This window comes from Micromonospora pisi (assembly GCF_003633685.1).
In the GTDB taxonomy this organism is placed as follows: Bacteria; Actinomycetota; Actinomycetes; order Mycobacteriales; family Micromonosporaceae; genus Micromonospora_G; species Micromonospora_G pisi.
Genome location: NZ_RBKT01000001.1, coordinates 8,607,563 through 8,661,784 on the forward strand (window position 1 = coordinate 8,607,563; position 54,222 = coordinate 8,661,784).

The 54,222-nt window shown below is 70.3% G+C and carries 62 protein-coding genes and 2 pseudogenes (2 of these 64 only partly in view); 41 read left to right on the forward strand and 23 right to left on the reverse strand.

The genetic code is table 11. The features are described 5' to 3' along the window. On the forward strand, positions 1 to 1,378 hold the 3' portion of the coding sequence (locus BDK92_RS37520) for a PQQ-dependent sugar dehydrogenase (protein ID WP_121161165.1). The gene continues 668 nt to the left of window position 1, outside the view; only the last 1,378 of its 2,046 coding nucleotides appear in the window; its start codon lies off the left edge, out of view; its stop codon occupies positions 1,376 to 1,378. Between the two features lie 365 nt (positions 1,379 to 1,743). On the opposite strand, the gene BDK92_RS37525 is transcribed toward BDK92_RS37520, so the two are convergent. Continuing rightward, on the reverse strand, positions 1,744 to 2,127 hold the full coding sequence (locus BDK92_RS37525; protein ID WP_121161167.1) for a MerR family transcriptional regulator: 384 nt from the start codon (positions 2,125 to 2,127) through the stop codon (positions 1,744 to 1,746). Between the two features lie 49 nt (positions 2,128 to 2,176). Between BDK92_RS37525 and BDK92_RS37530 the strand changes: the two genes are divergently transcribed. After that, a complete protein-coding gene (locus BDK92_RS37530; RefSeq protein ID WP_170208836.1) occupies positions 2,177 to 3,370 on the forward strand; it encodes an MFS transporter in 1,194 nt (397 codons plus the stop codon). Positions 3,371 to 3,668: 298 nt separating this feature from the next. Here the strand turns inward: BDK92_RS37530 and BDK92_RS40950 are convergent, their stop codons facing one another. Next, a complete protein-coding gene (locus tag BDK92_RS40950; protein ID WP_281278677.1) occupies positions 3,669 to 3,797 on the reverse strand; it encodes a hypothetical protein in 129 nt (42 codons plus the stop codon). A gap of 35 nt (positions 3,798 to 3,832) precedes the next feature. Here BDK92_RS40950 and BDK92_RS37540 point away from each other — a divergent pair, with 35 nt between their 5' ends. Next, on the forward strand, positions 3,833 to 4,639 hold the full coding sequence (locus tag BDK92_RS37540) for an SAM-dependent methyltransferase (RefSeq protein ID WP_121161171.1): 807 nt from the start codon (positions 3,833 to 3,835) through the stop codon (positions 4,637 to 4,639). Between the two features lie 92 nt (positions 4,640 to 4,731). Here BDK92_RS37540 and BDK92_RS37545 read toward each other — a convergent pair whose 3' ends face one another. Both BDK92_RS37545 and BDK92_RS37550 read right to left on the reverse strand, forming a co-directional pair. Beyond that, the gene (locus BDK92_RS37545; protein ID WP_246017445.1) at positions 4,732 to 6,213 is read right to left on the reverse strand and encodes an MFS transporter; all 1,482 of its coding nucleotides are present in this window, start codon (positions 6,211 to 6,213) and stop codon (positions 4,732 to 4,734) included. Positions 6,214 to 6,299: 86 nt separating this feature from the next. Beyond that, positions 6,300 to 7,259: an NADP-dependent oxidoreductase gene (locus tag BDK92_RS37550; RefSeq protein WP_121162894.1), complete on the reverse strand. Its 960-nt coding sequence runs from the start codon at positions 7,257 to 7,259 to the stop codon at positions 6,300 to 6,302. Between the two features lie 545 nt (positions 7,260 to 7,804). Between BDK92_RS37550 and BDK92_RS37555 the strand changes: the two genes are divergently transcribed. Continuing rightward, a complete protein-coding gene (locus BDK92_RS37555) occupies positions 7,805 to 8,383 on the forward strand; it encodes a TetR/AcrR family transcriptional regulator (RefSeq protein ID WP_121161173.1) in 579 nt (192 codons plus the stop codon). Between the two features lie 124 nt (positions 8,384 to 8,507). Next, positions 8,508 to 8,963, forward strand: a complete 456-nt coding sequence (locus tag BDK92_RS37560; protein ID WP_170208837.1) for an Lrp/AsnC family transcriptional regulator — start codon at positions 8,508 to 8,510, stop codon at positions 8,961 to 8,963. Here BDK92_RS37560 and BDK92_RS37565 read toward each other — a convergent pair. Next, positions 8,944 to 9,546, reverse strand: coding sequence for a histidine phosphatase family protein (locus tag BDK92_RS37565; protein WP_121161177.1), 603 nt, complete (start codon positions 9,544 to 9,546; stop codon positions 8,944 to 8,946). The genes BDK92_RS37560 and BDK92_RS37565 overlap by 20 nt on opposite strands. Positions 9,547 to 9,707: 161 nt before the next feature. Here BDK92_RS37565 and BDK92_RS37570 point away from each other — a divergent pair, with 161 nt between their 5' ends. Further along, on the forward strand, positions 9,708 to 9,902 hold the full coding sequence (locus tag BDK92_RS37570; RefSeq protein ID WP_121161178.1) for a CsbD family protein: 195 nt from the start codon (positions 9,708 to 9,710) through the stop codon (positions 9,900 to 9,902). A 65-nt stretch (positions 9,903 to 9,967) separates the two neighbouring features. Here BDK92_RS37570 and BDK92_RS37575 read toward each other — a convergent pair whose 3' ends face one another. Beyond that, positions 9,968 to 11,383 carry a KamA family radical SAM protein gene (locus tag BDK92_RS37575; RefSeq protein ID WP_121161180.1) on the reverse strand — a complete coding sequence of 472 codons (1,416 nt, stop codon included), beginning with the start codon at positions 11,381 to 11,383 and terminating at the stop codon, positions 9,968 to 9,970. 137 nt (positions 11,384 to 11,520) lie between these two features. On the opposite strand from BDK92_RS37575, the gene kdd reads away from it, so the two are divergent. From kdd to BDK92_RS37620, 9 genes are all read left to right on the forward strand, one after another. Continuing rightward, a complete protein-coding gene (kdd, locus tag BDK92_RS37580; RefSeq protein ID WP_121161182.1) occupies positions 11,521 to 12,552 on the forward strand; it encodes an L-erythro-3,5-diaminohexanoate dehydrogenase in 1,032 nt (343 codons plus the stop codon). A 4-nt stretch (positions 12,553 to 12,556) separates the two neighbouring features. Further along, positions 12,557 to 14,125: an amidohydrolase gene (locus BDK92_RS37585; protein WP_121161184.1), complete on the forward strand. Its 1,569-nt coding sequence runs from the start codon at positions 12,557 to 12,559 to the stop codon at positions 14,123 to 14,125. Positions 14,126 to 14,177: 52 nt separating this feature from the next. After that, the gene (gene kamD / locus BDK92_RS37590; RefSeq protein ID WP_121161186.1) at positions 14,178 to 15,797 is read left to right on the forward strand and encodes a lysine 5,6-aminomutase subunit alpha; all 1,620 of its coding nucleotides are present in this window, start codon (positions 14,178 to 14,180) and stop codon (positions 15,795 to 15,797) included. Then, on the forward strand, positions 15,794 to 16,567 hold the full coding sequence (kamE, locus tag BDK92_RS37595) for a lysine 5,6-aminomutase subunit beta (RefSeq protein WP_121161188.1): 774 nt from the start codon (positions 15,794 to 15,796) through the stop codon (positions 16,565 to 16,567). Before kamD ends, kamE begins: the two co-directional genes overlap by 4 nt. Then, positions 16,564 to 16,992: a 3-aminobutyryl-CoA ammonia lyase gene (gene kal, locus BDK92_RS37600; protein WP_121161190.1), complete on the forward strand. Its 429-nt coding sequence runs from the start codon at positions 16,564 to 16,566 to the stop codon at positions 16,990 to 16,992. Before kamE ends, kal begins: the two co-directional genes overlap by 4 nt. Beyond that, complete coding sequence (locus BDK92_RS37605) at positions 16,989 to 18,347, forward strand: glutamate mutase L (RefSeq protein ID WP_121161192.1); 1,359 nt, start codon at positions 16,989 to 16,991, stop codon at positions 18,345 to 18,347. The genes kal and BDK92_RS37605 overlap by 4 nt, the downstream gene beginning before the upstream one ends. Before the next feature lie 593 nt (positions 18,348 to 18,940). Beyond that, positions 18,941 to 20,620 (forward strand): apolipoprotein N-acyltransferase, encoded by a 1,680-nt coding sequence (gene lnt / locus BDK92_RS37610; RefSeq protein ID WP_121162895.1) that lies wholly within the window; start codon positions 18,941 to 18,943, stop codon positions 20,618 to 20,620. Then, complete coding sequence (locus BDK92_RS37615; protein WP_121161194.1) at positions 20,617 to 21,426, forward strand: polyprenol monophosphomannose synthase; 810 nt, start codon at positions 20,617 to 20,619, stop codon at positions 21,424 to 21,426. Before lnt ends, BDK92_RS37615 begins: the two co-directional genes overlap by 4 nt. Positions 21,427 to 21,490: 64 nt before the next feature. Next, the gene (locus tag BDK92_RS37620; protein ID WP_121161196.1) at positions 21,491 to 22,015 is read left to right on the forward strand and encodes an FxsA family protein; all 525 of its coding nucleotides are present in this window, start codon (positions 21,491 to 21,493) and stop codon (positions 22,013 to 22,015) included. Positions 22,016 to 22,094: 79 nt separating this feature from the next. On the opposite strand, the gene BDK92_RS37625 is transcribed toward BDK92_RS37620, so the two are convergent. The 3 genes from BDK92_RS37625 to BDK92_RS37635 form a co-directional block, all read right to left on the reverse strand. Next, a complete protein-coding gene (locus tag BDK92_RS37625) occupies positions 22,095 to 22,436 on the reverse strand; it encodes an RNA polymerase-binding protein RbpA (protein WP_121161198.1) in 342 nt (113 codons plus the stop codon). A 209-nt stretch (positions 22,437 to 22,645) separates the two neighbouring features. Then, complete coding sequence (locus BDK92_RS37630) at positions 22,646 to 23,773, reverse strand: coiled-coil domain-containing protein (RefSeq protein WP_121161200.1); 1,128 nt, start codon at positions 23,771 to 23,773, stop codon at positions 22,646 to 22,648. Positions 23,774 to 23,806: 33 nt separating this feature from the next. Next, positions 23,807 to 24,322, reverse strand: a complete 516-nt coding sequence (locus BDK92_RS37635) for a pyridoxamine 5'-phosphate oxidase family protein (RefSeq protein WP_121161202.1) — start codon at positions 24,320 to 24,322, stop codon at positions 23,807 to 23,809. 193 nt (positions 24,323 to 24,515) lie between these two features. Here BDK92_RS37635 and BDK92_RS37640 point away from each other — a divergent pair, with 193 nt between their 5' ends. The 4 genes from BDK92_RS37640 to BDK92_RS40955 all read left to right on the forward strand — a co-directional run bounded on the left by BDK92_RS37640 (position 24,516) and on the right by BDK92_RS40955 (position 28,155). Next, positions 24,516 to 25,691, forward strand: coding sequence for a macrolide family glycosyltransferase (locus tag BDK92_RS37640; protein ID WP_342775886.1), 1,176 nt, complete (start codon positions 24,516 to 24,518; stop codon positions 25,689 to 25,691). A gap of 155 nt (positions 25,692 to 25,846) precedes the next feature. Then, on the forward strand, positions 25,847 to 26,851 hold the full coding sequence (locus BDK92_RS37645; RefSeq protein WP_211349524.1) for an NAD(P)H-dependent glycerol-3-phosphate dehydrogenase: 1,005 nt from the start codon (positions 25,847 to 25,849) through the stop codon (positions 26,849 to 26,851). A gap of 70 nt (positions 26,852 to 26,921) precedes the next feature. Continuing rightward, complete coding sequence (locus BDK92_RS37650; RefSeq protein WP_121161205.1) at positions 26,922 to 27,782, forward strand: alpha/beta fold hydrolase; 861 nt, start codon at positions 26,922 to 26,924, stop codon at positions 27,780 to 27,782. Between the two features lie 241 nt (positions 27,783 to 28,023). After that, positions 28,024 to 28,155 carry a hypothetical protein gene (locus BDK92_RS40955; RefSeq protein WP_281278678.1) on the forward strand — a complete coding sequence of 44 codons (132 nt, stop codon included), beginning with the start codon at positions 28,024 to 28,026 and terminating at the stop codon, positions 28,153 to 28,155. Between the two features lie 289 nt (positions 28,156 to 28,444). Here the strand turns inward: BDK92_RS40955 and BDK92_RS37660 are convergent, their stop codons facing one another. Then, a complete protein-coding gene (locus BDK92_RS37660; RefSeq protein WP_211349525.1) occupies positions 28,445 to 28,714 on the reverse strand; it encodes a hypothetical protein in 270 nt (89 codons plus the stop codon). 340 nt (positions 28,715 to 29,054) lie between these two features. Here BDK92_RS37660 and BDK92_RS38695 point away from each other — a divergent pair, with 340 nt between their 5' ends. Beyond that, on the forward strand, positions 29,055 to 29,471 hold the full coding sequence (locus tag BDK92_RS38695; protein WP_147457283.1) for a hypothetical protein: 417 nt from the start codon (positions 29,055 to 29,057) through the stop codon (positions 29,469 to 29,471). 191 nt (positions 29,472 to 29,662) lie between these two features. Here BDK92_RS38695 and BDK92_RS37665 read toward each other — a convergent pair whose 3' ends face one another. After that, positions 29,663 to 29,851: a tetratricopeptide repeat protein gene (locus BDK92_RS37665; protein WP_211349526.1), complete on the reverse strand. Its 189-nt coding sequence runs from the start codon at positions 29,849 to 29,851 to the stop codon at positions 29,663 to 29,665. A gap of 316 nt (positions 29,852 to 30,167) precedes the next feature. On the opposite strand from BDK92_RS37665, the gene BDK92_RS37670 reads away from it, so the two are divergent. After that, entirely contained in the window at positions 30,168 to 30,416 is a 249-nt protein-coding gene (locus BDK92_RS37670) for a hypothetical protein (protein WP_121161211.1), read from the forward strand. Beyond that, the gene (locus tag BDK92_RS37675; protein ID WP_121161213.1) at positions 30,413 to 30,832 is read left to right on the forward strand and encodes a hypothetical protein; all 420 of its coding nucleotides are present in this window, start codon (positions 30,413 to 30,415) and stop codon (positions 30,830 to 30,832) included. The genes BDK92_RS37670 and BDK92_RS37675 overlap by 4 nt, the downstream gene beginning before the upstream one ends. Before the next feature lie 26 nt (positions 30,833 to 30,858). On the opposite strand, the gene BDK92_RS37680 is transcribed toward BDK92_RS37675, so the two are convergent. Both BDK92_RS37680 and BDK92_RS37685 read right to left on the reverse strand, forming a co-directional pair. Next, on the reverse strand, positions 30,859 to 31,110 hold the full coding sequence (locus BDK92_RS37680; protein WP_211349527.1) for a zinc-binding dehydrogenase: 252 nt from the start codon (positions 31,108 to 31,110) through the stop codon (positions 30,859 to 30,861). Positions 31,111 to 31,214: 104 nt separating this feature from the next. Further along, positions 31,215 to 31,643 (reverse strand): winged helix-turn-helix transcriptional regulator, encoded by a 429-nt coding sequence (locus tag BDK92_RS37685; protein WP_121161215.1) that lies wholly within the window; start codon positions 31,641 to 31,643, stop codon positions 31,215 to 31,217. Positions 31,644 to 31,787: 144 nt separating this feature from the next. On the opposite strand from BDK92_RS37685, the gene BDK92_RS37690 reads away from it, so the two are divergent. The 6 genes and pseudogenes from BDK92_RS37690 to BDK92_RS41035 all read left to right on the forward strand — a co-directional run. Beyond that, positions 31,788 to 32,627: an NAD(P)H-binding protein gene (locus BDK92_RS37690; protein WP_121162897.1), complete on the forward strand. Its 840-nt coding sequence runs from the start codon at positions 31,788 to 31,790 to the stop codon at positions 32,625 to 32,627. A gap of 220 nt (positions 32,628 to 32,847) precedes the next feature. Next, complete coding sequence (locus BDK92_RS37695) at positions 32,848 to 33,228, forward strand: YciI family protein (RefSeq protein ID WP_121161217.1); 381 nt, start codon at positions 32,848 to 32,850, stop codon at positions 33,226 to 33,228. Positions 33,229 to 33,233: 5 nt separating this feature from the next. Further along, on the forward strand, positions 33,234 to 33,620 hold the full coding sequence (locus BDK92_RS37700) for a YciI family protein (protein ID WP_121162898.1): 387 nt from the start codon (positions 33,234 to 33,236) through the stop codon (positions 33,618 to 33,620). Next, positions 33,617 to 34,861, forward strand: coding sequence for an RNA polymerase sigma factor (locus BDK92_RS37705; protein ID WP_121161219.1), 1,245 nt, complete (start codon positions 33,617 to 33,619; stop codon positions 34,859 to 34,861). Before BDK92_RS37700 ends, BDK92_RS37705 begins: the two co-directional genes overlap by 4 nt. Before the next feature lie 59 nt (positions 34,862 to 34,920). Next, positions 34,921 to 35,016: a hypothetical protein gene (locus BDK92_RS37710; RefSeq protein WP_342775899.1), complete on the forward strand. Its 96-nt coding sequence runs from the start codon at positions 34,921 to 34,923 to the stop codon at positions 35,014 to 35,016. Continuing rightward, positions 34,997 to 35,312 (forward strand): annotated as a pseudogene (locus BDK92_RS41035) (Tn3 family transposase); the annotation flags it as partial. The gene BDK92_RS37710 and the pseudogene BDK92_RS41035, both read left to right, overlap by 20 nt. Positions 35,313 to 35,392: 80 nt before the next feature. Here BDK92_RS41035 and BDK92_RS37720 read toward each other — a convergent pair. Further along, positions 35,393 to 36,625 carry an MFS transporter gene (locus tag BDK92_RS37720; protein ID WP_121161223.1) on the reverse strand — a complete coding sequence of 411 codons (1,233 nt, stop codon included), beginning with the start codon at positions 36,623 to 36,625 and terminating at the stop codon, positions 35,393 to 35,395. 123 nt (positions 36,626 to 36,748) lie between these two features. Between BDK92_RS37720 and BDK92_RS37725 the strand changes: the two genes are divergently transcribed. From BDK92_RS37725 to BDK92_RS39965, 3 genes are all read left to right on the forward strand, one after another. Continuing rightward, a complete protein-coding gene (locus BDK92_RS37725) occupies positions 36,749 to 37,504 on the forward strand; it encodes a DeoR/GlpR family DNA-binding transcription regulator (RefSeq protein ID WP_121161225.1) in 756 nt (251 codons plus the stop codon). A 5-nt stretch (positions 37,505 to 37,509) separates the two neighbouring features. Further along, positions 37,510 to 38,142, forward strand: coding sequence for an HAD family hydrolase (locus BDK92_RS37730; protein ID WP_121161227.1), 633 nt, complete (start codon positions 37,510 to 37,512; stop codon positions 38,140 to 38,142). A gap of 809 nt (positions 38,143 to 38,951) precedes the next feature. Then, entirely contained in the window at positions 38,952 to 39,197 is a 246-nt protein-coding gene (locus tag BDK92_RS39965) for a hypothetical protein (protein WP_425462288.1), read from the forward strand. A 35-nt stretch (positions 39,198 to 39,232) separates the two neighbouring features. On the opposite strand, the pseudogene BDK92_RS41395 reads toward BDK92_RS39965, so the two are convergent. Next, positions 39,233 to 39,397 (reverse strand): annotated as a pseudogene (locus tag BDK92_RS41395) (recombinase family protein); the annotation flags it as partial. A 66-nt stretch (positions 39,398 to 39,463) separates the two neighbouring features. Next, positions 39,464 to 40,084 (reverse strand): TetR/AcrR family transcriptional regulator, encoded by a 621-nt coding sequence (locus BDK92_RS37750; protein WP_121161229.1) that lies wholly within the window; start codon positions 40,082 to 40,084, stop codon positions 39,464 to 39,466. A 45-nt stretch (positions 40,085 to 40,129) separates the two neighbouring features. Here BDK92_RS37750 and BDK92_RS37755 point away from each other — a divergent pair, with 45 nt between their 5' ends. From BDK92_RS37755 to BDK92_RS37765, 3 genes are all read left to right on the forward strand, one after another. Continuing rightward, entirely contained in the window at positions 40,130 to 41,023 is an 894-nt protein-coding gene (locus tag BDK92_RS37755) for an alpha/beta fold hydrolase (RefSeq protein ID WP_121161231.1), read from the forward strand. Positions 41,024 to 41,060: 37 nt separating this feature from the next. Then, on the forward strand, positions 41,061 to 41,204 hold the full coding sequence (locus BDK92_RS39500; protein ID WP_170208839.1) for a hypothetical protein: 144 nt from the start codon (positions 41,061 to 41,063) through the stop codon (positions 41,202 to 41,204). A gap of 582 nt (positions 41,205 to 41,786) precedes the next feature. Next, entirely contained in the window at positions 41,787 to 42,695 is a 909-nt protein-coding gene (locus tag BDK92_RS37765) for an alpha/beta fold hydrolase (protein ID WP_121162899.1), read from the forward strand. Positions 42,696 to 42,697: 2 nt separating this feature from the next. Here the strand turns inward: BDK92_RS37765 and BDK92_RS40690 are convergent, their stop codons facing one another. Beyond that, positions 42,698 to 43,093: a helix-turn-helix domain-containing protein gene (locus BDK92_RS40690; RefSeq protein ID WP_246017447.1), complete on the reverse strand. Its 396-nt coding sequence runs from the start codon at positions 43,091 to 43,093 to the stop codon at positions 42,698 to 42,700. A 9-nt stretch (positions 43,094 to 43,102) separates the two neighbouring features. After that, positions 43,103 to 43,993 (reverse strand): dihydrodipicolinate synthase family protein, encoded by an 891-nt coding sequence (locus BDK92_RS37775; protein WP_121161233.1) that lies wholly within the window; start codon positions 43,991 to 43,993, stop codon positions 43,103 to 43,105. Between the two features lie 71 nt (positions 43,994 to 44,064). Here BDK92_RS37775 and BDK92_RS37780 point away from each other — a divergent pair, with 71 nt between their 5' ends. Next, positions 44,065 to 44,979, forward strand: coding sequence for a LysR family transcriptional regulator (locus BDK92_RS37780; RefSeq protein WP_121161235.1), 915 nt, complete (start codon positions 44,065 to 44,067; stop codon positions 44,977 to 44,979). 62 nt (positions 44,980 to 45,041) lie between these two features. On the opposite strand, the gene BDK92_RS37785 is transcribed toward BDK92_RS37780, so the two are convergent. Next, complete coding sequence (locus tag BDK92_RS37785) at positions 45,042 to 45,752, reverse strand: MerR family transcriptional regulator (protein WP_121161237.1); 711 nt, start codon at positions 45,750 to 45,752, stop codon at positions 45,042 to 45,044. A gap of 89 nt (positions 45,753 to 45,841) precedes the next feature. Between BDK92_RS37785 and BDK92_RS37790 the strand changes: the two genes are divergently transcribed. The 4 genes from BDK92_RS37790 (at position 45,842) to BDK92_RS37805 (ending at position 48,339) form a co-directional block, all read left to right on the forward strand. Beyond that, complete coding sequence (locus tag BDK92_RS37790) at positions 45,842 to 46,324, forward strand: DUF6194 family protein (RefSeq protein ID WP_121161239.1); 483 nt, start codon at positions 45,842 to 45,844, stop codon at positions 46,322 to 46,324. 41 nt (positions 46,325 to 46,365) lie between these two features. Beyond that, complete coding sequence (locus BDK92_RS40695) at positions 46,366 to 47,406, forward strand: hypothetical protein (protein WP_121161241.1); 1,041 nt, start codon at positions 46,366 to 46,368, stop codon at positions 47,404 to 47,406. Between the two features lie 101 nt (positions 47,407 to 47,507). Next, a complete protein-coding gene (locus tag BDK92_RS37800; protein WP_121161243.1) occupies positions 47,508 to 47,864 on the forward strand; it encodes an ArsR/SmtB family transcription factor in 357 nt (118 codons plus the stop codon). Positions 47,865 to 47,877: 13 nt separating this feature from the next. Further along, entirely contained in the window at positions 47,878 to 48,339 is a 462-nt protein-coding gene (locus tag BDK92_RS37805; RefSeq protein WP_121161245.1) for an SRPBCC family protein, read from the forward strand. Positions 48,340 to 48,465: 126 nt separating this feature from the next. On the opposite strand, the gene BDK92_RS37810 is transcribed toward BDK92_RS37805, so the two are convergent. Beyond that, positions 48,466 to 49,074 (reverse strand): NADPH-dependent FMN reductase, encoded by a 609-nt coding sequence (locus BDK92_RS37810; RefSeq protein WP_121161247.1) that lies wholly within the window; start codon positions 49,072 to 49,074, stop codon positions 48,466 to 48,468. 115 nt (positions 49,075 to 49,189) lie between these two features. On the opposite strand from BDK92_RS37810, the gene soxR reads away from it, so the two are divergent. Then, complete coding sequence (gene soxR / locus BDK92_RS37815) at positions 49,190 to 49,741, forward strand: redox-sensitive transcriptional activator SoxR (RefSeq protein ID WP_121162900.1); 552 nt, start codon at positions 49,190 to 49,192, stop codon at positions 49,739 to 49,741. A gap of 93 nt (positions 49,742 to 49,834) precedes the next feature. After that, positions 49,835 to 50,848, forward strand: a complete 1,014-nt coding sequence (locus tag BDK92_RS37820; RefSeq protein ID WP_121161248.1) for a tyrosine-type recombinase/integrase — start codon at positions 49,835 to 49,837, stop codon at positions 50,846 to 50,848. A gap of 23 nt (positions 50,849 to 50,871) precedes the next feature. Here BDK92_RS37820 and BDK92_RS37825 read toward each other — a convergent pair whose 3' ends face one another. The 3 genes from BDK92_RS37825 to BDK92_RS37835 all read right to left on the reverse strand — a co-directional run. Continuing rightward, positions 50,872 to 52,065 (reverse strand): outer membrane protein assembly factor BamB family protein, encoded by a 1,194-nt coding sequence (locus BDK92_RS37825; RefSeq protein ID WP_121161250.1) that lies wholly within the window; start codon positions 52,063 to 52,065, stop codon positions 50,872 to 50,874. A 198-nt stretch (positions 52,066 to 52,263) separates the two neighbouring features. Next, on the reverse strand, positions 52,264 to 53,970 hold the full coding sequence (locus BDK92_RS37830) for an acyl-CoA dehydrogenase family protein (RefSeq protein ID WP_121161252.1): 1,707 nt from the start codon (positions 53,968 to 53,970) through the stop codon (positions 52,264 to 52,266). Positions 53,971 to 54,088: 118 nt separating this feature from the next. Continuing rightward, positions 54,089 to 54,222 carry the end of a GNAT family N-acetyltransferase gene (locus BDK92_RS37835; RefSeq protein ID WP_121161254.1) on the reverse strand. Its footprint extends 376 nt past the window's final position, so 134 of the gene's 510 nt are visible here — the last part of the coding sequence; its start codon lies off the right edge, out of view; its stop codon occupies positions 54,089 to 54,091.

A 54,222-nucleotide genomic window follows, 5' to 3' on the forward strand; every position in this document is an offset into this window, starting at 1 on the left:
CGTACGCAACACCGACCCGCAGAACCTGGCGATGCCGCACGGCAAGCTGCTGCGCATCGACCCGGCCGGCACGAACGCCCCGAACGGGCGGTACGGCATCCCGTCGTCGAACCCGTTCGTCGGCCGCGCCGGCGCCCTCGGCGAAATCTACGCGTTCGGCATGCGCGACCCCCACCGGTTCAGTTGGGACCGGGCCACCGGCAAGCTCTACCTCGGCCACATCGGCGAGCACGCCATCGAGGCGATCTACGAGGTACGCGCCGGCGACAACCTCGGCTGGAGTGAGCGCGAAGGCGCCTTCGTCTTCGACAAGACGTCGACGGTCGCCTGTGAGAAGATCTTCCCGCTGCCCGCCGACGACGCCCGGTACGGCTACACGTACCCGGTCGCCGCCTACGACCACGAGCCGGCACCGGGCTGGAACTGCACCTCGGACGTGGGCGTCGCGGTCGCTGGCGGCTTCGTCTACCGGGGGCGGGACGTGCCGGCGCTACGCGGCAAGTACGTCTTCGGCGACCTCGTCGACGGGCGGGTGCTCTACACCGAGGTCGATCAGATGCGGCGCGGACGCGACCTCGCACCGATCCACCGGCTGGCGCTCTTCGACGCCACCGGCAGGTCGGTGCGGATGCAGGACCTCTCCGGCCCGGGGGCACCGGGCGACCCGAGCCGGGTCGACCTGCGGTTCGGCACCGACGCGCAGGGCGAGCTGTACATCCTGGCCAAGGCCAACGGCAAGATCTGGAAGGTCACCGGTACGCGGGAGTTCGCCGACGCGAACGTCGGCGACACCAGGGTCAGGGACACCATGCGCCCGAGCAACTGGGCGCCGGTCACCCCGGCCAAGTGGCGGTTCACCGGCAAGCAGGTGATCCTCGCCGAGGCGGGCGAGCAACGACCCGGCCCACGCCGCCCGTTCGAGTACGCGGTGCTGACCGCCGGTCCGGCACTCGGCGCGGTCGAGATCCGGGCCGAGGTACGGCTCGACACTCCGGTGGAGGTGACCAACCGTGACGTGATCATCGTTTTCGGGTGGAAGTCGGACACGCAGTTCTACTATGCGCACGTCTCGACCGACAACACGATCTACCCGCACAACGGCATCTTCAAGGTGGACAACGCCGACCGGGAGCGGATCGACTACCAGTGGAACGGGCGCTCGGAAGGCGCCGCGCCAGCGATCACCGACGCGGCCTGGCACGAGGTGCGGGTGAAGCACCTGCCGGCGACCGGTGAGATCGCCGTGTACGTCGACGGCGCGAAGGACCCGTTGATGACCGCCCGGGACACGACGTTCTTGTCCGGACGCGTCGGCTTCGGCTCCTTCGACAACATCGGCAGCCTGCGTGATCTGAAGGTACGTGGCGCCCCGGCCTGATCGCGCTGGCGCCTGCGGTGGTCGAGGGTCGGTCGCCCCGGTCGATGTCGTCCGGTCCCGCGATCGACCCCACCACCGTGAAGGACGCGGCTCTCTGTCCGCCCCTCGACCGACGGCGTCACCTCGCAGAGCGCGTCGAGCGCGCCCGTCCACGCGCTCTGCGAGGGAGCCGCGATGGACAGCGGTATGGAACCGCCGGACCCCGCGCACTCCGAGCCCTCGAGTGCGCCTCACCGACAGGGCGTAGACCGGACGGTAGGCCGCCCTCGCCCCCAGGACGAAGCCGAGCGGCGGCGGCGTTCTCGCGGGCGCGGACGAGCACGTCGGGGCTCACGGTGTGCTGTCGTGACGCGGCTGACCGGGGTCTACCCGGGGATGGGTGCCCGCAGCCGGTCGAGGTGCTTGCGGACCGCGGTCCGGCTCAGGTTCATACACGCGATCTTGCTGTCGAGGCGGGCCAGCTCGGCGGCGAAGAGCCCTTCGAGGCTCTCGTCAACGGCACCCGGACTCTCGTCCAGGGTGGCCGGTGGTTGCCCGGGTGGCTCGTCCTGGAGCAACGGGATGATCAACCTGGTGGGCAGGCCGGACCGGATGAGGCTGCTGACCAGCACGGCCCGCGTGACGTCGCTCTCGCGGTAGTCACGGTAACCGTTGGCCCCGCGACCCGGGGAGAGCAGGCCGCGCTCCTCGTAGTAGCGCAGCATCCGGATCGGGACCAGGCTGCGCTTCGCCAACTCGCCTATGCGCATGAAATCCTCCTTGACCCTCACATCGATGTCAGACTTTACGGTTTCCGACATGACCGCTCAACTGTCGGGCACAGCTTCCGACCTGTCCCGCAAGCTGCCCTGGTGGCCACTGCTGGTGCTGTCCGCGGCAGCGTTCGCCACCGTCACCGTCGAACTGCTGCCCGCGAGTCTGCTTCTCGAACTCAGCGATGACCTGGACGTCGCGGAGTCCACCGCCGGCCTGCTCGTCACCGCCTGGGCGCTCACCATCGCAGCTGCCAGCATCCCTCTGACCCGCCTCACGGCACGGGTACCGCGTCGACACCTCCTGCCGCTCCTGGTGCTGCTCCTGGCGTTGGCGACCGCCGGCACCGCGCTCGCGCCGTCGTACGGCTGGGCACTCGCCAGTCGAATAGTCGCCGCCAGTACGCACGGCGTGTTCTGGTCACTGCTGGTCCCGACCGTGGCCACCCTCGTACCTCCGGCGGTCCTTGGCCGGGCCGTGTCGGTGGTGCTGGCGGGGCCGGTACTGGCTGGCATCGTGGGCATCCCGCTCGGTGCGGCCATCGGCGAGGGCGTCGGCTGGCGCCTCTCCTTCGGTCTGCTGGCCGCCCTCCTGGGGGCGGCGTCAGCGGCCGTCTGGAGCCTCTCGTTGCAGGATGCGCCGCGTTCCGTCGCACGGCAGGCGGGCCGGGATCCGGCGATGCGGGTCGTCCTCGCCGTCGCGTTCGCCACTGGACTCGTGCTGACCGGCCATTTCATGCTCTACACCTACATCGCACCCCTGCTGCAACAGTTCGGCGGGTACGGGGCCGCCGCCCGTACCGCGCTACTGCTCGTCTTCGGACTCGCCGGTCTGCTCGGCATCGTGGTGTCCGGGCCACTGTCCGACCGGTTCCCGCATCAGGCACTCGGGTGGGTCAGCGCCGCCTTTGCGGGCAGTGCCGCCTCGCTGGCCCTGCTGCCCGTGAACGTGGCCGTGGCGGCGGTCGTCATCGCCGCGTGGGGGATGCTCATCGGGCTCCTCCCGCCGGTCTTCCAGACCCGCCTACTGCGCATCGCCTCGCCCGGCAGGGAAGCCGCCGTGGGAGCGGTCGGCATCACCGTACTCAATGTCGGCATCGCCGCCGGAGCGGCCGTCGGTGGGCTCGTCGTCGGCACCTGGAACGCCGACGGGCTGCCCGTCGTCGCGGCCGGCGTCATCGGAGCGGCCGCGCTCGGACTGCTCGTCTACGGGGCCCGCCGGGACGGAGTCAACGGATGACCGACAAGGCGGTACCGCGTGCCGTCCCAGGGTGCCGTCGGCACGGCCCACGGCTGGGCAGCGCCGATGGCAAGATCTGCTTCGGCATCCTGCCGCTTCCGGGCGAGGAATTCGACCCGGTCGTCGACCCGGCCGCGCATACGGCCGCGTTCAAGGCCGAGTTCGGAATCCCTGACGAATACCCGTCGACCGGTGGCATCTGTATCGGCTACCGAGCCGACGCCCTGCCCTCGCAGAATCCTGCCGTCGCAGGACGTCGCCGAGGTCTCGAATCAGTCGTCCACCAGGGACAGTGGGGTCACCCGACCTCGACCGACAAGCGCGTCCGCTGGCCTTCCGCCGGCCGTACGACGTCGACCGGGCCACCCATCGTCCACCATGGTCGGACCAGCACCCGCCGACCGGTCAGCTCCTCTAGGATCAGCACCCGGACAAGGGTGAGACATTCCGAAAGAAGGATCGATGGCGGACCAGAACCGGCCGGCTTCCGTTGGTGTCGACACCTCGAAACCCAGCATCGCGCGAGCCTACGATGTTGTTCTCGGCGGCAAGGACAACTTTGCGATTGACCGCGCGGTGGTCGGCGAGATGCTCAAGATTGTGCCGCAGCTTCCCGAGGTGGCGGCATATAACCGGCAGATCCTCAGCCGAGGTGTCCGCTACCTGGTCGAAGAGGCAGGCATCCGGCAGTTCATGGATCTGGGCTCCGGGCTACCGACGCGTGAGAACACCCATCAGGTCGCACAACGGTCCGCTCCCGAGGCCCGCGTCGTCTACGTCGACAACGATCCGATCGTTCTGGCCCACGGCCGGGCTCTGCTCGTCGAGAACGAGAACACGACCGTGGTCACGGCCGACCTGCGAGATCCCCAGGCCGTACTCGCCGACCCCGAGGTGCAACGCCTGATCGACTTCTCCCAGCCGGTCGGCGTCCTGCTCGTCGGTATCCTGCACCACCTGCACGACAGCGAGGACCCGCAGGGCGTCGCCAGGGCGTACATGGACGCGGTGCCCTCCGGCAGTCACCTGTTCATGACCAGCTTCTGCGCGTCCTTTCCGGAGGCCGCCGAACTCGAGGAGACCTACCTCAGCGTGCTGGGCACCGGCCGATTCCGTACGCTTCCCGAACTCCAGGGATTCTTCGGAGATCTTGAGATGATCGAGCCGGGCCTGGTGTCTCTCCCCGAATGGCGGCCTGAGGCTCCCATTGCTCACGATCTGTCCGTAGCCGAGCGCCTCATGGCCGGTGGCATAGCCCGGAAGCGCTGATCTTGGCCAGGAGGAACTGACCCACCAGTAGCGCGGATCCCGGAACGGCCTCGTCCAACATTGCCGACGCCGTTCCGGGATCCGGGCGGCGATCAGTGGACGGCGACCGGGATGCTCTCCTCGACGCTTTCGCCTGCCGGGACCGGCGCGTGTTTCGGAGCGCCCGCGTTGACCGCGATCGCGGAGACCAACGCCGCCGCCGCGAGGAAACCGACGGCCAGCCAGTACGCGACCGAGTAGCCGTGCACCAGCGCGTGCGACTGGAGCCGGGCCTGGCCGGTGTGCGAGGCCAGGTAGCCGGCTGCCGAACTGGTCGCGATGGTGTTGAGCAGGGCGGTGCCGATCGAGCCGCCCACCTGCTGCGATGAACTGATCATCGCCGAGGCGACACCGGCGTCCTTGGCCTCGACGCCGTGGGTGGCGATGCTCATCGCCGGCATGAACGCGGTGCCGATGCCGAGGCCGACGACAGCCTCTGCCACCGCGATCTGGAGGAAGGAACTGTCGACGTCGAGCAGGGCCAGCAGGGCCACGCCGATGCCGGTGACCAGGTAGCCGCCGACCATGATCGGCCGAGGTGCGATCCGGGCCGCCAGTCGGGCGCCGATCTGTGTGGCGCCGACGGCCTGGGGTATCGCCAGCGGCATGAACGCCAGGCCGGCCATCACCGGGGAGTACCCCTTCACCTCCTGGAAGTAGTAGCTCAGGAGCAGGAACATTCCGAACATGCTGACCACGGCGAGGGCCACGGAGACGTACGCGGCGGCGCGGTTCCGCTCGGTCAGGACCCGCAGCGGCAGCAGCGGCGCCTTGACCCGTGCCTGTACGAGGACGAAGGCCGCCAGCAGCACGACTCCGGTGACGAAGGATCCGATGGTCAGGCTCGCGGTCCATCCCTGACTTTCGGCGTTGCCGAACCCGTACACGACCGCGACCAGTCCCAGACTGGCGAGCAGGACGCCCGGGATGTCGAGCCGGGAACGGTGTCGCTCAGCGGTGTCGTGCACGTTGGGAATCGCGCCGAGGATCCCGATGACCGCCACCGGAACGAGGACGAACATCGACCAGCGCCAGCTCAGGTACTGGGTGAGCAGGCCGCCGGTGAGCAGGCCGACGGCACCGCCGCCGACCGATACCGCACTGAACACGCCGAAAGCCTTCGCGCGCTCCTTGGGTTCGGTGAAGGCCAGGGAGATCAGGGACAACGCGGCGGGGGCGAGCAGCGCCGCGAAGACCCCCTGGAGGGCTCGCGCGGTCAGCAGCATGGTGGCGTTGACCGCGACTCCGCCGAGCGCCGAGGCGAACGCGAAGCCGACCAGGGCGAGGAGGAAGACGCGTTTGCGCCCCACCATGTCACCGATTCGTCCACCGACGAGCAGCAGTCCGCCGAAGGCCAGCCCGTAGACGGTGACCACCCACTGCCGGCTCCCGTCGGAGAAGTGGAGTGCCTGCTGGGCCGAGGGGAGCGCGATGTTCATCACCGCGGAGTCGAGCATGACCATCAGTTGGGCGATGGAGATGAAAACGAGGGCTTTCCAGCGCCGGGAGTCCGCGGCGTGGCTGTTCGGGTGCACGGGTGTTCCTTAGTGGAGGGACGGATGAGAGGAGGCGTACCGGCGCGGCCGCTGTGAGTTGTCGGCTGCCGGGAGCGGGGGCCGGATCAGAATTCGATGACAAGTCGGCCGCGGACGCCGCCGGCTTCCAACAGCCGATGCGCCTGCGCCGCCTGTTCCGGTGGGTAACGGTCGGCGACGCGGAGGCTGAGGCGCCCCTGGTCGGCGAGCCGGCGGAGCAGGTCGAGCTTGTCGCGCTGCCCCTCGTACGCGTGCACGTAGGCCATGACCGGGGTGATGCCCCGCCGTGCGGCCTCCCGCTCGAACGCCGGGTGGTCCGGCATGCCCCGCACGTACGCCAGCGAGCCACCTCGGCGGATGGCGGCGAGCAGTGGTGCGCCGATGAGCGCCGCGTCGACGACCGCGTCGACCCCGTCGTCGGTGAGCGCGCGGAACCGCTCCGCGACGCCCGGTCCACGGGGGACCGTGACGTCGACGCCGAGCGAGGCGACCAGTTCGACGTCACCGGGCGCGGCGTCGACCAGCACCCGGTGGCCGGCGGCCTTGGCCAGCTGTACCGCGTATCCGCCGACCGCACCGGCGGCGCCGGTGACGGCGAGGGTGCTGCCGGGTGGCAGGCGCAACTGGTCGAGGGCGTGCAGGGCGGTGAGACCGTTCAGCGGGAGGGTGGCCGCCTCGGCGGGGCTAGCGCCGGTGGGCACCGGCACCACCCATGACCCGGGGAGCACGACCCACTCGGCGTACCCGCCGCCGGCCGGCCGGCTGGGGTTGATCATCGCCATCACCTCGTCGCCGACGGCGAGGCCGGTCCCGATGCCCGGGCCGACCTCGTCAATGGTGCCGGCGACGTCGGAGCCGGGGAGGACCGGTTCCGTGCCGCGTTGCCGGATGGGTGTGCGGCCGGACCGGATCAGGACGTCCGCCGGGTTGACCGCTGCGGCGCGTACCCGGATCCGCACCTCGCCCGGTCCCGCGTGCGGGGTCGTCCGCTCGATGACCTGGAGTACGTCCGGTCCACCGTGCCGGAACAGACCTACCGCTTTCATGTCGTTGACGCCCACACGCCCGCGCTGATGGTGCCTGCCCCTGTCGAAGCCATGTTTTTCCTCCGATAGTTATTAGGCCGTACGCCAAGCGGCTCTTGCCGGCGAAATGCCCATTACAGAGACATATCGCGGGCACCGGTTGTCAGCCCGTCGCGCCGGTGCGGGCTACGTCGGCCCTGGCTGAGGGTTCCTTCCGTGGCTCCCTTGAGGGCCCCGGATGTGTGCCGCGCCTACGGTACGGCTATCTGGAACGTTCGACAAAGAATGTGCCGCCGGTCACCGCTCGCCATCGTCTGCCTCCCACGCCAACGGACCGGTCGTACGGCAAGCGGGCTACGCGCCGCCGTGAGGCCGATGGAGGGCTGGATGCGCTGGTCGAATGCTTACGTGAGGTCAGGTAAGCGTCGTGACGCCGTAATCGCTCCCGGATGCGCCGTTCGAAGGACGATGGCGGCCGGTTTGCGCGGGATCAGGGGAGGGACAGTGATCTCACGGCGAGCGCCCAATACTTGGGTGCTCGTTCCAGAACGAGGTACGCTGGCGCGATGGCTCGTAATCGGGAGTTCGACCTCGACGTCGCGGTGGCGGCGGCCATGGACGTGTTCCGCCGCAAGGGCTACGAGGGCACCTCCATGCGGGATCTCGCCGAGGCGACCGGCTTGGGCAGCGGATCGCTCTACGCGGCGTTCGGCAGCAAGGAGCTCCTCTACCTGGCCGCGCTCGACCTCTACCGAAAGCGCTACGCGACCCCACTGACAACCATGCTCCGCTCCACCGGAAACGCCCGCGAGATCATCCACGAGGTGTTCGTCGGCGTCGTCGACGACATCGTCCAGGACGGTCGTCGGTTCGCCTGCCTCATCGTGGGGGCGGCGATGGAGCGGGCACACAACGACGTCCGTGTCGCCGAACGGCTCGAGTCGACCACCCGCTCGCTTGAACTCGCGCTGTTCGACGTGCTCGCCGACGCACAGCGGCGCGGCCAGATCCCGGCCGACCGCAGCGCCAGTGACCTGGCCGCATTCCTGGTGATGAGCATGCAGGGGCTGCGGGTGATGGGTGCGGTCAACCCGGACCGGGACGCGCTGATGCGCACCGCCGAGGTCGCGCTGAGCTGCCTGTAACGACGCCGGGAGCCCGGCTGACACGGCGACAGAGCAGGCCATGGCGCCGGTTCTCTCCGCCGGGCGCGGCAGTCCGTGGGATCAACTTCGTCGGATCAGGACCTCTCCAGGTAGGTTTCTCGCCGTGGAGGAAGTCGATCGCGCCATTGTCGCCGGGTTGACCGCCGACGGCCGGATGTCGTACACGGACCTGGCGGAGAAGGTCGGGTTGTCGGTGTCCGCGGTGCACCAGCGGGTACGCCGGCTGGAGCAGCGTGGTGTCATCACCGGTTACACCGCCCGGGTCTCCTACGACGCGCTGGAACTGCCGTTGACCGCGTTCGTGGCGGTCCGGCCGTTCGACCCGTCGCAGCCGGACGACGCGCCGGAGCGGCTGGCCCACCTGGCGGAGATCGAATCCTGCTACTCGGTGGCGGGGGAGGACTTCTACCTGCTGCTGGTACGGGTCGCCAGCCCGGCCGACCTCGAGCGGGTGCTGCAGGAGATCCGTACCTCGGCGAACGTCACCACCCGGACCACGGTCGTGCTCTCCACCCCGTACGAGGGCCGGCCGCCCCGGATCAGCCGGGATCCCGACTGATCGGCGGACTGGCCGCGCCGCCGGTGTTCCACCGCAGGATCACCGGTCGGTCGTGCTCGTGCCCGAGCGCCGAGACGGTGGCGGTGTCGAGCCGGAGCAGCCCGCCGCCGCTGGCGGGTAGGCCGATCCAGCGGGCGCCGGCGACCCGGAGGCTGTGCCCGTGCGCGACCAGCGCGACGTCGCCCTCGGGGAGCAGCGCGGCGGCCCGGGCGAGCACCCGGTCGAGCCGGCCTCCGACCTGGTCGGGGGACTCGCCGTCGGGACAGCCGTCGGTCCAGAGGTTCCATCCTGGGCGCTCGACCTGGATCTCGGCGGTGGTGCGTCCCTCGTAGGCGCCGTAGTTCCACTCGACGAGGTTGTCGTCGACCGAGGTGACGGCCAGGCCGGCGAGTTCGGCGGTGCGTAGGGCCCTGGCACGAGGGCTGGAGAGCACGGCGGCGAAGCCCCGGCCGGCCAACTGCTCCCGGACCGCGCGTGCCTGCCGCTCGCCGTCCGTGGTCAGTGGGATGTCGGTGTACGAGGTGTGCCGGTGCGAGGCACTCCACTCGGTTTCGCCGTGTCGGATGAGAACGATCTCTGCCACCTGGTTAGTTAAGCACGTTCGGTACACCTAGCTTCCTAGGATGCATTACAGGGTGTGCCCGCAGCGACGACCGCAAGCCGTCAACGAGCCCCGGGTTTCCTCCGACCCCCGAGCGGGGACTCAGCGGATGGCCGAACACCGACTACTCCCGAGGAGTCGCGATGAGCCTCACCGACAAGGCCAAGAACAAGGCGCAGCAGATGGCGGGTGCCGCCAAGGAGAAATACGGCGACTCGACCGACAACGAACAGATGCGCGCCGAAGGTGCACGGCAGCAGTCGGGCGCCCAGAGCAAACAGGCGGCGGAGAAGGCCAAGGACGCCGGCCGGAACGTGAAGGACGCGTTCAACAAGTAGCTGACGGACGCGTAGACGGCAGTGGGGCCCCGGTACGTGTACCGGGGCCCCACTGTTGGTTCCGTTCAGTCCAGGGCGCTCGGCTCGTGCGTGCTCCACCAGGCGCGGCCGGATTCGGGCAGGGTGTCGATCGGGTCGTAGTAGGCGTACCGGCGGCCCAGTGCGGCCAGGTCGGCCGACTCGATGGAGGTGCGGTAGTTCTTGGTCCAGTAGGAGATGCCGCGCTCCCGGTCGTACTCGGTGAGCATGTGCACCCAGCGCTTGCCGACGAACGGCACGTCGCAGACGATCCGCGGGGTGGCGTAACCGGGCAGGTACCCCATCATGTCGTGCTGGAGTTGCTGGGCGTGCCAGACCGGCACCCGCCAGTGTTCGGCGTTCGGGATCATGTCGCACATGTAGAAGTAGTACGGCAGGATGCCGGCCTCGCCCTGTAGGGCGAAGCAGAGGTCGAGCAGGTCCGGTGCGGTGGCGTTCACCCCGCGCATCAGGACGCCCTGGTTGCGTACGTCGCGTACACCGACCTCGAGCGCGGTCTGGGCGGCCCGGGCGACCAGTGGGGTCAGCGACTGGGCGTGGTTGACGTGGGTGTGGATGGCGAGGTTGACCCCGCGTCGGGCGGCGGTGCGGGCGACGCGTTCGAGTCCCTCGACGACGTCGGGCTGGAGCCAGTGCTGGGGCAGGCCCATCAGCGCCTTGGTGGCGAGCCGGATGTCGCGGATCGTCTCGATCTCCAGCAGTCGCATCAGGTACGACTCGAGGTTGCGCCATGGCACGTTGGCGACGTCGCCACCGGAGACCACGATGTCGCGTACGCCGGGGTGGGCGCGGAGGTAGTCGATGTGGGCGTCGTAGCGCTCGACCGGTTTGAGGGTGAGCTTGAGCTTGTCGACCGTGGGAGTGGAGTTGCCGACCAGGTCCATCCGGGTGCAGTGCCCGCAGTACTGCGGGCAGGTGGAGAGCAGTTCGGCGAGAACCTTGGTGGGGTAGCGGTGGGTGAGGCCCTCGGCGACCCACATGTCGTGTTCGTGGAGTGAGTCGCGGGTGGCGTACGGGTGGGACGGCCAGTCGGTACGCCGGTCGGAGGCGACCGGGATCATGTAGCGCCGGATCGGATCGGCCAGGAGGGCGTCGGTGGTCACCGGTCCGTCGGGCACCATCGTGTTGATCATTTGTGGTGGGACCAGCATCGACATGGTGGCGAGTGCGGCCTGGTCGGTGGCGAGGTCGGTGTAGAAGTTCTCGTCGACGAGGTCGCCGAGGACGGCGCGGAGCTGTTTGGTGTTCTTGACGCAGTTGACGCGCTGCCACTGGGCGGATTCCCACTGTTCGCGGGTGACGTGGCGCCAGCCGGGGAAGCGGGTCCAGTCGGGTTCGACCAGGGGGCGGCGGCGGTATTCGTAGGGCTGGCCGGCGAGTGGTGGTGGGTTGTCGGCTGGTCGCGGCTGCGGGATGGCCTCAACTGGTTGTGCCTGCGTCACGGACCCTCCTCTGGCTGCGCGGTACCGGTGACGGCCCGAAGGCTACTGGAAAATATCCTGTGAAGGAATTATTCTGCCGGAAGTTTTCCCGCGATGCGATCTGTTGGCAACGTGACTGACTTGGAAGGGGCACTTCGATGACCTCACCCGTGGGGCTGCACCGTGTGCTTGATCCGGTTGGTGTGTTGCCGCAGGCGGCGTGGCGGCTGGATCCGTACGCGCCGTTGGGGGATGACGAGGTGCGGATCCGGGTCGAGCGGTTGAACCTCGACGCGGCGAGTTTCCGGCAGTTGTCGGAGAAGCACGGCGGGGATGGGGCGGCGGTCCGGGCCGAGGTGTTGGAGATCATCGGTGACCGGGGCAAGATGCATAATCCGGTCACTGGTTCGGGTGGGATGTTGATCGGGGTGGTCGACGAGGTCGGACCGGCGACGCCGCTGCCGGTCAAGCCCGGCGACCGGGTGGCGACGCTGGTCTCGCTGACGCTGACCCCGCTCGTGGTCGAGGACGGGCTCGCCGGGTGGGACGGGCGGGGCGAGCAGGTGCCGTGCACCGGTCACGCGATCCTGTTCGCCCGGTCGGTGGTGGCGGTGCTGCCGGAGGAACTCGACCCGCGGCTGAGTCTGGCCGTGCTGGACGTGTGTGGGGCACCGGCGCTGACTTCCCGGGTGGTGCGCGGTTACCGCTCGCCGTCGGTGGCGGTGTTGGGCGGGGCGGGTAAGAGCGGGTCGCTGGCGTTGGCCGCGGCGCGGCGGGCGGGCGCCGGTCGTACGGTGGGGGTGGTGCCGGTGCCGGCGGAGCGGGACCGGCTGGCCGCCGCCGGCCTGGCCACGGAGGTCGTGTTGGCCGACGCCCGGGATCCGGTGGCGTTGGCGGCGGCGGTGACCGGGGCGCTCGGTGGTCCGGCGGACGTCACGGTGGTCTGTGTCGACGTGCCGGGCTGCGAGCATGGGGCGATCCTGGCGACCGCGGACGGCGGCACGGTGATCTTCTTCTCGATGGCGACGAGTTTCGCGGCGGCGGCGTTGGGTGCGGAGGGGTTGGCCGCGGACGTGACGATGCTGGTCGGCAACGGGTACGTGCCGGGTCACGCCGAGTTGGCGTTGGATCTGGTGCGCCAGGACACCGGGGTGCGTGCTCTCTTCGAGGCCCGGGTCGCGGCAGACTGATCGCATGACTTCCCCCTCGACTCTGTACCGCGGCGGCCACCTCTACTGCCCCGGTGATCCGCTGGCGACCGCGTTGCTGGTCCGGGACGACCGGATCGTCTGGATCGGCGCGGACGCGGATGCGCCGGTGGCCGATCAGGTGGTGGACCTGGCGGGTGCGTTGGTGACGCCGGCGTTCGTGGACGCGCATGTGCATGCGACGGACACCGGTCTGGCGTTGTCCGGGCTGGATCTGTCGTCGACCCGGTCGGCGGCGGAGGTGAGCGCGGCGTTGGCGGCCTTCGCGGCGTCGTTGCCGGGTGACGCGGTGGTGTTGGGGCATGGTTGGGACGAGTCGAACTGGGTTGACCAGCGGCCACCGGACGCGGCCGAGTTGGATCGGGCGGCGGGTGGCCGGCGGGTGTACCTGTCGCAGGCGTCGATCCACTCGGCGTTGTGTTCCTCGGCGTTGCTGGCGGCCGCGCCGGAGGTGGTGTCGGCGCCGGGGTACGACGGGTCGGGTTGGTTGCGGCGCGACGCCCACCATGTGGTGCGGGCGTTGGCGTTCGGGTCGGTGACCCGGGAGCAGCGGGTGGCGGCGCAGCGGGTGGCGTTGGCGCGGGCGGCGTCGTTGGGGATCGCGGCGGTGCACGAGTGTGGTGGTCCGGAGATCTCCGACGAGGTGGACTTCACCGGGGTGTTGGCGTTGTCCGGTGACGGTGGCCCGGAGGTGTACGGCTACTGGGGTGAGTTGTCCGGTGCGGCGCGGGCGCGGGAGTTGGGCGCGGTGGGTGCCGGTGGGGATCTTTTCGCCGATGGTGCGTTGGGTTCGCGTACGGCGCATCTGTCGTCGGCGTACCTGGATGGTGCCGAGGGTGGGTGTGGGCACGGGTACGTGTCGGTGGAGCAGGTCCGGGACCACTTGTTGGATTGTGCGCGGCATGGGATGCAGGGCGGGTTCCACGCGATCGGTGACGCGGCGATCGGGACGGTGCTGGCCGGGTTCGGTGAGGCGGCGCGGTCGTTGGGGGTGGATCGGTTGCGGGCGGCCCGTCATCGGGTGGAGCACGCGGAGATCATGAGCAAGCGGTTGATCGCGGGTTTTGTCGAGTACGGGATCGTGGCGAGCATGCAGCCGGCGTTCGACCGGTTGTGGGGTGGTACGGAGCGGATGTACGCCCAGCGTCTGGGGGTGGCGCGGTCGTTGGATTCGAATCCGATGGGTGCGATGCACGGGGTGGGTGTGACGTTGGCGTTCGGTTCGGATTCGCCGGTGACGCCGTTGGATCCGTGGGGGTCGGTGCGGGCGGCGATGGCGCATTTCAATCCGGCGCAGCGGATGAGTGCGCGGGCGGCGTTCGCGGCGCATACCCGGGGTGGTTGGCGGGCGGTGTTCCGGGATGACGAGGGCGTGTTGGCGCCGGGTGCGCCGGCGACGTTCGCGGTGTGGTCGGCGCCGGCTGGTGTGGAGCGGGGGTTGCCGGTGTTGGTGGCCTCGGATGTGGAGTTGCGGGGGCCGGACGATCCGACGCCGTTGCCGGTGTGTCGGCGCACGGTGTTGCGTGGTCAGGTGATTTACGAGGCGCTCGCCTGAGTCGCCGTCGCGCTCCGGTGGATTGCCGGGGCGGGTGAGAGGGAGGTATGTCGTGACGGGCAAGTTGGCGTTGGACGCGTCGGTGGTGGCTCGGGCGCGGGAGTTGGCGCGTCGGGCCGGGCAACCGGTGGTGGATCTTGCTCGTGGGCATACGACGGTGTCGGTGGAGCGGGCGGTGTTGCGGCTGGCCGGGGTGACCGGGGCGGATCCGGATGGGATTCCCTGGGTGAACCGGCTGGTCGACGCCGTCGTGGGTGAGGTGGGTCTGGGGCGCGGGGTGGCGTTGCCGGTGTTTGACGCGTTGGCCCGGGAGGGTCTGGCCGGTGGTGAGGTCGGGGCCGGGTTGACGTTGTTGGCGCAGAAGGCGGCGGCCGGGTCGGTGGGTTTTGTGGTGCCGTCGGGGCGGTCGGCGACGGCGGCGCGGTCGGCGGCGCGACGGGCGGTCGGTGCGGGTTTGCGGGCGATCGACCGGCGTCGGGTGGAGCGGGAGCGGTTGGTGCGCCGGTACGGGGATCCGGTGCGGCGGCCGTGGATCTATCTGATCGTGGCGACGGGGGACATCTACGAGGACATTCCGCAGGCGCAGGCGGCGGCGCGGGCGGGTGCGGATGTGATCGCGGTGATCCGGTCGACGGGTCAGTCGTTGTTGGACTATGTGCCGGAGGGGGCGACCCGGGAGGGGTTCGCTGGCACGTACGCGACGCAGGAGAATTTCCGGTTGATGCGGGCGGCGTTGGATGAGTCGTCGCGGGAGTTGGGCCGGTATGTGCGGTTGACGAATTACGCGTCGGGGTTGTGCATGCCGGAGATGGCGACGTTGGCCGGCCTGGAGCGGCTGGACATGATGTTGAACGACTCGATGTACGGGATTCTGTTCCGGGACATCAATCCGATTCGTACCTTCGTCGACCAGCGGTTCTCCCGTCAGGTGCACGCACGGGCGGGGATCATCATCAACACCGGTGAGGACAACTACCTGACCACCGCGGACGCGGTTGACGAGGCGCACACGGTGACGGTGTCGCAGATGCTCAACGAGTTCTTCGCGCATGAGGCGGGGTTGGCGGACTGGCAGTTGGGGTTGGGGCACGCGTTCGAGATCAACCCGGATGTGCCGGATTCGTTCCGGTTGGAGTTGGCGCACGCCCTGTTGGCGCGGGAGCTGTTCCCGGATGCGCCGTTGAAGTGGATGCCGCCGACGAAGCACATGACCGGGGACGTGTTCCGGGGCAACCTGTTGGACGGTTTCTTCAACCTGGCGGGGGCGATGACCGGGCAGGGGATCCTGCTGGTCGGGATGATGACCGAGGCGGTGGTGACGCCGTGGCTGTCCGATCGGGACATCGCGCTGCAGAACGTGCGGTACGTGTTGGATGCCGCCGGTGGGTTGCACGAGGATTTTGTGCCGGCACCGGGTGGGTTCATCCAGTCGCGGGCGGCGCGGGTGCTCGACGAGGCGGTGGAGCTGCTGTCGAGGATCGCCGATGACACGTTGTTGAACGCGATCGCCGAGGGCACGTTCGGGATCATGAAACGTCCGGCGGACCGGGGCAAGGGTCTCGACGGGGTGGCGGCGCACGCGGAGGGTTACTACAACCCGGCCACGGAGCTGCTGGAGCGGGACCAGGCGGCCGGGGTGCCGGCGGCCCGGTCGGCGGAGGTCGTGGCGTGAGCGGCCCGGTGGTGCGGCCGTACGGGGACACGACCGGGGACGGCATGGTGCAGGTGTCGTTCACGTTGCCGGTGCCGCATGACAAGCGGGCGGAGGGGGCGGCGCTGCAGTTGGCAGCGAAGATGGGCCTGGAGCCGGCGATGCTGGTGCACGCGAAGCCGATGGGTGACGGGTTCACCTTCTTCGTGGTGTACGGGCGGGTGAACCACCTGGTGGATCTCGACGCGGTACGGGTGGTGGAGCGCGACTTTCCGCTGTTGTCGGCGAAGGAGGTCAACGCGTTGGTGAGGTCCGGGCTGCGGCGGAAGTTGTCGGTGGTGGGCGCGTGCATCGGCACGGACGCGCACACGGTCGGGATCGACGCGATCCTCAACGTCAAGGGTGTGGCGGGGGAGAAGGGCCTGGAGTACTACCGGGAGCTGAGGGTGACGAACCTGGGGGCGCAGGTGAGTGTGCCGGAGTTGGTGGAGGCGGCCCGGGTGGAGAAGGCGGACGCGGTGCTGGTGTCGCAGGTGGTGACGCAGCGGGACGCGCATCTGCACAACACCCGGGAGATGTCGGCGGCGTTCCGGGAGGCGATGCCGGCGGGGCGGCGGCCGTTGCTGATCGTCGGTGGGCCCCGGTTCGACGAGTTGATGACCGGTGAGCTCGGTGTCGACCGGATCTTCGGGCGGGGTACGACGCCGCGTGAGGTGGCGAGTTATCTGGTGCACGAGCTGGTGGTCAACCGGGGTGGCCGGGTCGGTGCGGAGAAGGTGGCGGGGCGATGAGTGACGAGCGGGTCGGGTTGACGGTGACGCACCGGCGGTACGTGCCGTACGGGCACGCGCACTACGCCGGGGCGCTGGTCGACGGGGCGTACGCGTTGGGGTTGTTCGGGGACGTGGCGACGGAGGTGTGTATCCGTACGGACGGCGACGAGGGGTTGTTCGCCTCGTACGACGAGGTGCAGTTCCGGGCGCCGGTGCGGGCGGGGGACGTGGTGGAGGTGGTGGCGACGGTGACCCGGGTCGGTAACCGGAGCCGGACGATCGACTTCGAGTGTCGGGTGGTGTGCCGGGGGCGGCCCGAGCGGGGTGAGTCGGCGGCGGTGGTGCTGGATCCGCCGTTGGTGGCGGTGACCGCGACCGGGACGGTGGTGGTGCCCGCGCCGCCGCCGGGCGGGGCGCCGGGTGCGGTGGTCCGGCCGTTGTGACCGGGTACGCGGTCTGCGCCGATGTCGGGTCGACGTTCACCAAGGTCGCGGTGGTGGAGTTGGTCGACGGGGCGGTGGTGGGTGCGGCGGTGCGGCCGACGACGGTCGGTTCCGATGTGCTGCATGGGCTCGACGCGGCGGTCGCGGCGGCGACGGCCGGGGTTCGGGGTGCGGCCCGGTCGCCGTGGTACGTGTGTTCGTCGGCGGGTGGTGGGTTGCGCCTGGCGGTGGTCGGGTACGAGCGGTTGGTGACGGCGCGGGCCGGGGAGCAGGTGGGTCTGTCGGCCGGGGCGCGGGTGGTGCACGTGGGTGCGGGGCCGCTCGACGGGACCGGGCTGGCCGAGTTGCGGGCGGCGGCACCGGATGTGGTGCTGCTGGTCGGTGGGACCGACGGCGGGGACGGTGAGGTGCTGCTGCACAACGCGACCCGGTTGGCGGGGGCGCGGTGGCGGGTGCCGGTGGTGGTCGCCGGGAACGTGGACGTACGGCCGGCGGTTGTCGAGGTGCTGGCGCGTCGAGGTGTGCCGGTGACGGTGGCGGAGAACGTGTTGCCGCGGATCGGGGTGTTGGCGCCGCGGTCGGCGCGGGCGGCGATCCGGGACGTGTTCCTGCGGCATGTGATCGGCGGGAAGCGGCTGTCACGGGGTGGCCGGTTCGCCCGGCTGGTACGGGCGGCGACCCCGGAGGCGGTGTTGACCGGGGTGGAGCTGCTCGCCGACCATCTCGCGGGTGACCTGGTGGTGGTCGACGTGGGTGGGGCGACCACGGATGTGTACTCGGTCCTGACGCCGGACGAACGCGACGGTGGGCCGGCGCGGGCGGTGGCGGGGATGTTGTGGCGGGCCCGCACGGTCGAGGGTGATCTGGGTATGCGGTGGAGCGCCCCGGGGGTGGTACGGGCGGCGGCGGCGGAGCGGATGCTGTCTGCGGACGAGTCACGGGCGCTGGAGACGGCGGCGGTCGCACGGGCGGAGGATCCGGGGTTCGTGGCCACGGATCCGGTCGAGTGGGCGGTGGACCGGCGGATCGCGCAGTTGGCGGCGACGGTGGCGTTGCGGCGCCATGCCCGGGGTGCGGCGGCCGGCGACGGGGGTGGTCGGGATCTGCGCGACGTCCGGTTGATCATTGGTTCGGGAGGTGTTCTGCGCCACGCCGGGCCGGGCGAGGCGGCGACGGTGCTCGACGCGGTCCTGGCCGATCATGGTGGTGGCTGGGCGTTGCCGAGGGCCGCGACACCCGTCGTCGATGATCAGTACGTGCTGGCCGCCGCGGGTCTGCTGGCGGATCGGGAGCCGGTGGCGGCGGTGTCCCTGCTGCGACGGCATCTGGTCGGGACGGTCCCGGCACGGGACTGACCGGCGACTCGCGGGGCGCGACACGCCGGTTTCGCCGGGACGACTGGCCGCTGGCAGTTGACACGGCCGGGGGGGCACCACGTACCGTCTTTGAGTCCTACTACGGGAAGCGGCTGTTGTTCGCTTCGTCCCTTCGTCCGCTGGCCGAGCGACTGGTTTCGATGTCGCAGCGGCCAGGTCCAGCGGGCGGGGGTCGGCGGGGCGGCGCGAACCGGCCGCGGTTACCGGTGTTTGGGCAGGACGACGTGCGCGGCCAGTAGACAACGGCCTGACGGGGACAGCCAGTCCTCCTCCGGTCGGTCCGAAGGTCGTGACGGGTCGCCTCTGCCACACCGGCCGGGAAGGGCCTGGGAGCATCGGGGCGCGGCCAGTGGCCGCGCCCCGATTTTGTCGTCCCGGTGGCTGGCGTGACCGGCCCGGCGCCGTCCGGGCCGTGGTGTCGGTTTCCCCTGGTGCCGGGCTGGTGACACGGGCTGGACCCACTGGTGGCCCGAGAGGTGGCGGTGGGTACGGGTCGGGCCGGTAGCCTTCGCCGGGGAGATCCGCCGCCGTACCGTCGGTGGCGGCCGAATGGGCGGTGAGGCCAGGTGGCGATGGTGGACACGGTGGGCGCGCAAATCGGTGCGGGTCACGAACCGGTGGGTTCACCGGTGGCGGCGCCACGGCCGCTGCCGTTGTGGGTCTCGGTCCTGGCGGCGCTCGCCGGCGGTGGGGCGCTGCTGCTGGCTTTTCCACCGTACGGGCTGTGGTGGCTGGCACCGGTCGGGGTGGCGTTGCTCGCCGCTGCGGCGCACCGGCGGCGGCTGCGCGGCGGTGCCGGAGTAGGCGCGCTCGCCGGGCTGGCGCTGTTCCTGCCGATGCTGAGCTGGACGAACCTGCACACCGGTTCCCTGCCGTGGCTGCTGCTGTCCGGGTTGCAGGCCGGCTACCTGGCGTTGCTCGGGTTGGCGACAGCGCTGGTGAGCCCGGTGGTCGACCGGTGGCGCTGGTCGTGGCCGGTGGTGACCGGGCTGTTGTGGGTGGCGCAGGAGGCGTTGCGGGACCGGACCCCGTTCGGCGGGTTCCCGTGGGGAAGGTTGGCGTTCAGCCAGGCGGACGCGCCGCTGGTGCGGTGGGCGGTGCTCGGTGGGGCGCCGCTGGTGACGTTCGTGGCGGCGTTGGCGGGCGGGTTCCTCGTCGCGGCCGGTTTCTGGGCGGTCCGCCGGTGGCGGGCCGGCACCCCGGGTTGGCCGGCGGTGACCGGAGCGGTCGCGGGTGCGGTCGCGGTGGTGCTGCTGGGGCTGCTGGTGCCGCTGGGCAGCACCGCCGGTGGCGGTACGGCCACCGTCGCGATCATCCAGGGCAACGTGCCCCGGCTGGGGCTGGACTTCAACGCCCAGCGGCGGGCGGTGCTGGAGAACCACGCGAACGCCACCATCGACCTCGCCGGCCGCGTGCGTACCGGCACGGCCCAGCAGCCGGATCTGGTGGTGTGGCCGGAGAACGCCAGCGACGTGGACCCGCTGCGGGACAGCACCGCGGCAGCGGAGATCACCGCCGCCGCGGACGCGATCGGGGCACCGATCCTGGTCGGCGCGGTCCTCCTCGGCCCCGGGCCGGGGCAGGTGCGCAACACCGGGCTGCTGTGGTTGCCGGGAAGTGGCCCAGACCAGGACCAGATGTACTTCAAGCGGCATCCGGTGCCGTTCGCGGAGTACATCCCGATGCGTAACATCGCGCGGAAGGTCAGCAAGGAGGTCGACCGGGTCCGGTCGGACTTCGTCGCCGGGACCCGCCCCGGGGTCGTACGCGCGGGCGGAATCATCCTCGGTGACGTGATCTGTTTCGAGGTCGCGTACGACGAGGTCGTCCGGGACACGGTCACCGGTGGGGCGCAGCTGCTCGTGGTGCAGACGAACAACGCCACGTTCGACGAGGCCGAGGCGCGCCAGCAGATGGCGATGGTCCAGTTGCGGGCGGTTGAGCACGGTCGTGAGGCGCTGATGGCCTCCACGGTCGGGGTGTCCGGGTTCGTCGGGGCCGATGGGCGGGTAACCGGTGCGACCGGGTTCAACACCCCAGCGGTGGTGGTCCGGCAGGTGCACCTCGGGAACACCCGTACGGTCGCCACCCGGGTCGGACTCTGGCCCGAGGTGGTGTTGGTGGGTCTGGCCGTGGCGACGCTGGTCGTGGCCGTGGTGACCCGTCGCCGGCGGGTGGTTTCCGCGAACGGTCCGGTGGTGGACGGGGGTGACCCCGAACCCGTCGGCACGGCAGATGCGGAGGAGCGGTGAGCGAGGTAACCGGCGCGGTCGAGCGCACGGCGGGTTATCCGGGCGTCGGGCGCGTCCTGGTCGTCATTCCCACGTACAACGAGGCGGAGAACGTCGTCATCATCACCGAGCGGCTGCGTCAGGCGGTGCCGGCGGTGGAGATCCTCATCGCCGACGACAACAGCCCCGACGGCACCGGGGCGGTCGCCGACCGGCTCGCCGCGGCCGACGAGTACGTCCACGTGCTGCACCGTTCCGGTAAGCAGGGCCTGGGCGCGGCGTACGTGGCCGGGTTCCGGTGGGCCCGGGAGCACGGGTACGACGCGGTGGTCGAGATGGACGCCGACGGTTCCCACGCCCCCGAGGAACTGACCCGGCTGCTCGACGCCGCCAGGGACGCTGACGTGGTCATCGGTTCCCGGTGGACGTCGGGCGGGGAGGTCGTCAACTGGCCGTGGCACCGGCAGTTGCTCTCCCGGGGCGGGAACCTCTACACCCGGGTGGCGCTGGGGATGCCGGTCTCCGACGCGACCGGCGGATATCGGATCTACCGGGTGCCGGCGCTGGACAAGATGGACTTCGAGTCGGTCACCTCCCAGGGCTACTCGTTCCAGGTGGAACTCTCCTGGCGGGCGCATCGGGCCGGTCTGCGTACGGTCGAGGTCCCGATCACGTTCGCCGAACGGGAGCACGGGACGAGCAAGATGAGCCCGTTGATCGTCGGTGAGGCGTTGTGGCGGGTGACCCTCTGGTGCCTGTCGGAGCGACGCCCGGGCCTGGGCGGCTCCCGCCGGGGCTACGGCGACAGCACGCCGCGGTGGCCGTGACACCGAACCGTGTCATGCTGGAGGGGCGGGATTCCGCAGTCGTACATCATCCGGATGGGGTGACATGGGCCGAGGGCTGAGACTGGTGCCGTTGGCACTGCTACTCGCCGTGGTCGTCGAGATCGTGGTCTTCGTGCTGGTCGGCAACGCGATCGGGTTCGGGTGGGCGATTCTGCTCGTGCTCGCCGCCTCGGTGCTGGGATTGGCGTTGCTGCGCCGGGAGGGGATGCGGGCGTGGCGTGGGTTCCGGTCGGCGGCACAGGCCGGTAGCCCGCCCGGACGGCAGGTCGTCGACGGTCTGGTCGGGTTGGGTGCCGGTCTGCTGCTGGCCGTACCGGGGTTGGTCAGCGCGGCCGTGGGGCTGCTGCTGGTGGTGCCGCCGCTGCGTCGGTTGGCACGCAAGGGGGTTCAGGTGGCGGCCGAGCGGCGGGTGTCGGCGATGGTCGCCGGTGACCTGTTCGGTCCCCGCCGGGTGCGGGTGCGTCGCGGTGCGCCGCAGCCGACACCACCGGCTGCCGACCAGCCTCCGCCGCCGGCGGCGACCGGCGCGGCGATCGAGGGTGAGATCGTCGAGCAGCGGCCACACTAGGTCGTAGTCGTCCGTTGACGTGAAACCGCCCCACGGCCGTACGGCCGTGGGGCGGTGGTGTAGCTGTCGGTTGCTGGTGTCAGATGCGACCGCGTCGGGTCCGTACCTCTTCGAGCCGTTCGGCGAGGATGTCCTCGAGCTCGGCGATCGAACGGCGCTCCAGCAGCATGTCCCAGTGGGTACGCGGCGGCTTCGCCTTCTTCTGCTCGGGCTCGGTGCCGTCGACCAACCGGGCGACGCTGCCGTCGAACTTGCACTCCCAGGTGATCGGAACCTCGGCGTCGACGGCGAAAGGCACCTCGAACTGGTGGCCCTTGGCGCAGAGGTACTCGCGGGTCTGGCGCGGTGCGAGCTCCGTGTTCCGGTCGGACTCGTAGCTGACTGCTCCCAGACGGCTTCCGCGCAGCATGCGCTCGCCCATGATCGGCTTTCCCCTCGGTCGTGGTGCGTGTCTTATCGGTGTAACGATGGGCGCCGGGTCGGCGATTCCCGCCACCGACGGCAAAACTACTTCCGCTCAAACATTCCGAGCGTAGCCGCACCGGACAACTGGTGACCCGGGTCACAGTCGCGGTGCGAACTTCGTCCCCGTACGCGACCGTTGGCCGGTCACGCCCCCACCCGGGCCGGTCAGCCCGGTTGGGATGGTGACGGCGCCGGTGGGGGCGCCATGGCGCGGGTGCTGAGACTGGCGAGCGCGGTGGCCAGATCGCTCACCTGTGCCGACAACCGGGCGGCCCGATCCGACGCGGCATCCGAGGCGGCCAGCGCGGCGTCGAGCCGGGTGACAAGCTCGCCGATCCGCGCCTCGGCCGCCGCGGCGGCGTCCCGGGCCCCGCGCAGCTCACCAGCGAGCTGATCCCGTTCCCGTTCGACCCGCCGCGCTGTGTCCAGGGCCTGCGCGACCGCCGTCTCCGCCCGTCGTTGCTCCTCCCGGGCCAACTCCGCGTCCCGGGCCGCCTGCGTCGCCTCGGCCCGGGACTGCTCGGCAGCGGCCTGCGCCTGCCGCGCCGCCGTCCGGAACTCCTCCGCCGTTTCGACCGCCCGTGCCGCCGACGTGGCCGCCCGCGACGCGTCGGCGCGAGCCGCGTCCCGATCGCGGGTCAGGTCGCCGATCGTCCGCCGGTCCGACTCCGCCTGCGTACGCAGCGCCCGTAGATCACCCCGGGCCGAGTCCCGGTCGGACTCCGCCTGCGTACGCAGCGCCTCGGCCGCGCTCACCGCCCGCCTGGCCTCGTCCCGTTCGGCCAGCGCCTCGACGGCCCGCTGGGTGGCTGTCGCGGCGTCCTGTTGCGCCTGTTCGGCGCGCTGGTCCGCGCGCTCGCGTTCGGCCAGCGCCACCGTCGTCGCCTGCTGCGCCACCGCCAGCGCCGACCCGGCCGCCTCCGCCTCACGGCGGGCCTCGTCCCGCTCGGTCTGCGCGGCCGCGACCTCGTTCGCCGCATCCGCCCGCGCCTGGGCGAGTTGCCGCTCCACCCCGACCGGTGACAGTTCGGCGTGCAGCGCCTCGGTCAGCGTCTCCACCACCTGGTCCAGCCGGTCGACCGCCTCCCAGGTACGGGCAACCTGTCCGGCCAGCCCGGGAGCGTTACGGTGGCGCATGCGGGAGTTGCGGGAGGCACGCTGGCACGCGCCGTCGTTGTCCCGGCAGTAGCGGAACGGCCGCCCGGCGGCGGCCCGTTGGGGCACCGGCCGGCCACAGTGGGCACAGGGACGGGTGTCGGCCAGGTGTTCCCCGGCGGTCTCGGGTTCGCTCATCGCCGGGCAAGTCTAGTGCCGGCCCCGGCGACGTCAGCCGGGGTCACGGGTCCAGAACTGCCGTGGGGCGTAGCCGTCGCGACGCAACCAGTGTTCGGTGTAGACGACCCGACCCACCTCGATGCGCAACAGCGGGTTGCGGGGCACGTCCACCAGGGCCCGACCGCGCTCGACCGCGTCGGACTGCCACCGGTACACGGCCATGCCCTCCTCGAACCCGTCATCGCCGGGCAGCAGCACCCGGGCGGCACCGAACAGTTGCGCACCCCGGGAACTCGCCTGCCCGACCAGCGGGGCGAACACCCCCACCGACACCCGGGGGTCGCCGGCGATGTTACGCAGCTTCGGCGTACCGGCCTGGGAGGTCACGTAGAGGGTCAGGTCGTGGTGGTAGTAGCGGACCGGGGTCGCCAGCGGCCCGTCCGGCCCGGTCGTGGCGAGCACGCACATGTTCTGCGACGACAGCAGGTTGAGGATCCGTTCGACCAGCCGCTCGCGGGGCAGGACCGCCGTCGGCGCGGGGCCGACCAGCCAGGGATTCGCGATCATGGGGGACTGTAACCCACTCGCGTCAGCCCCGGCGCCGGGCTAGGGTCGCGGACATGTTCCTCCAACAGCTCTACGGCTGACCGGCCGAGGCCCTCCTCGCCACGACCCGACGTGTCCACCCGTGCGCGGCGCTGCCGTCACGGTTCGGGACGCACCTGCCCTTTCCACCGTAGACCTGAAACGAGGACCATCCATGTCGCGCCGCCGTACCCACATCGCGATGATCGGCATCCCCGCCGTCAGTCACCTCCTGCCCAGCGTGGAGATCATCCGCGAGCTGGTGGCCCGGGGTCACCGGGTCACGTACGCCAACGACCCGGCCGTGACCGACCTGGTCACCGCCACCGGCGCCCAGTTCGTGCCGTACGACTCCACCCTGCCGGTCGCCGACCACGACTGGCCGGACGACCCGATCGCCGCGATGGGGGTCTTCCTCGACGACGCCGTCGCCGCGCTGCCGCAACTGCGGGCCGCGTACGACCACGACCGCGCCGACCTGTACCTGTACGACATCGGCTCGTTCGCCGCCCGCGCGCTCGCCGAGGCACACCAGCGCCCGATCGTTCAACTGTCACCGACGTACGTGGCCTGGAACGGGTACGAACAGGACGTCGCCGCGCAACTGTGGGAGCTGCCGGGCGCCACCGCGTACCGGGCGAAGTTCGCGGCCTGGCTCGCCGGCAACGGTGCCACGACCACGGACGTCGACGCCTTCAGCGGCCGGCCCGCCCGGGCCCTGGCACTCATCCCCCGAGCCATGCAGCCACACGCCGACCGGGTCGACAACGATGTGGTGACGTTTGTCGGGCCCTGCTTCGGTGAGCGGGCCGATCAGGGCGGCTGGACTCCACCGACGGGCACCGAGAAGGTGCTGCTGATCTCGTTGGGCTCGGCGTACACCCGCCAGCCCGAGTTCTACCGCCAGTGCCTGGCCGCGTTCGGTGACCTGTCCGGCTGGCACGTCGTGCTGCAGGTCGGCAAGCACACCGACCCGGCCGAGCTCGGGAGGATCCCGGGCAACGTCGAGGTGCACCCGTGGGTGGCGCAACTGGCGATCCTGGAACGGGCCGACGCCTTCGTCACCCACGCCGGGATGGGTGGGAGCAGCGAAGGGCTCTTCACCGGCACCCCGATGATCGCCGTCCCGCAGGCCGTCGACCAGTTCACCAACGCCGACCGCCTGGTCGAACTCGGGGTGGCCCGCCGGATCGACACCTCGGACGCCACCGCCGCGACCCTGCGTGAGGCGCTGCTGGCCCTCACCACCGACGCCGAGGTGACCCGCCGGTGCGCGGCGCTGCGTACCGCCGCCCGGGCCGAGGGAGGCACCAGCCGGGCCGCCGACCTCATCGAGGCCCTGCTGCCCTGACCTCCCAGAGGACGGTGGTGGTTCCGGTCCGCACCCGCCGCGGGCCGGCCCACCACCCCGGTCACCCCCATGGTGTACGGGTGCAGGTCACGATCACCCCTCGTACGCCGTAGGCTGCGCCGATGGAGGATCATGGGGGAGAGGCAGGCAACCCGGTGAGGACCCGTGTCGCGGTGTTCGGGGCCGGGTCGTGGGGCACCGCGTTCGCCATGGTCCTCGCCGACGCCGGCTGCGACGTCACCCTCTGGGGGCGCCGCCCGGAGGTGGTCGACGCGATCAACACCACCAGGGTGAACCCCGACTACTTCCCGGACTTCGTACTCCCCGACGGGATCACCGCGACCACCGATGCGCGCCGGGCGGCGGCGGGCGCCGCGTTCGCCGTGCTCGCGGTCCCGTCACAGACCCTGCGCGCCAACCTCGGCGCCTGGACGTCGCTGCTCGACCGGAACACGGTGCTGGTCAGCCTGATGAAAGGTGTCGAGCTCGGCACCACTCTGCTGATGAGCGAGGTCATCGCGGAGGTCACCGGGGCCGGACCGGACCGGATCGCGGTGGTGTCCGGCCCCAACCTGGCCGGTGAACTCATCCACCGCCAGCCCGCCGCGTGCGTCGTGGCCTGCCGGGACGAGGCCGTCGCCCGGCAACTTCAGGCCGCCTGCCACACCGCCTACTACCGGCCCTACACCAATGTCGACGTGGTGGGCTGCGAGATCGGCGGCGCGGTGAAGAACGTCATCGGGCTCGCGGTCGGCATCGCCGACGGTCTCGGCCTCGGCGACAACACCAAGGCGTCGCTGATCACCCGGGGCCTGGCCGAGACCGCCCGCCTCGGCCTGGCGATGGGTGCCGACCCGCGTACCTTCGCCGGCCTGGCCGGGATGGGCGACCTGGTCGCCACCGCCTGCTCACCGCTGTCGCGCAACACCAGCTTCGGTGCCAGCCTCGGCCGCGGGATGACGCTGGCGCAGACCGTCGCCACGACCCACCGGACCGCCGAGGGTGTCACCTCCTGCCGCTCGGTGCGCGATCTCGCCCGCCGACACGGCGTCGCCATGCCGGTCACCGAAGCCGTCGTCGACATCGTCCACGGCGGAAAACCGCCCCGGCTGGCGGTCAAGGAACTGATGGCCCGGTCGGCGAAACCCGAACGCGTCTGAGGACGGACGCCGACGACCTGGCCATCACCACCCCGCGGCCCGGCCGCGAGATCGGCTACCGTCGCGCGGTATGACGTATGTGATGTCCGGTCGGTTACGACTCTGGACCGAGCGGTTCGGCGATCCGACCGACCCGACCGTACTGCTGATCATGGGGGCTGAGGCGCAGAGCATCGGCTGGCCGGAAACGCTGGTACGGCGACTGGTAGCGGGCGGACGGCAGGTCATCCGGTACGACCACCGGGACACCGGGCAATCCGACGCCGTCGACTTCGACACGGAGCCGTACGCGATGACCGACCTCGCCCGGGACGCGATCGCGGTCCTCGACGGCCACGGCATCGCCGCCGCCCACGTCGTCGGCGCGTCGATGGGCGGCGTCATCGGTCAATGGCTGGCCGTGCACGCGCCCGAACGGGTGCTGACCCTCACCACCATGAACACCACCCCGATCGGTGGCGCGACCGACCGGGACCTGCCGCCACCCACGCCTGCCCTGCTGCAACAGCTCGCCGAAACCGCGAGCGTCGACCGCGACACCGACGAACAGCGGGTGGCGGCGGACATCCTCGTCCTCGACGCGCTCAACGGTGGTGAGCTGCCCTTCGACCGGGAAGCGGCGCGGGATCTGGCGGAGCGGCACTTCGCCCGGGCCAGGGACTGGACCAGGTCGGCCAACCACCACCGCGCCGGGCAGAACCGGGCCGACGTCCGACCCACCCCGTTGTCGACGATCACCGCACCGACCCTGGTCGTGGCCGGGACCGCCGATCCGATCTTCCCCCTGCCGCACGCGGAGGCGCTCGCGGAGCAGATCCCGAACGCACGTCTCGTGCCGATTCCGGGGATGGGGCACGGTTTCCTCTCGCCCGGTCTGGCCGAGCGGGTCGCCGACCTGGTTCTCGATCACACCGCCTCGGTGAGGTTCTGACGGTCACGCGTACACGGGCATGGGCGGCGCGGAGCTCTCCTCAGAGTGGCAGCCCTCGCGCGGCGAGCTCGGACGTCAGGGACAGGGCGTCCACGAACTGGATGCCCGCAGTGCCGACCGCCGTCGCCGCCGCCACGCAGGCCGCGTTGTCGTCCACGAACAGGCACTCGGTCGGCGCCCGATCGACGGTACGCAGGATGTGGTCGAAGTACCTCGGGTCGGGCTTGCGGTGACTGACGCGATGCGAGAGGAAAGCCCCGTCGAGCCACCGCTGACCCTGGTAGAGCTGTTCGACGTACGCGCCGCGCCGGGATCCCTGGTCGGAGGCGAGATAGACCCGCTCGACTCCGAGACACGGTATGACGTCCAGTAGAGCCTGATTCAGCTGGACGTTGCCGCCGAGCCACCGGTCCAGGAACGCCGCCCCGTCAGACCCTCGACATGTTCGGTGAGGACGAGCGATGCCGATTCGACAGCGCGGGGCCTTGCTTCCAGTCCACCTGGTCTGTGGTCGGACGGCACCAGGATCTCCAGCCGCGAGGCCGGCCTGCACACGAGCGAGGCGGCGTACTCCGACGCGGTGTCGGAGTACGCCGCCCGGGGGCGCCGGGAGGGTGAGCGAGTTGGCTTGGCCCGTGCGGGTCCACGCCGTTCCACCCTGTCTACTGAGCCGACCCGGCCTGCCCGCCGCCGAACACCTCCTTGACGAGCCTTTGCGTCGTCTTCTGGAACGTCTCCGCCATGGACAGTGCGGCATCGTCGACATAGTTCAGCGCGGCGGTCAGGGTCTTGCTGCCGTCGGGCGTGCTGTACATCAGCGCCGCGTGGCCTGGCATGCCGCCGTTGTGGGTGATGACGGTGCCGCGGTTTTCGCCCGCGTCCTGCACGAACACCCCCAGGCCGTAGCCGACCTTGGGATGCGGTTTGCACATCTCGGCCAGCAGCAGGGCCGGCAGGAGCTGGTGACCGTCTACGGCACCGGCTTATGGCACGTGGCTGGCACAGTGCGGCGGGTTGCGGTTGTCCGGCTTTGTACGGCGCTCCACCCCGGCCGTCGGGCCGGGGCGGCTTCCTGTGATGCTCGCTTACCGCAGTCAGTACCCCGTACTCCGGTGGCAAGCCGCGCAGCGGCGCGGCAGTCGATCGCCCCGACCCCAGCGGCCAGTAGCCACCCTCGCGATCGTCACCGCGTTGCGGCGTACGGCTCCGCGTAGGCCCTACCGGAAAACCTGCCATGATCAGACCCCAAGCCCGGGCAAATAAGGGGATGCGATGGAGCAGGGGACGGTACGCCGAGACCGGCTGCGTCTGACTCGCATCGTGCCTGTCGGGCTGGTCCTGGCCGTGCTCGCGTCGTGTGCCTGCCCGGTGGTGGTCTGGCGGGCCTACAACATGTGCGATGTCGGCGTGAACGCGACAGCGAACATAGGGCTGCTCCTGGTGGCGCCGTTGCTGCTTCTCGCCCACGTAGTGACCCTCACCGTCGGACATACTCTGATCCGCAGATGGGTTGCACCAGGCCGAGCTCAGTTCGCCTCAGCCGTACTCATCAGCCTTGTTGTGGTCGCCGCCATCTCGTGGGCATACTTCGCGCTCGCCGGCCTCCCGCTACAGAACGCCCTCTGCCCGACCGGTGAACCCCCATGGTGGCCAGACTGGATTCCTCCACGCCATGACGTCTACCCATGATCTCGAGCCTTGGCGGCCGGCCGCGCGGCCGATGCCGACCGAAGGCCGCCAGCAGGCCAGCGCGGGCCGGCCGGCGCCGCGCTGGCGCGGCGCCTTGATCCAATACAGAGGTATTCGGCAGTGTGGGGTGTGAGACGGCTTGGCGACGGCTCGGCGCGGACTGAGCGACACCTGACCCCCCTTGACGCTTTTCAAGCTGGACGGCGAGGTTGTTCAGCGTCAACGTGGCCGGCGGCGATTGCTCGGCGGTAGAGCTGCTCGGCCTCACCCGCCTCACCCCGCTCTTCGAGCAGGATCGCCAGGTCGTTCAACACACTCACGTCCCCGGCGGCGATCGCTCGGCGGTAGAGACGTTCGGCCTCGGCCTCACTCGTCTCCAAGCGAATCGCCGGATGAATACCGGGCGGCTGACCGGCCGTGCCGGGGGCCCTGGGGAAGTGAGGTGATTAGTTAGTGATCGACCTGATCAGCGCCCGGACCACGGGCGGTGCAGGGTACGCACGGGGCGTTGGCGGCACCGCTGCCGGCCAGGTCACCGGGTGTGTGGTCCGGACACCTGGCAAACGCGCGGGCGGGCCGGTCGCGCGCCACGACACCGTTAGCGGTTGCGCTACCGGTGTCCGTTTCCGCGCGTTTCCAGCGCCCCGACCAGCCTGGTAGTACCGCCGGTACTACCAGTGGGGGTACGCTCGGCCCATGACCGCGAAGCGCAGCATCAGCGTCCCGGACGACGTCAGCGAGTGGCTCGACGGCCAGCCCAACGTCTCGGCGGCGATCACTGCCGCCGTGCGCGCTCAGATGGCCGGTGGCCGGGTCGACGAGGTGATGCGTCGGGCCGGGATCGAGGTGACCGAGGCGGGCAAGGCACGGTGGCGTGACCGCCTGGAGCCGATGCCGGCCGACGTGCTCGACGCCGGCCGCCGGCTGCTCGACGACGCCGCGTGAGCCAGGAGATCGCGGTCGTCCTCGATGACACGGCGCTGCGGGCGTATGTCGCGGGGCAGGTCGCGGTGGGCGAGCTGATCGCCGAGGTCGCCGACGAGAACCGTCAGGTCGGCATCCCGGCCGCGTGTCTGGCCGCCGCGTACGCCGCCACCGCCACTGACGAGGTCGGTACCGCGCTGCTGGCCCTGCTGATGACGACCCCGGCCGTGCGGCTCCTTCCGCTCGGGGTCGAGCCCGGTGCCGACGACGTCCGCCAGACCGGTCGGTTCGCCCTGGCGGCCGGCGGCGATCTGGCGACCGGTCACGCGATCCTGTCTGCCCTGGCCAACCAGGCCCACTACGCCACCACGAAGCCCCACCCGGCCGCCGCGGTCCTGCCCGCCCGATGGGGTGTCATCGACCTCAGCGAGGCGTAGCCGCGCCGTAGACGGAAGGGCCGACGTCAGCAACGGCGTCGGCCCTTCCGTGCGTGAATCAGCGTGCCTCCGGGAAGCAGCTTCGACAGCGCGACCGGAAAGTCAGCACCGCCGGTGGACTCGAGCACCAGATCGAACGGGCCATGGGCGTCGGCGACAGCCTGCACGACCGTTGCCGCGCCAAGTTCGTGCAGTCGCTCACCGCGCGCCGGTGTGGCGGTCACCACGGTCAGTTCCGCGCCGGCGGCGGCAGCCAACTCGGTCAGGTAGTGCCCCACTCCGCCCCCACCTCATCAGCTCTGGCGAACCGGCTCGAAGAATGACGATGGCCACCCGTCGCCGGTCGACTGAAGACCCAACAATGGGCGGTTCGTTGTGCTCACTACCGAACCGGCGTGGACAGTGCTGCCGGCCGTGTTGCCCCTGCCTCCGTGTCGTAGCTGCGCCTTGCTTGTTCCACGTCGTCCAGGTGACTTGTCGCCCACTCGGCGAGGTGGGCGAAGAGGGGGGCGAGGCTACGGCCGAGGTTGCTGATCTCGTACTCGACTCGGGGTGGGACCTCGGGGTGGTAGGTGCGCACGACAAGTCCGTCGCGTTCGAGTTGCCGTAGCCGCTGGGTCAGAACCTTCGGTGTGATGCTGCTGATCTGTCGCTGCAACTCGACGAAGCGTTGCCGTCCCTGGTAGTTCAGCGACCACAGGATCGGGGTCGTCCACCGGCTGAAGACGATGTCCACGACCGGGGCGACCGGGCACGCCTGCTCGGGATCGGAGGACGCTGCGGGTGGCCAGGCTGCTTGATCGTCCTGCATAGAAGTTCCTCCAGCATAGTCACTTTCCTCTAGGTACCTACTATACCGACGATGCTAGCTTCTCCGGGTCGCCGATCAAGAGATCGAATCGCGGCGCTCGTACCCATTGATGACATGGGTGATCCCGAAGCAGAGGAGCGGTTCATGATTGTCGTAACCGGAGCCACCGGAAATGTGGGTCGCGTACTGGTAGAGACGCTGGCCGCGGCTGGCGAGCAGGTGACCGCGGTGTCACGGGGAACGTTGCCGGTGTCCATGCCGGAAGGGGCCCGGCATCAACACGCTGATCTGGCCGAACCGGAGACCCTGCGGCCGGTCGTGGACGGAGCCCGCGCGCTGTTTCTGCTGGTCGCGGGTGCCGGTGCGCACCTGAACCCCGGCGACATCCTCGACGTCGCGAAAGCCGGTGGAGTCGAGCGCATCGTCCTGTTGTCCTCGCAGGCCGCCGGAACGCGCCCCCTGTCCGTCTCGCATGCACCGCTGCGCGGCATCGAGGACGCCGTACAGCGGTCCGGCATGGCCTGGACGATCCTGCGACCGGGCGGTTTTGTCTCCAACACCTACGCCTGGGCGGAGCCGGTGCGGACCCAGCGGACGGTGGCCGCACCATTCGGCGACGTCGGCCTGCCGCTCGTCGATCCGACCGACATTGCCGAGGTCGCCGCCACGGTCCTGCGGAAGGACCAGCACGCCGGCCGGATCTACGAGCTCACGGGGCCGGCCCTGACCACACCGCGACAGCGGGCCCGGAGCATTGCCGAGGCGCTGGGCCAGCCGGTCCGGTTCGTCGACCAGACCCGTGAGGAGGCGCGCGCACAGATGATGCGGTTCATGCCCGAGCCGGTGGTCGACGGGACCCTGGCCATCCTCGGCGAGCCTCTCCCGGAAGAGCAGCGGATCAGCCCGCACACGGAGCAGGTCCTGGGCCGCGCACCGCGCACCTTCGACGATTGGACCCGGCGCCACATTCACGCGTTCCGGTAGGGACATGCGTCGCCTCATCTTCGTGCCGCAAGCGGAGCGACGTAGACGCACATCCTGAGGTCAGGCGTCGCTACGCCGGGGCTGCCTTGAAAAGGAGTTCCCGGGATGGTGTCGTATCGAGGCGTAGCCGTTCGTGGAACCAGTGTCCGGCGGCCCGGCCGGGCCGCCGGACACGAGGAGTCGGGAAAGGCTCTCATCCGGGGACTGAGAGGAGACAACCATGACGGAGTACCTGATCACCTTCAACGACGAGTGGGTGCCTGCCCACACGGCGGACGAGCTGCGCGAGAAGGGCACGGCCGCCCGGGCGGTGCTCGAGGAGATGCTGGCAGAGGATGTCCTGATCTTCACCAACGGCGGGCTCGACCGGTCCACCGCGGTGTGCGGTGTCGAGCCGGTCGACGGCAAGCCCGTTTTCACCGACGGCCCGTACGTCGAGACCAAGGAGCACCTCGGCGGCTTTGTCGTCGTGGACCTGCCCGACGACGAGGCGGCGCGCTACTGGGCTGGCCGGCTCGCGACCGTGCTCGACTGGCCGCAGGAGGTGCACCGGTTCCGAGGTCCCGGGCAGGCCCGGCGTAACGGCTCCGGGGAGAAGTGAGCCCGGTGCCCAGGTACCTGCTGTCCGTCCACGGGCCGGCCGAGCGCACCGACTCGGGCACCTGTCCCTCCCACGAGGCGATGCTGCAGGCGTTCGCCGCCACCGGCGCCTTCAACGAGAGGCTTCAGCGGGACGGTCACTTCGTCTTCGCCGGCGGCCTGGAGTCCGCGACGACCGCCACCACCGTTGACGGCCGGGGCGAGAAGCCGGCCTTCACCGACGGGCCTTACCAGGAGACGCGGGAGTGCCTCGGCGGCTTCTGGGTCATCGAGGCGGCCGACCTCGACGTGGCACTGGCGCTCGCCGTCGAGGGGTCGAAAGCGTGCCGCGGCACGGTCGAGGTGCGTCCCTTCCGAACCGCGGAATCCGTCCGAGCGCTGCCAGAGTCGTGACCGGTCCCACCGTCGCGCAGGCGATCACCCGTGTCCACCAGGAGGAGTGGGCGCGGGTGGTCGCCTGCCTCGCGCGTCGTTTCGGCGACCTTGACGTCGCGGAGGAAGCGACGGCCGAGGCGTTCATGGTGGCTGCGGAGCGGTGGCCGCGCGAGGGTGTACCGCCCAATCCCGGCGGTTGGCTCGCCACCACCGCGACCCGCAAGGCGATCGATTGGCTCCGTCGCGAGTCGCAGCGCGACGCCAAACACCGGGAGGCCCGAATCGTGTACGACGACACCCCTCCCGAGCCGACCGGCCCGGTCGAGGACGACCGGCTCAGACTGGTCTTCACCTGCTGCCACCCCGCGCTCGCGATGGAGGCCCGGGTGGCGCTCACCCTGCGCCTGCTCGGCGGCCTCACCGTCCCCGAGATCGCCCGCGCCTTTCTGGTGCAGGAGACCACGATGGCGCAACGGATCACCCGCGCCAAGGCGAAGATCAAGGCGGCACACATCCCCTACCGGGTGCCCTCGGCCGACGACATCCGCGAGCGGCTCGCCGGCGTGCTCGCGGTCGTCTACCTCATCTTCAACGAGGGCTATCTGGCCGGCGAGGGGGACGACCCGGTGCGGGTCGACCTCACCGACCAGGCGATCCACCTCGGCCGCCTGCTCCGGACCCTCCTTCCGGACGACGGCGAGGTAGCCGGACTGCTCGCCCTGATGCTCTTCACCGACGCCCGTCGCCCGGCGCGCGTGTCCCACACCGGGGAGCTGGTGACCCTCCACGAGCAGGACCGCGGTGCCTGGGACCGCACCCTCATCGCCGAGGGCAACGCCCTGGTTCGGGAGCGGATCGAGGCGGTGGCGGCCGGCGGTGGCCCGCCCGGGCGCTACCAACTGCAGGCCGCGATCAACGCGGTCCACACGGAGGCCCCGTCCGCCCGAGACACCAACTGGTCCACGATCGTCGCCCTCTACGGCCGCATGGTGCTGCTCGACCCCTCGCCGATCGTGCGGCTCAACCGGGCCGTCGCGGTCGCCGAGATCGACGGCCCCGGTGTCGGGCTCGCCGAGATCGACCGGCTCGCCGAGGTTCTTGACGGCTACCACGCCTTCCACGCCGCGCGCGCCGACCTGCTGCGGCGACTCGGCCGCGGCGGCGAGTCGCGGGCGGCGTACGACCGGGCCATCGATCTCGCCGGCAACCCCGCGGAACGGGCCTACCTCACCCGCCGTCGCAACCAGCTCGCCGGCTGACGCGGGTGATGGACGCCGCCGAGTGGAAGGACCTGGACGAGTTCCTGTTTGCTCGGGCGATGCAGCACGACAGCCCGAAGCTGCTGTTCCGCCTCGCGTGCGAGTACCTGCTCTCGTCGCGGGTGATCCGGCCCCGACGTGCTGCGCTCCGGTGACGTGTTCGTGCCCGGCGGCCGGCGTTACGCCGACCCGGCGTCGTTCCTGCTCACCGCCGAGGCGTGGGCTCCGCAGAAGCTGGAGTTCCGCCACCTGGTCGGCAAGTCGGTGGAGGCTGCCGACGCGCTCGCGCAGGCCGGCGACGAACTGCACACTGCCCTGACACCGACCTGGAGACCCAGCTGGCCAAGGGTGATCGGTGCGAGGTGCGGCGACCGACGCCGGGGAACTGATCATCTCGCCGCTGTCCGCGGAGGATGTGCCGGCCGAGGCCGATGCGCTGCGCACGGAGCTGGGCCGGCATCGTCGTTTTCGGGACGGCCACGGCGCCTCCAGCGCGCCGGCCCTGACACCCGGCCAGTCCGGTCGTTGCTGTCATACGGCTTTGAGGCTCTCCGTGGGAGCTTGGTGCGCCACGGGCAGGGGGCGGACGGTGCCGGCTATGAGTACGGCCACGCCGAGGAGTGCGGCGACAATGACCAGGCCGCGTAGCACGGTGAGGTGGTTGCCGAGGACGCCGATGGTGGGCGGTCCGGCGAGAGCCGCGCAGTAGCCGATCGAGGCGATGACGCTGACGCGGGCGGCGGCGCGGCGTGGATCGTCGCCGCCGGCGCTCATACCGACCGGGAAGCCGAGTGAGACCCCGAGCCCCCAGAACAGGCAGCCGGCGAAGGCGTAGAGGAACGTGGGTGCGAATACGAACAGTACGACTCCGGCGATGCCGATCAGGGCCAGGAGGCGCACGACGGCGGTGCGGCCGTAGCGGTCCAACAGCGCCGGGCCGAACCAGCGGCCGGTTGTCATGGCGATGAGGAATGCCGCGAAGGCAAGTGTGCCGAGGGCGTCCGGGACGTGGTACCCATCGATCGCGGCGACGCTGATCCAGTTGTTGCCGACGCCCTCAGCGAAGGCGAAGGCGAACACGAACACCCCGATGAGCAGGGTGCGCGGTTCCCGCCAGGCGGTCAGCGCGCTGGCCGTCGGCGCCTGCTCGGGCCCGTCCGGTCCGGTCGGTTCATGATCGGCGACGAACCGCTGGGCTTGCCACACCACGCCGACCGCAATCAGCACGGCGACGGCGGTCAGGTGCACGGCGACCGGCGCGTGCAGGGCCACCATTGCCGCGCCCAGGAGCGCGCCGACGACCGTTCCGAGGCTAAACCCGGCGTGGAAGCGGGACATGATCGACCGGCGGAGATGTCGTTCCACCACGGTGCCCTGCACGTTCATCGCCACATCCCAGGCGCCGTGGGCGAAACCGACCAGGAACAGCCCGACCACTACCGGTACGACGCCGGCGAGTGTGCCGACGGCGGCCGTAGTGAGGCCGACGCCATGCAGGACGGCCATCACCGTAACAACGCGCGCCGAGCCGATCCTGGTCACCACCAGGCCGGAGAGCGGTAGCGCCAGCAGAGACCCGGCGGCGACAGCGAGTAGCAGCATGCCGAGAGCCGCCGGATCGAGATCGAGTCGGTCGCGGACCTGGGGAATCCGGGAAGCCCAACTGGCGAACGCGAAGCCCGAACCGATGAAGGCAGCGTAGGTTGCCGTGCTGGCAGCACCGACCGCTTGCGGCGTGACCGACGTGGCGGCGGTCGGGGTCATCGTGTTCCGCAAACCGCGAGTAAGAGCGGGCCCCACCAAGTCACCAACATGTTTTCGAACATAGCAAACGATTTTTGTGTTCGAAACGTTGTCTTCTAGGCGAGGCTGGGGTTCAATGGCGGCATGATGATCGGTGACCGCCATCGGCGGATCCTCGACGCGGTGCAGCAGGCCGGCGAACTCGGCGTCGGCCAGCTCGCCGAGCTGACCGGCACCTCGGAGATGACCGTGCGCCGAGACCTGGAACAGCTGGCCGATCACGGGATGCTCGAGCGCTACCGCGGCGGCGCGCGCAGCCTCACCCTGCGCGGCGAGGCACCTCCCTTCGCCCTGCGCATGCAGGAAGGCCGGGACGCCAAGCGCCGTATCGCGCAGGCAGTCGCCGGCCTGATCGCCGACGGCGAGGCCGTCGTCATCGACAGCGGCACCACCTGTCTGGAGGTCGCCCGCCTGCTCACCACGCGCCGACTCACGGTCATGCCGCTCTCGCTGCATACGGCGAACACCCTGGCCGGCGCTCCTCAGCTTCGGCTGCTGCTGCCCGGGGGTGAGCCTCGGACCGACGAACTGGCCCTGACCGGCCCGCTTACCGAGGCGTCGTTGGCCGCGCTGCGCTTCGACACCGCGGTCCTCGGCTGCTGCGGGCTGACGGCCGCCGGGCTAACCGCCTACGACCTTGCCGACGCCGCGATCAAACGCGCGATCATCGCCTCGGCCCACCGCGTCATCGCCGTCGCCGACCCCGCCAAACTTTCACGTACGACCTTGGCGTTCGTGGCGCCCATCTCGGCGCTCAGCATGGTCGTCACCACCGACGACGCATCCGACGAGGACACCGAAGCCCTTGTCGGCGCCGGCACCATTGTCCACGAGGCGTGACGGCCATGCCCGACATCATCCTGTTCGACCTATTCGGAGTCATCGCCCGCCACCAATCCCCGGCAGGCCAACAGGCGCTCGTCGCGACCGCCGGCGTCCCCGCCCCCGCGTTTTGGGACGTCTACTGGCGGCTACGCGCGCCCTACGACCGGGGAGAGGTCACCGGCGCCGAGTACTGGTACCAGGTCACCACCGAACTGGGTATCACGTTCGACGCGGACCAGGTCAGTGCGCTCATCCGCGCAGACATTGCGAGCTGGAACGCCGTCAACGACGACATGGTCGCCCTGATCGAACAGGCCGCGGCCTCAGGCGTGCGCCTGGCACTCCTGTCGAACGGCCCCGAGGAACTCGCCGCCTACTACGAACAGCACCACACTCGCTGGCTGCAGCACTTCGAACTCATCGCCTTCTCGTGCCGCATCGGCCGGGCCAAACCGGAACCCGAAGCCTTCTGCTGGTGCTGTCACAAGCTGGGCGTGACACCCGAACAAATCCTGTTCATCGACGACCGCACCGAAAACGTCCACGCCGCGCAGCGCCTCGGCATACACACCCACCTGTTCACCGACCCCGCCACGACAGCGCAAAAGATCAACAACACGTGGCGGCGGCCCGTCGCCGCGCCCGCGATGTAGCGGCCAACGCGCGCGCATCAAGGCCGGTGGACGAATCGCCGCGCGGCGGGCTCGTCGAAGGGCAGGACGTCGCCGTTAAGCACCTGCCAGGTCTGTACGTCGGCGTCCACGCGCTGCTGGGGCGTCGTGCGGGGCGCCTTCGCCGAGGCCATCAAGTGATTGAGAAACCGTGCAGTCGGAGGCGGAAGTTCGTCGGCCGCAGCCGGTTGACCTGCCATGGCCCGGGCCCACGCAGACCTGACCTCCGCGCAAAGTCGCTCATGATCGACACCACTGGGATCCGGTGACCCGCTTCTTACCGGCACCCCGACACGTGGAGCCAGCCCGTTCCAGCACGCTGTATGCCGTATCTGCCCGGCCTGACCACGGTCTTGGCCGACGGTGGCGTCGAGTACGTCGTCGAGGCTCGTGAGCTTGGCATGGTGACGTTGCCTCATGAGCCGGAGTGTCTGGATTCAGGTTGGGCGGCGTCAGAGAGACCCGGTACGGGTCGGCAAATCGGTGTGCACCATAACTGTCATTATGGTGCACACCGATTTGCCCCACTTTGGCAGTCGGACCCCCAGGGGGCCGTTTAACAGATTGCATTGACCAATAATTCGATAATCCTGCTCAAGATGTGGTCCACGCGACCGACGGTAGGTCGGGTGCCGGTACGAAACGCGTCACCAGCCGCAAACAGGCGTGGGTGGTCTCAGGCTGGGTCGGTGGCGGAACCTGTTCGAGTAGGCGCGGCGCGGGACTGGCTCGACGGTGCGGCTGCGCCGGGCGATGGTCGTGCTGGCCTCCGCAGGCGGTAACACGTGCCGGTGATCGCCCGACTCGTGCGGGCCAATGAGGACTCTGTCCGGCAGGTGATCCACCGGTTCAACGAGATGGGGATGCCGAGCCTGCACACCCAGGGGGCGGGTGGCCGTCCCCGCCAGATCAGTGCTGACGACGAGCATTTCATCGTTGCGACGGCCAACACCCGCCCGGCCACGCTCGATCGGCCGTTCACGTATGCGGTGGAGTATCCGCAAGCTCGCCGCGGCGCAGTTCGCCGAGGGTGGTGATGAGGTCGGCCAGGGACCGCGAAAAGCCGGTCAAGGCTCGGTACGACGGGGTGTTGCCGGGGGGAGAGGAAGGCCAGACACGCGGCGCCGACAGCGGTCAGTTGCGGCCGGTCGGTGTCGCGGCCGGACTGCTTCTCGGCGAAGATACGCCGACATCCGACGGCGGTGAGGGCATCGAGTTGGCGCTCGAGTTTTGTCCGCTGGGGGTTTCTTGGCGTCCTTTGGCGTTGTAGTCGTCGAACAAGTGAGCGGGACTTGCCTGATGGCTATGGCCGGGTGGCGGCTTGCGAGGCGAGAAACAGGCGGTCGAGGTGGTAGGTGAGGATGCTCAGTGCGGCGTCGGCGCCGCGTTGTCCCCCGAGGACGCTGGAGCCAAGACCGTTGGTGAGGGCAAGTAGGCCTGCGGCGGTGAGGTCGGGGTCCAAATCAGCAAGCGTGGTGCCGGTTTGTTGAGCGGTGCGGAGCTGGTTGGCGAGAAAGCGTTCGAGTAGGTCGGGGTGGGGCGCCCCGTGCTTGGTCAGTTCCGGTTCGGCGAGTACCAGGCTGTAGAAGGCGGCGTAGGTGCGGGCCAGCCGGATGCTCTCGGCGTCGGTCGGCAGGATCGCGGTCAGGGTGCCGGTGACGATGTCGCGCGGGGCGGGCGGCGAACCGAGTTCCTCGATGCGGCGGGCGACCCGGGCGCCGAGCTCTTCGGCGAGGTAGCCGAGCGCCGCTAGGAGCAGCTCATCCTTGGTGTGGAAGTAGTACTGCACCAGCCGCACGGACACCTCGGCTGCTGCGGCGACCTCGCGCATGCTGGCGTGCTGCAGTCCACGTTGCTCGGCGATGCGCAGCAGAGCGCCGGCGATGTGTCGGCGACGCTGGTCATGGTCGACGCGTTTGGGCATCGGGCACCGTCCATAGCTTGAATCTCTTAATGATACGGTCGTACCATGAAAGCGCCGAACCAGATCAGCGACTTCACCAGCGACCGCACCCGGACACAATTCCACACCGTCTACCAGCAGGCACTGACGCGGCTGTGGCCAGTGCAGCCGGAGACGGTGGTCGCCTCGACCCGCTTCGGCGACGTCGTCGCGTACCGTTTCGGGGCTACGCAGGGCACGCCGGTCGTGCTGCTGCCCGGCGCCGGCGGCAACGCCCTGAGCTGGACCCGTTACGTGACCCGCCTGGCTGCCTGCCATCCCGTCATCGCCCTGGACCTGATCGGCGAGCCCGGCGCCGCCCGGCAGACCGCCCCTGTCACCAGTGACCGCGACGCCGCCGACTGCCTGGCCGAGGCGCTCACCGCCCTCGGTGCGCAACCGGCGCACATCGTCGGCATGTCCTACGGCGGCTGGCTGGCACTGCACCACGAACTGCAGTTCCCCGGCCGCAGCGCCAGCCTGACCTTGATCGACCCAGCGGGCTTCGGCGCCGTCAGCGGCCGGTTCCTGCTCTGGGTGGTCACCGGCGGCCTAGCCAGCCTCACCCCCGGACCGGTACGCCGCCGTCTGGCGGGCCCGCTGGCCAACGCCACCCTGCGCGACGAGGAACTCATGGGCCTGCTTCGGGTATCCCTGTCGTTCCGGCGGCGGCTCCCGGCTGCGGCCCCACTCACCGACGCCGAGCTGACCTCGATCACCGCACCCACCCTGGTCCTGCTCGGCGCCCGCAGCCAGATGTACGACGCCGCAGCCGTGGCCGAACGCATCGACACCCTCATGCCTGCAGCCCACACTGAGATCGTTCCGCACGCAGGACACGACCTACCCCTGCACTCCCCGGACCTGGTCGCCGCTCGCATCAACAAGTTCCTGGCCACCCCAACCGGGCAGCACCCCTGATGCCGTCTGGAAGCGAGGCCGACTTAGCTTGGACCGAATGGATCAACTTGCAGGGCCGAGCGCGAGTCGGCTGGCCATGTCGAGTTTGACCTCGCTGTACGGCGCGACGTGGGTCCAGAACAGCGGGGTCAGACCACTCCTCGTCGGCGAGGACGTCCTGGACCATGAGGGTGCTGAGTAGCGTTGGCGATGCGGATGTCGTCCTCTCCGTGCCCGTGCTGGGCGCTCCCGGCGATCGCGCGGATCCCGGTATTCGTGCCGTACGCATAAATCGCGAGCGGCAGCCGCTCGGCGAGAACCTCGGGAGCGAGGTCAGTTCGCGCTTGTCGTCCAACAGTGTCCAGTGCTTGACCAGCCCATCGAGATCCAACGATCGCCATGGCCCGGCACCATCCCGCACCGAGGTCGGGGCCTCAAGGCTGGGCTCGGTCGAGGGCTCGCAGCGCTGACCTCGCGCCAGGCGAAGATCGCCCGCGAGGTGCACGAGAAGACCGGACCTGATGGGCGTCGGGTGAAGACGGTCGAGCATATTGCCGCCGAGTTCGGTGTCACTCAGCCCGGATCTACCGGCACCTGGCGAAGCTGTCGAGCGCTTCCGCGCGGCCGTGATGGGGGTTTGTGCTGGACGAATGCCCTTGAACCAGCCACCACGCGTGAAGCCCAGATGCGCTCTCGCCTACCACTCCATTATCTCATGGGCGCCATTTTCAACTACAACCGGTAGTTGCTTTTGGCGCATCCGGTGACCGCTACGGTGCCCGGCATGCTTACTGGTGAGGAGAAGTTCGTTCGTTCGGGGCGAGTGCGGCTGTGGACCGAGAGTTTCGGCCGCCCTGGTGACCCCACTGTTCTGTTGGTCATGGGTACCTCAACGCAGGGCATCGGCTGGCCTGATGCGCTGGTAGAAGCTCTCCTAGGCAGCGGCCGCCGAGTGATCAGGTTCGATCACCGCGACACCGGCCGTTCCGATTCCGTCGATTTCACAACGCATCCGTACGCGCTCGCCGACATGGCAGCCGACACGGCCGCCGTTATGGACGGTTACGGCATCACGGCGGCACACATCGTCGGGACGTCGTTGGGCTCGGCGATCGGGCAGTGGCTCGCTGTGCACCAGCCGGCTCGAGTACGCACGCTGACCACGATGGCCTCCTCTCCGATGGGCAACAATCCAGGACCGGCGTGGGTCCGGGCCATGGCAGGTCAACCGGCTGCGGCCGACGAACTTCCGCCTCCGACTGCACGATTCCTCAACCACTTGATGGCCTCGGCGAAGGCGCCCCGCACGACGCCCCAGCAGCGCGTGGACGCCGACGTACAGACCTGGCAGGTGCTTAACGGCGATGTCCTGCCCTTCGACGAGCCCGCCGCGCGGCGATTCGTCGGACACTGCTACGCCCGGGCCAACAACGTCGCTGCCGCCTCGAATCACGATCTCGCCGGGCGGCGCTGGGACGATGACCGGCGGGCCTCCTTGTCCTCCATCACCGCTCCAACCTTGGTCATACACGGCAGCGATGACCCGCTGTTCCCTCAGGCCCACGGTGAAGCCCTCGCGGCACAGATCCCGGCGGCGCACCTGGAGATCGTGCCCGGCATGGGCCACCACCCGTTCTTCTCGCCGGGACTCACCGAGCAGATCGCCGACTCGATCATCCGCCACACAACCTGATTTCAGGCCGCCCGCACCCGGGCCATAGCCGGACACGGATCACCCGTACCTTGGCTATGACCCGGGTGCGGGCATTGGCGCCGGTGAACGGGGCGGCATTCAATGCGAGTCGGCTGGTCATGTCGAGTTTGACCTCGCCGTACGGGACGACGTGGGTCCAGAACATGCGTGATGCCGGCGGCATCGATGCTCAGATCGGTCACGCGAGGATGCTCGCGGTCGCGGCGGCGCGTTCCAGCACCCCGGTACACGGTGGGCCGCGACACCTCGAACAGTTCGGCGAGTTCGGCGAAGGTGTGCGCGCCGGCGGCGTGCAACTCGAGCAGGTGCGCCTGCCGGGGCGCGGACAGCTTCGGGGCGCGGCCCTTGAGCTTGCCCTTGGCCTTGTCGATGGCCACGCCTTCGCGTCAACCCCGGCTGTGGAGAAACTCTTCGCGGTCGGCTCCGGCACGCCGCGACGCCGACCGCGCCGAGTCGGAGCTGGCCGGCAGCAACGGCAGCCGTACGCCAGGGGTCGGGATGCGACCCTGTGCGTGCAGGACCGCCTTGACGACAGTGGGATTGGGCTCGGCGAACATCGCGCTCGACATCACGGCGAGGCGGTGACCGAGCGCCCGGGCCCGAACAGCGTCGCCGGCCCGCCAGGCGTCGATCAGTTCGACGAAGCGTGCGGTGTCGAAGTGTGCCGAGGCCAGGATGCCGCCCTGCGCGCCGAGGGCCAGCAGAGGCGAGATGACCACGTCGTCGCCGCCGAGCACCGCGAAGCCGGACGGTGGCTCGGCGAGCAGCGTGACGACGGCGGCATCGATCCCGCCGGCGGCGTATTTGACGCCGACAACGCCGTCAAGGGCAGCCAGCCGTACGAGGGCGTCGGGGGAGAGGTGCTGCCCGGTCCGGTACGGCACGTGGTAGACGACGAGCGGAACCGGACTGGCTGCGGCCAGTGCCGCGAAGTACGCGACCACTCCCGCTTCCCCAGGGCGGAGAAACGGCGGCACCAGGCTCAGCGCCGCGGTGACCTCCGGCCGGCCGTGGAGGGCCCGCAGTTCCTCGACCGTGTTGGCGCCGACCAGCAGTTGGGCCGAACGCTCGGCGCAGACCCGGGCGATCACGTCGACGACGGCGTGTTGCTCCATCGCGCTCAGCGACGAGGGTTCCGCCGTGGTGCCCAGTGCCACGACGCCTGACGCGCCCGCTTCCAGCACCTGGTGAGCCAGGGCTTCCAGCGCGGTGAGGGCGACCGCCCCCGTGTGGTCGAACGGAGTTACCAGGGGGACGTACAGGCCGGTGAGTGTCATGGTCACAGCGTCTGGCACGCAGACAGGTAAGGTCCAGTTCACATTACTTACCGAAAACGTAAGCTCTACTGATGCTTGACGTGCGCCGGCTACGGCTCCTGTCCGACCTCGCCCGCCTCGGCACCATCGCCGCGGTCGCCCAGGCGCACACGTACACGCCCTCGGCGGTCTCCCAGCAACTGTCCGCGCTGGAACGGGAGGCGGGCACACCGCTGCTGGAACGCACCGGCCGTCGGGTTGCCCTCACCCCGGCCGGCCGGGTGCTCGTCGAGCACTCCGAGACCGTTTTCACCGCCCTGGAGCGGACCACGGCCGCGCTCGCCGCCGTGGCCACCGGCCTGTCCGGCCCGCTGCGGATCGGCGCCTTCCCGACCGCGGTCCGTACGCTCCTGCCGTCGACGCTGGTGGCACTCGGCCGGCAACACCCCGGGCTGGAGCTGATGGTGACCGAACTGGACCCGGTCGCGGTACCGGCGGCCCTGGGCGAGCGGCAACTCGACGTCGGGCTGCTGCACGACTACGACGTTGTGCCGGTCAAGCCGGACCCGGCGCTGGACGCGGTGTCGTTACTGGAGGAGACGGTGTTCCTCGCCCTGCCCGACACCTCGCCGACCGCCGAGCACACCAACCCGTTGTCGGACGTCCGGGACGCCGCCTGGATCATGGCTAGTCCGGGCACCCTCTGCCACACCGTCACACTGCATGTCTGCCGTACGGCCGGTTTCACGCCCAGGGTGCGTCACCACGCCGACGATTTCGTCACCGTGCTCGCCCTGGTCGCAGCCGGTCAAGGCGTCTCGTTGGTACCCCAACTCGCCGCCGCGCGTCCGCCCGTCGGGGTCCGGCTGATCCCGTTGACCACCCGTCGGCGGACCCGCGTCGCGTACCGCCGGGGCGCCGCCGCCCACCCGGCCGTCGCCGCCTTCGTGGCCGCGATCCGCGACTCCGCCAGCGTCTTCACCGACCAGCACGCCCCGGGTTCCTGACCGCCCTGACGTGATGGCGATGGGTGGGCCGCCCGCCCCGTCACCCGTCGCGCGGTTGCTGGTCACGCCGGTGGGTAGTGCGTCGCCAGGTAGGTGTGCAGCGTGGCCGAGGCGTGCAGGCGGCGGAGGCTGAGCTGGTGGACCTGCTCGTCGCGACGCGACAGTTCGGCGAGGGCGCGTTCCAGGCTGCCGTTGGAGCGCATCGTGGCGATGACGGAGTCGATGATCGGGAAGGCGAAGCCACCGGCGCGCAGCACGGCGACGAGGTGGGCGGCGCGCTGTTCGGCCGGGTCGTAGAGGCGGTAGCCGGTTGTCGGGTCCCGCTGGGGTTGTAGCAGTCCCCGACGTTCCCACAGGCGCAGAACCGGAGTGCGGACTCCGATGTCGGCGGCGACCTGGCCGACGCGGGCCCGGCGCCGGACGGCGGGTGCCGGTCCGCCGGCCGTTTGGGCGAAGGCGTGGGTGGCGGCGGCGATGGTGGCGCGTTCACGGGCGAGCTCGGCGTGACTGTCGTCGACGGCGGCCAGTGCGGCGGTGAGGTTGCCGTGGTGGACGGCGGTGAGGATCGCGCGGGCCCGGGCCCAACCGTGGCCGGCCGCGAGGGCACGGGCGGTACGCAGAGCATCTGCGTGGTGGTCGGTGAAGACCCGGTAGTTGTTGGCGGCGCGCCCGGCGGGTGGCAGGAGTCCGGCCGCCAGGTAGTTGCGCACCTGTTGCTCGGTGACCCCGGCCAGCCGGGCCAACTCGACCAGACGCCACCGCTGCTCGTTCACCTTGCCAGCCTATTTGAGGGTTTCGGGGCTGTCCGACCCGGAGATTCGGGCAAAAGTCTCTAATAGGAATTCAATGAGAAAATTGAAGCATGGATGCGAACGAAATGAAGCGGTACATCTGTACGGCGTTCGAGGGGGTCAGGGCTCTCGAAAGTGCCGGCGACACGTTCCTGCTGTACGACCCGGACGGCGATCTCCCCGCCGAGCGCCAGTTTCCCTTCGCGACGATCGTGACGGGGGATCACTACGAGACCGTCTCGGCGTTGAACCGGCCGGACACCTACCGGCTCAACATCGGCCTGACGAAGGTCACGTACACCGGTTCGTTCGGCGCCGCGCCCACCCACCGCGACGCCGACGGCGTGCTGGAGACAGGGTTCGACTACGCGGCGGTGGACACGCTCATGCCCCATCCGGTCTATGCCGCCCAGTACTGGGTGTGTGTGGTGAATCCGGGCGCGCAGACGCTGGAGACCGTGCGGACGTTGCTCGCCGAGGCACACGGGTTCGCGGCGCGGAAGTACACGAACCAGCAGGGTCGGCGCGTGCACCGGCCGGAGGGGGTCAGCTAGTCGGCGCGGCGGGCTCGCGGTCGGTGCCGGACACTGTGAGGGTGCGGGTCGGACAGGCGGGCGCGGTGGCCGCCGAGTGGGTTGCGCGGTACGCCCGCGACGAGGCTGGGTACGCGGGCGCGTACCTGGCCGGCTCGACGACGTGGCTGCCCGAGGATGCCGAACTGGCTCCGACCTCCGATGTCGACGTCGTCGTGTTGACGGCGGGGGACCCTCCCGGGGTGAAGCTGGGCAAGTTCCGTTACCACGGGGTGTTGTTGGAGGTCACTCACCTGGCCCGCGCCGAGTTCACCTCGGCCGATCGCGTACTGGGCTCGTTTCGCCTGGCCAGCAGCTTCCGTACGGACACGGTCATCGACGATCCCGGCGGTCACCTGCGCCTGCTCCAGTCGCGGGTGGCCGCTGGCTTCGCCGAGTCGGCCTGGGTACGGCGCCGGTGCGAGGACGCCCGGTGCGCGATCGCGGGTGGGCTGCGGGCCCTCGACGCCTCGGCCGCGCTCCAGGACCGGGTGCTGGCGTGGGTGTTCCCGACAAGTGTCACCACACAGGTGCCGCTGGTGGCCGCACTGCGTAACCCGACGGTACGCCTGCGGTACCCGGCGGTCCGGGAGGTGCTCGCCGGCTACGGGCACTCCGCCATCTATCCGTACCTGTTGGAGTTGCTCGGCTGTGCGGGGATGACTCGTCGCCGGGTCGGGTACCACCTGCGCCAACTGTCCCGAACCTTCGACGCGACCGTGCCGGTGGCCCGTACCCCGTTGTTCTTCAGTTCCGACATCACCACCGGGGCCCGGACGGTCGCGATCGACGGAAGTCAGGCCCTGGTCGATCGGGGTGACCACCGCGAGGCGGTCTTCTGGATCGTTGTCACCTTCGCCCGCTGTCACCAGATCCTGTCCGTGGACGCGCCGGCACTGGGCGATGCTCTCGCGCCGGCGTTCGAGGAGTTGGTCGCCGACCTGGGCGTGACCGGTACGGAGGATCTTCGTCGCCGGTCCGACCAGGTGCTCCGGTTTCTGCCCGAACTCTGGGCCGCCGCCGAAGCGATCATCGCCGTGAATCCCGGCGTACGTCACCGCTAGCGGCGCGACCCGTTTCGATGTGACTGGCGGAAGTGCTTGACCACACCCTCGGTCAGCCCTATATTTAACACGTCAGTTAATTAACGGTGAGGTTAAACGTGATGGCGACGGACCGGCTCAGCGTGATCTTCGCGGCGCTGGCGGACCCCACCCGGCGGGCGATCCTGGCCCGACTCGCGGAGGGTGACGCGACCGTCACGGAGCTCGCCGAACCGTTCTCGATCAGCCTGCCGGCGATCTCGCGACACCTGAAGGTGCTCGAACACGCCGGGCTCATCTCCCGCAGCCGAGAGGCCCAGTGGCGGTCCAGCAGTCTGAACGCCGAGCCGCTCCAGGAGGCGACGGCATGGATGGAGCGCTACCGGCAGTTCTGGGACGCCAACTTCAACCGACTCGACGCGCACCTGCGCCGAATCCAACACGCACGCTCGACGCAGCAGACCGACCGTGAAACCTGAGAGGAACAGCGCGATGACGAACCCGACCGCGGACAAGGAACTGGTCATCACCCGGATTTTCGACGCGCCGCGTGAGCTGGTCTACCAAGCGTTCACCGACCCCGACCAACTCGCCCAGTGGTTCGGGCCGGTCGGCTTCTCGGTGCCCCGTGACAGCATCGACCTCGACGTCCGGGTCGGCGGCCACGAGCGCTTCACGATGGTCAGCGACGACGACCCGACCTTCACCTCGCCGGTGGACGCGACCTTCAGCGAGGTGATCGAGAACGAACTGCTGGTCGGCGCCGAAGACTGGGAGGGCGCACCCGGTCAGTCCGCGACCAAGGGCATGTACATGCGGATCGAGTTCCACGACGAGGGCGGTAAGACCCGTCTGGTGCTGCGGCAGGGGCCGTACACCGAGGAGATCGAAGCCATGGCGCGCGAGGGTTGGAACAGCTCGTTCACGAAGCTCGACACCCTGCTCTCGGACTGATCCGACCCGTCCACGTACCGCCGGCGACACGCGGGGCGGTACGTGGACGGACCACGTGGCGGCGAGGATCACCACGAGTGGAACCGGGGCCGACCCCCGTCTTGCCGGCCCCGGTTCCGCCTGGCGTCAGCCCGCGTACGGCTGTCGGTCCCGGGCTTCACGCAACGCCTCGCCCCACCAGGCGAGCTGGTCGAGCAGGGCCTTCGCCGCCGCGTCGCAGTCCGCCGGATCGTGCGGGTGCCCATCGGGACCGAAACGGGCCCAGGCACCGTGGAAGCTGACGGTCTCGCGCACGGTCACGGCGTGAAGTTCGGCGAACACCTGGCGCAGGTGTTCCACTGCGCGCAGGCCACCGGAGAGACCGCCGTAGGAGACGAAGCCAACGGGCTTGGCCTGCCACTGGGTGAAGTGCCAGTCGATGGCGGCCTTGAGCGAGGCCGGATAGCTGTGGTTGTACTCGGGCGTGACCACGACGAACGCGTCGGCCAGGTCGAGTCGACCGGTCAGGCCGGCGAGGACCCGCGCCACCTCGGCCGGAGGTTCCTTGGTGAGCGCGGTTGGCAGCGGGGTCTCCGCCAGGTCGATGAGGTCCACGGTCAGGTCGTCGCGCTGCTCGGCGTGGGCGACGAACCACCGGGCCGCGGTGGGCCCGAAGCGTCCGTCACGGTTGCTGCCGATGATGACCGCCACCCGCAGGGGTGGCCGGGTGGTCAGGCTCTGCTCGTCTGCGTTCATCTGCGTCCGATTCCTCTGCTGTCGGTGACTGTCCGTCGTCTGAGGACAACAAGATGGACAGTAGGACCTCAACATTTGTTAAGGTCAAGGGCGACCGAGAAGGAAGAGCGTGAGCATGGACGAACTGACCGTCGGCGAACTGGCGGCACGCAGTGGCGTGGCCGTCTCGGCCCTGCACTTCTTCGAACGGCAGAACCTGATCAGCAGTCGCCGTACCCCGGGAAACCAGCGCCGGTACCGGCGGGACGCGCTGCGCCGGGTCGCGCTGATCCGGATCGCCCAGCGCGTCGGGATTCCGCTGGCCCGGGTCGCCGAGGTGCTGGCCGTGCTGCCCGACAACCGTACGCCCAACCGGGAGGACTGGCGGCGGCTGGCCGAATGCTGGCAGGGCGAACTGGACCAGCGGATGCGCCACCTCCAGCAACTGCGCGACGAGTTCACCGACTGCGTCGGGTGCGGGTGCCTGTCACTCGACCGTTGCCCACTGGTCAACCCACAGGACCGGCTGGGCGCCCAGGGCCCCGGACCGCGACGACTACTGGGTTCCTCGACGACCACCACCGGCGACTGCGCGCGAACAGACCAACCGGACCCGACAACCACCAGCGAGAAGATGTGCGGCTACCGGCCCACCACCGCCGACGAGACCTGCGTACCCGCCAACTGAGCCCAGGGGCGCCGCCAGTGGCGTGGGCGCGATCTCGAAAGGGCCGGGCGCGCCTCGGACGGCAACCGCGACCAGACTGAGAAGCTTTTTCACATGCCCCGTACCGTCGGCACGCCCGCCGTCCAACGTCCATCGGCCCAGGCCGCCCTCACCACCGGGCCGGTCGACTTCACCGAGGCGTGGCTGCGCAACCGGCGGCTCTCCGAACACACCCGGGCGGCGTACCGGCGCGACATCGCCGGCTGGCTCACCTGGTGCGCCGGCCGCGACCTCGACCCGTTACGGGCGACCTTTCTCGACGTCAACTCCTACGGGCGGGACCTGGAGTCGACGGTCGATCCACGCAGCGGCCGCTCCCTCACCCCGGCCACCGTGGCCCGCAAACTGTCGGCCCTGTCCAGCTGGTACGACTTCCTCGCCCGGTTGCGGGCGGTCGACGCGAACCCGGTCTCCGGCGCCGACCGGCCCCGGGTGAGCCGGGACCATTCCGCCACAGTGGGCATGACCCCGGACGAGGTCGACGCACTGCTCGCCGCCGCCGACGCCGACACCGGCCCGACCGCCGCCCGTAACCGGGTCGCCCTGGCGTTCCTCGCCGACCTGGGATTGCGGGTCGGGGAACTGGTCTCGCTCGACCTCAGCGACCTCGGCTACGAACGCGGGCACCGCAGCATCCGATTCGTCGGCAAGGGAGGACGGGCCCGCCGCCGGGCCCTCACCCCCGGCACCGCGTACGCGCTGGACGCGTACCTGCGGGACCGGGCCGCGACCGAACGGATGCCGGTCGAACAACTCAGTGGGCCACTGCTGGTCACCGGGACCGGTGGACGACTCGACCGGCACGCGGTGTTCCGGCTGGTCCGCCGGCTCGCCCGGCTCGCCGGGATCCCCGCCTGGGCCAAGCTCTCCCCACACTCACTCCGCCACGCGTTCGCCACCACCGCCCGATCCGAGGGGGTGCCGTTGGAGGACGTGCAGGACGCCATGGGACACGCCGACCCGCGCACCACCCGCCGCTACGACCGGGACCGGCACAACCTCGACCGGGACCCGGCGTACGCGATCTGGGCCGCCCGCGCCCGGCGCCACCCGGCGGACCCGGGCTGACCGGCCCGGTCCCGCCGTACCTCTCACCGCGCCATCCGCCAGATGCCCAGCCGGTTGTCACCGGTGCGGCACACCAGGTCGACCGCGCCGACCCGGCAGTCCATCACGCCGGGCGGCAGGGCACCGAGAATGTGCACGTCGACGCCGCGCTCGACGGCGACCAGGGGACGGTCCGCGGCGGGGCGCAGCAGTAGTCGGGCACCGTTGGTAACGCCCCGGGGCAACCAACCCCAATCCCGCCGTGACGTACCGGTCTGGAGCTGGGCACCGGTGGCCGGATCGAGGACCGTGGCGCCCTCACGATTCTCGACGCAGACCAGGCCACCGCAGTCGCGCAGATCGGCGACGACCCGAGGACCCGGCCGGCTCCACCGTGGCGTCAACTGGGGCAGGGTGTACCCGCTGATGACGGATTCACCGAAGTCACCGGGGTGACGCAACACCAGCTGGCCGCCGACCACCACCGGGTTGTCCGGTGCGTAGTCCGCCGGGGGCAGCTTCCCGGTGGCAACCACCGCGCCGGTACGTAGGTCGTGCAGGTTGACCACGCTGCTGTCGTGCAGCACCAGGAGCCGGCCCGGCGTGCCGGGGACCAGTTCACCGACAGCTGTCGACGGCAACGGCAAACTCCACCGGCTCGAACCGGTGGCCAGGTCGACCGTCTCGATGGTGCCCTCGATCCGGCGGCCGGCACCGGACGCGCTGCGCACCTCCGAGATCGCCACACCGGTGGCGGTACCGGCGTCGACCAGCAGCAGGCCGGGGCGTTGCCAGCGGACCTGCCCGCTCCGAACCGAACGGGCCGTGGTCGCGATCCGACGCCCGAGTGCGTCCATCTCGGCGACCAGCAGCAGATCACCGACGAGTTCCCCGGCGAACGACGCCGCGCTGGTGACCGGCACCTCCCAGAGCCGGTCGCGCCGGGGCAGGTCGTACGCGGCAAGCGTCATCGGCGCGGCGGTCGTGTCCACGACCAGCAGCAGGTCACCGGCGAGGAAAAAGCCGGCCCGGGCGGGAACGTCCAACTCGCCGAGCCGACGCAGGTCACGTGCGAGCGGCTGCGCCGCGGTGACCGACACGAGCACCAGCAGCGCGGTCAGACAGAGCACCGGCCACCTGACCGCGACCCGCCGGGCCCGAGCCGATCGCGGCCGGTCCTGCTCGGGCACGCCCCGTTCGGTGCCGAGGTCGATCAGAGCCACCGGGTGGCTTTCCATCGCATCTCCCGCTCGCCGCCGCTACCCGGTGGATCCCACTGCTACCGGTCGAGCGTAGCCACCACGGGCGGGGTTGCCCGCCGGACCGCTCGATCGGCCGGCGCCGCACCGGAATTCACCGCGTGTCGCGCCCGCCTGCGCCGGTGGCGCCGCCCGCGACCGACCCGGCTCACCCGACCGGCGCAGGCGAGAGGCGTGCTAGCAGAGCACATCCAGGTGATGGTGGGCGTCGGCGGCGATCTCCTCACCGCGCAACCAGCGCCGTACCCACAACCGGGCCGCCACCTCGGCCAGCTCGTCACCGTCGGCGGCCTGCTCCACCAGCACGGCGGCGGCCAGCGCGTACGCCAGACGCAGGGCGAACTCGCGGGCACCGGCGACCACCGCCACCGCGTCCGGGTCGGCGGTCACCTCGTCGACGGCGGTACGCAAACGGCGGGCCGTGGTGGCGAGCGCGTCGGCCAACGCCGGGTTCAGCCGCCGAGCGGTGTCGACGGCCAGGTCCAGCCGGTCCAACAGCGGTGGGGCGGCGTCCTCGCGCACGATCGCCCGCAGGACGTCGAGGGAGAGCACGTTCGTGGTGCCCTCCCAGATCGGGAGTACCTGGGCGTCCCGGAGCAGTCGCGGCACCCCGGTGTCCTCGACGTAGCCGGCGCCGCCGAAGCTCTCCACGTACTCGCTGGCGGAGGCGACGGCGAGTCGACCGGTGGCGAGCTTCGCCAACGGGGCCGCGATCCGCAGTTCGGCGGCCGCGTCCGGGTCGGCGCCCACCTCGACCCGGCCGAGCAGCGAGAACGCGTGCCCGGCCAGGGCGAACGCGCCGGCCGCGTCGACCGCGAGGATGCCGAGCGTGGCCCGGTGCAGGGGTGAGGCGGAGAGCAGTCCGCCGGCCACCTGACGGCTGTCGGCGTACGCGCGGGCGTAGGCCAGACCGCGCCGCATCCCGGCCGCCGCGGCAGCGGCGTTGTGCAGCCGGGTCACCACCACCAACGTCATCGCCCGGGTCAGGCCGGGTTGGGTCGGGTCGCCCAACGGCAGCGCGTACGCGTCGGTCAGCCCCACCTCGGCGGTCGGCAGCGCCCGGGTGCCGAGCTTCTCCTTGAGCCGGTGCACGGTCACGCCCGGCGCGGGCGCGGTCGGGTCGACCCCGACCTCGGCCAGTGGCGAGTCGGCGGCGTAGCGCGGTACCAGGAACGGGGCGAGGACCCGGCTGCCCCGGGGCATTCCCTCCGGTCGGGCCAGCGCCACCGCCATCGCGGAGTCGGCGGCGGAGCAGAACCACTTCTCCCCGGAGAGCCGCCAGGAGCCGTCGGCGGCGGGTCGGCCGACGGTCGACGAGCGGGCCAGGTCGGAGCCTCCCTGCGACTCGGTCATCCACTGCCCGCTGGTGACCGCCGTCTCCGGGTCGGTCGAGGTCAGCCGGGGTAACCAGGCGTCCCGTACCGCCGGGTCGACCTCGGGGCGGGCCAGCAGCGCCGCCGCGCCGTCGCTCATCGCCACCGGGCAGGAGAAGGTCGCCGACTCGGGCCCGTACAGGTGCAGCAGGGCGTGCTGGACCACCCGGGCCGCCGCTCCCCACTCGCCCCGGGCCCGCGCCTGGTAGGGGAGGGCGACCACCGCGTGTCGGGCGGCTGCGGCCCGCTGGGCCTGCCATCCGGCGGAAGTGTCGACCCGGTCGATCCTGGCCCCCCACGGGCTGTACCGCACCAGCGTGGGCGGGTGTGCCTCGGCGTCGGCGTGTGCGGCCCGCAGCGGCCCGGTGATCTCGGCGGCGAGCGCGGCGAGTCGGCCCGACGCTGCGGCGTGTCCGGCGGGCCCGAGTTGCCGGTCCAACCAGGAACGCAGCAGCCGGTCGTCGGTGTAGGGGTCACCGGGTGCGGTCACCGGCTGCACGTAGCGGGCCATTGTCTGCTCCTCCGCCGATCGGGGGTGGCTGGCGGGATGCGCTGACGGTAGACCACACCGAACGGCGGCAACAGGCCACCGATTGTCAACAATCTATTACCACACGGGGTGGTTGTGCTCAGCCGTGCGCGTCGGCCGTGTCGCTGGCGTACAGGTCGAGCACCATGGTGTCGGAGCCACCGTTGCGGCCGACCACCCTGAAGCCCACGCTGGCGTAGAGCGACGCGGCCCGGTTGTCGTCCTCCACGCTGA

Bases quoted from the DNA above. Each gene is read 5' to 3' on its own strand.
- BDK92_RS37805 (WP_121161245.1), top strand. From the start codon at position 47,878: ATGACGAACCCGACCGCGGACAAGGAACTGGTCATCACCCGGATTTTC.
- BDK92_RS37730 (WP_121161227.1), top strand. From the start codon at position 37,510: ATGCCCGACATCATCCTGTTCGACCTATTCGGAGTCATCGCCCGCCAC.
- BDK92_RS37635 (WP_121161202.1), bottom strand. From the start codon at position 24,322: ATGATCGCGAATCCCTGGCTGGTCGGCCCCGCGCCGACGGCGGTCCTG.
- lnt (WP_121162895.1), top strand. From the start codon at position 18,941: ATGGTGGACACGGTGGGCGCGCAAATCGGTGCGGGTCACGAACCGGTG.
- BDK92_RS37695 (WP_121161217.1), top strand. From the start codon at position 32,848: ATGACGGAGTACCTGATCACCTTCAACGACGAGTGGGTGCCTGCCCAC.
- BDK92_RS37775 (WP_121161233.1), bottom strand. From the start codon at position 43,993: ATGACACTCACCGGCCTGTACGTCCCCCTGGTAACTCCGTTCGACCAC.
- BDK92_RS37765 (WP_121162899.1), top strand. From the start codon at position 41,787: ATGCTTACTGGTGAGGAGAAGTTCGTTCGTTCGGGGCGAGTGCGGCTG.
- BDK92_RS37800 (WP_121161243.1), top strand. From the start codon at position 47,508: ATGGCGACGGACCGGCTCAGCGTGATCTTCGCGGCGCTGGCGGACCCC.
- BDK92_RS37640 (WP_342775886.1), top strand. From the start codon at position 24,516: ATGTCGCGCCGCCGTACCCACATCGCGATGATCGGCATCCCCGCCGTC.
- BDK92_RS40955 (WP_281278678.1), top strand. From the start codon at position 28,024: ATGCGAGAGGAAAGCCCCGTCGAGCCACCGCTGACCCTGGTAGAGCTG.
- BDK92_RS37725 (WP_121161225.1), top strand. From the start codon at position 36,749: ATGATGATCGGTGACCGCCATCGGCGGATCCTCGACGCGGTGCAGCAG.
- BDK92_RS37690 (WP_121162897.1), top strand. From the start codon at position 31,788: ATGATTGTCGTAACCGGAGCCACCGGAAATGTGGGTCGCGTACTGGTA.
- BDK92_RS37720 (WP_121161223.1), bottom strand. From the start codon at position 36,625: ATGACCCCGACCGCCGCCACGTCGGTCACGCCGCAAGCGGTCGGTGCT.
- BDK92_RS37780 (WP_121161235.1), top strand. From the start codon at position 44,065: ATGCTTGACGTGCGCCGGCTACGGCTCCTGTCCGACCTCGCCCGCCTC.
- BDK92_RS37625 (WP_121161198.1), bottom strand. From the start codon at position 22,436: ATGGGCGAGCGCATGCTGCGCGGAAGCCGTCTGGGAGCAGTCAGCTAC.
- BDK92_RS37570 (WP_121161178.1), top strand. From the start codon at position 9,708: ATGAGCCTCACCGACAAGGCCAAGAACAAGGCGCAGCAGATGGCGGGT.
- BDK92_RS37650 (WP_121161205.1), top strand. From the start codon at position 26,922: ATGACGTATGTGATGTCCGGTCGGTTACGACTCTGGACCGAGCGGTTC.
- BDK92_RS37555 (WP_121161173.1), top strand. From the start codon at position 7,805: ATGGCTCGTAATCGGGAGTTCGACCTCGACGTCGCGGTGGCGGCGGCC.
- kdd (WP_121161182.1), top strand. From the start codon at position 11,521: ATGACCTCACCCGTGGGGCTGCACCGTGTGCTTGATCCGGTTGGTGTG.
- BDK92_RS37540 (WP_121161171.1), top strand. From the start codon at position 3,833: ATGGCGGACCAGAACCGGCCGGCTTCCGTTGGTGTCGACACCTCGAAA.
- kal (WP_121161190.1), top strand. From the start codon at position 16,564: ATGAGTGACGAGCGGGTCGGGTTGACGGTGACGCACCGGCGGTACGTG.
- BDK92_RS37550 (WP_121162894.1), bottom strand. From the start codon at position 7,259: ATGAAAGCGGTAGGTCTGTTCCGGCACGGTGGACCGGACGTACTCCAG.
- BDK92_RS37585 (WP_121161184.1), top strand. From the start codon at position 12,557: ATGACTTCCCCCTCGACTCTGTACCGCGGCGGCCACCTCTACTGCCCC.
- BDK92_RS37810 (WP_121161247.1), bottom strand. From the start codon at position 49,074: ATGAACGCAGACGAGCAGAGCCTGACCACCCGGCCACCCCTGCGGGTG.
- BDK92_RS37820 (WP_121161248.1), top strand. From the start codon at position 49,835: ATGCCCCGTACCGTCGGCACGCCCGCCGTCCAACGTCCATCGGCCCAG.
- BDK92_RS37755 (WP_121161231.1), top strand. From the start codon at position 40,130: ATGAAAGCGCCGAACCAGATCAGCGACTTCACCAGCGACCGCACCCGG.
- BDK92_RS37750 (WP_121161229.1), bottom strand. From the start codon at position 40,084: ATGCCCAAACGCGTCGACCATGACCAGCGTCGCCGACACATCGCCGGC.
- BDK92_RS37685 (WP_121161215.1), bottom strand. From the start codon at position 31,643: ATGCAGGACGATCAAGCAGCCTGGCCACCCGCAGCGTCCTCCGATCCC.
- BDK92_RS37530 (WP_170208836.1), top strand. From the start codon at position 2,177: ATGACCGCTCAACTGTCGGGCACAGCTTCCGACCTGTCCCGCAAGCTG.
- soxR (WP_121162900.1), top strand. From the start codon at position 49,190: ATGGACGAACTGACCGTCGGCGAACTGGCGGCACGCAGTGGCGTGGCC.
- BDK92_RS39500 (WP_170208839.1), top strand. From the start codon at position 41,061: ATGGATCAACTTGCAGGGCCGAGCGCGAGTCGGCTGGCCATGTCGAGT.
- BDK92_RS37630 (WP_121161200.1), bottom strand. From the start codon at position 23,773: ATGAGCGAACCCGAGACCGCCGGGGAACACCTGGCCGACACCCGTCCC.
- BDK92_RS38695 (WP_147457283.1), top strand. From the start codon at position 29,055: ATGGAGCAGGGGACGGTACGCCGAGACCGGCTGCGTCTGACTCGCATC.
- BDK92_RS37670 (WP_121161211.1), top strand. From the start codon at position 30,168: ATGACCGCGAAGCGCAGCATCAGCGTCCCGGACGACGTCAGCGAGTGG.
- BDK92_RS37830 (WP_121161252.1), bottom strand. From the start codon at position 53,970: ATGGCCCGCTACGTGCAGCCGGTGACCGCACCCGGTGACCCCTACACC.
- BDK92_RS37710 (WP_342775899.1), top strand. From the start codon at position 34,921: ATGCAGCACGACAGCCCGAAGCTGCTGTTCCGCCTCGCGTGCGAGTAC.
- BDK92_RS37790 (WP_121161239.1), top strand. From the start codon at position 45,842: ATGGATGCGAACGAAATGAAGCGGTACATCTGTACGGCGTTCGAGGGG.
- BDK92_RS37525 (WP_121161167.1), bottom strand. From the start codon at position 2,127: ATGCGCATAGGCGAGTTGGCGAAGCGCAGCCTGGTCCCGATCCGGATG.
- BDK92_RS37620 (WP_121161196.1), top strand. From the start codon at position 21,491: ATGGGCCGAGGGCTGAGACTGGTGCCGTTGGCACTGCTACTCGCCGTG.
- BDK92_RS37660 (WP_211349525.1), bottom strand. From the start codon at position 28,714: ATGTGCAAACCGCATCCCAAGGTCGGCTACGGCCTGGGGGTGTTCGTG.
- BDK92_RS37825 (WP_121161250.1), bottom strand. From the start codon at position 52,065: ATGGAAAGCCACCCGGTGGCTCTGATCGACCTCGGCACCGAACGGGGC.